This is a genomic window from Solirubrobacter deserti, assembly GCF_027587175.1.
GTDB lineage: Bacteria > Actinomycetota > Thermoleophilia > Solirubrobacterales > Solirubrobacteraceae > Solirubrobacter > Solirubrobacter deserti.
The window spans coordinates 1-52,429 of sequence record NZ_JAPCID010000009.1; the positions used below are offsets into that span (position 1 = coordinate 1).

The 52,429-nt window shown below is 71.1% G+C and carries 67 protein-coding genes and 1 tRNA gene (1 of these 68 cut by a window edge); 45 read left to right on the forward strand and 23 right to left on the reverse strand.

What is annotated here, in order from left to right:
* Positions 1-162 precede the first annotated feature (162 nt).
* The 16 genes from rplP (at position 163) to map (ending at position 8,201) form a co-directional block, all read left to right on the forward strand.
* A complete protein-coding gene (gene rplP / locus OJ962_RS07400) occupies positions 163-579 on the forward strand; it encodes a 50S ribosomal protein L16 (protein ID WP_202955654.1) in 417 nt (138 codons plus the stop codon).
* Positions 579-785, forward strand: a complete 207-nt coding sequence (gene rpmC, locus OJ962_RS07405; protein WP_202955655.1) for a 50S ribosomal protein L29 — start codon at positions 579-581, stop codon at positions 783-785. The genes rplP and rpmC overlap by 1 nt, the downstream gene beginning before the upstream one ends.
* 332 nt (positions 786-1,117) lie before the next feature.
* A complete protein-coding gene (rpsQ, locus tag OJ962_RS07410) occupies positions 1,118-1,351 on the forward strand; it encodes a 30S ribosomal protein S17 (protein ID WP_270006283.1) in 234 nt (77 codons plus the stop codon).
* The gene (gene rplN, locus OJ962_RS07415; protein ID WP_202955657.1) at positions 1,348-1,716 is read left to right on the forward strand and encodes a 50S ribosomal protein L14; all 369 of its coding nucleotides are present in this window, start codon (positions 1,348-1,350) and stop codon (positions 1,714-1,716) included. The genes rpsQ and rplN overlap by 4 nt, the downstream gene beginning before the upstream one ends.
* 2 nt (positions 1,717-1,718) lie before the next feature.
* The gene (gene rplX, locus OJ962_RS07420) at positions 1,719-2,036 is read left to right on the forward strand and encodes a 50S ribosomal protein L24 (protein WP_202955658.1); all 318 of its coding nucleotides are present in this window, start codon (positions 1,719-1,721) and stop codon (positions 2,034-2,036) included.
* Positions 2,036-2,629, forward strand: a complete 594-nt coding sequence (gene rplE, locus OJ962_RS07425) for a 50S ribosomal protein L5 (RefSeq protein WP_202955659.1) — start codon at positions 2,036-2,038, stop codon at positions 2,627-2,629. The genes rplX and rplE overlap by 1 nt, the downstream gene beginning before the upstream one ends.
* 19 nt (positions 2,630-2,648) lie before the next feature.
* Positions 2,649-2,834, forward strand: coding sequence for a type Z 30S ribosomal protein S14 (locus tag OJ962_RS07430; RefSeq protein ID WP_202955660.1), 186 nt, complete (start codon positions 2,649-2,651; stop codon positions 2,832-2,834).
* A 7-nt stretch (positions 2,835-2,841) separates the two neighbouring features.
* The gene (gene rpsH / locus OJ962_RS07435; RefSeq protein WP_202955661.1) at positions 2,842-3,249 is read left to right on the forward strand and encodes a 30S ribosomal protein S8; all 408 of its coding nucleotides are present in this window, start codon (positions 2,842-2,844) and stop codon (positions 3,247-3,249) included.
* A 7-nt stretch (positions 3,250-3,256) separates the two neighbouring features.
* Positions 3,257-3,790, forward strand: coding sequence for a 50S ribosomal protein L6 (gene rplF, locus OJ962_RS07440; RefSeq protein WP_202955662.1), 534 nt, complete (start codon positions 3,257-3,259; stop codon positions 3,788-3,790).
* A complete protein-coding gene (rplR, locus tag OJ962_RS07445) occupies positions 3,787-4,140 on the forward strand; it encodes a 50S ribosomal protein L18 (protein WP_202955663.1) in 354 nt (117 codons plus the stop codon). Before rplF ends, rplR begins: the two co-directional genes overlap by 4 nt.
* A gap of 23 nt (positions 4,141-4,163) precedes the next feature.
* The gene (rpsE, locus tag OJ962_RS07450; protein WP_202955664.1) at positions 4,164-4,775 is read left to right on the forward strand and encodes a 30S ribosomal protein S5; all 612 of its coding nucleotides are present in this window, start codon (positions 4,164-4,166) and stop codon (positions 4,773-4,775) included.
* Positions 4,772-4,954 carry a 50S ribosomal protein L30 gene (gene rpmD, locus OJ962_RS07455; RefSeq protein WP_202955665.1) on the forward strand — a complete coding sequence of 61 codons (183 nt, stop codon included), beginning with the start codon at positions 4,772-4,774 and terminating at the stop codon, positions 4,952-4,954. The genes rpsE and rpmD overlap by 4 nt, the downstream gene beginning before the upstream one ends.
* Positions 4,954-5,472 carry a 50S ribosomal protein L15 gene (gene rplO, locus OJ962_RS07460; protein ID WP_202955666.1) on the forward strand — a complete coding sequence of 173 codons (519 nt, stop codon included), beginning with the start codon at positions 4,954-4,956 and terminating at the stop codon, positions 5,470-5,472. The genes rpmD and rplO overlap by 1 nt, the downstream gene beginning before the upstream one ends.
* A 6-nt stretch (positions 5,473-5,478) precedes the next feature.
* On the forward strand, positions 5,479-6,747 hold the full coding sequence (gene secY / locus OJ962_RS07465; RefSeq protein WP_202955667.1) for a preprotein translocase subunit SecY: 1,269 nt from the start codon (positions 5,479-5,481) through the stop codon (positions 6,745-6,747).
* Between the two features lie 3 nt (positions 6,748-6,750).
* On the forward strand, positions 6,751-7,419 hold the full coding sequence (locus OJ962_RS07470) for an adenylate kinase (protein WP_202955668.1): 669 nt from the start codon (positions 6,751-6,753) through the stop codon (positions 7,417-7,419).
* A complete protein-coding gene (gene map / locus OJ962_RS07475) occupies positions 7,416-8,201 on the forward strand; it encodes a type I methionyl aminopeptidase (RefSeq protein ID WP_202955669.1) in 786 nt (261 codons plus the stop codon). The genes OJ962_RS07470 and map overlap by 4 nt, the downstream gene beginning before the upstream one ends.
* On the opposite strand, the gene OJ962_RS07480 is transcribed toward map, so the two are convergent.
* On the reverse strand, positions 8,149-8,928 hold the full coding sequence (locus OJ962_RS07480) for a Vps62-related protein (RefSeq protein WP_270006271.1): 780 nt from the start codon (positions 8,926-8,928) through the stop codon (positions 8,149-8,151). The two genes, map and OJ962_RS07480, sit on opposite strands and share 53 nt — an antisense overlap.
* Before the next feature lie 500 nt (positions 8,929-9,428).
* On the opposite strand from OJ962_RS07480, the gene rpmJ reads away from it, so the two are divergent.
* From rpmJ to truA, 7 genes are all read left to right on the forward strand, one after another.
* Positions 9,429-9,542, forward strand: coding sequence for a 50S ribosomal protein L36 (gene rpmJ / locus OJ962_RS07485; RefSeq protein ID WP_081685960.1), 114 nt, complete (start codon positions 9,429-9,431; stop codon positions 9,540-9,542).
* A 13-nt stretch (positions 9,543-9,555) separates the two neighbouring features.
* On the forward strand, positions 9,556-9,939 hold the full coding sequence (gene rpsM, locus OJ962_RS07490; protein ID WP_202955671.1) for a 30S ribosomal protein S13: 384 nt from the start codon (positions 9,556-9,558) through the stop codon (positions 9,937-9,939).
* On the forward strand, positions 9,939-10,334 hold the full coding sequence (rpsK, locus tag OJ962_RS07495) for a 30S ribosomal protein S11 (RefSeq protein ID WP_028059524.1): 396 nt from the start codon (positions 9,939-9,941) through the stop codon (positions 10,332-10,334). Before rpsM ends, rpsK begins: the two co-directional genes overlap by 1 nt.
* Positions 10,335-10,408: 74 nt before the next feature.
* Positions 10,409-10,600: a hypothetical protein gene (locus tag OJ962_RS07500; RefSeq protein ID WP_202955672.1), complete on the forward strand. Its 192-nt coding sequence runs from the start codon at positions 10,409-10,411 to the stop codon at positions 10,598-10,600.
* A gap of 82 nt (positions 10,601-10,682) precedes the next feature.
* Positions 10,683-11,669 (forward strand): DNA-directed RNA polymerase subunit alpha, encoded by a 987-nt coding sequence (locus tag OJ962_RS07505; protein WP_202955673.1) that lies wholly within the window; start codon positions 10,683-10,685, stop codon positions 11,667-11,669.
* A gap of 6 nt (positions 11,670-11,675) precedes the next feature.
* Complete coding sequence (gene rplQ, locus OJ962_RS07510) at positions 11,676-12,032, forward strand: 50S ribosomal protein L17 (protein WP_121251798.1); 357 nt, start codon at positions 11,676-11,678, stop codon at positions 12,030-12,032.
* Between the two features lie 20 nt (positions 12,033-12,052).
* Positions 12,053-12,748 carry a tRNA pseudouridine(38-40) synthase TruA gene (truA, locus tag OJ962_RS07515; RefSeq protein ID WP_238931952.1) on the forward strand — a complete coding sequence of 232 codons (696 nt, stop codon included), beginning with the start codon at positions 12,053-12,055 and terminating at the stop codon, positions 12,746-12,748.
* Here truA and OJ962_RS07520 read toward each other — a convergent pair.
* The gene (locus OJ962_RS07520) at positions 12,739-13,731 is read right to left on the reverse strand and encodes a GGDEF domain-containing protein (RefSeq protein WP_202955674.1); all 993 of its coding nucleotides are present in this window, start codon (positions 13,729-13,731) and stop codon (positions 12,739-12,741) included. The genes truA and OJ962_RS07520 overlap by 10 nt on opposite strands.
* A 102-nt stretch (positions 13,732-13,833) precedes the next feature.
* On the opposite strand from OJ962_RS07520, the gene surE reads away from it, so the two are divergent.
* The 4 genes from surE to OJ962_RS07540 are packed head-to-tail and all read left to right on the forward strand — an operon-like array spanning position 13,834 to position 19,273.
* Positions 13,834-14,637, forward strand: coding sequence for a 5'/3'-nucleotidase SurE (surE, locus tag OJ962_RS07525; protein WP_270006272.1), 804 nt, complete (start codon positions 13,834-13,836; stop codon positions 14,635-14,637).
* Entirely contained in the window at positions 14,624-16,615 is a 1,992-nt protein-coding gene (gene ligA, locus OJ962_RS07530; protein ID WP_202955675.1) for an NAD-dependent DNA ligase LigA, read from the forward strand. The genes surE and ligA overlap by 14 nt, the downstream gene beginning before the upstream one ends.
* A gap of 9 nt (positions 16,616-16,624) precedes the next feature.
* Complete coding sequence (locus OJ962_RS07535; RefSeq protein WP_202955676.1) at positions 16,625-18,733, forward strand: bifunctional metallophosphatase/5'-nucleotidase; 2,109 nt, start codon at positions 16,625-16,627, stop codon at positions 18,731-18,733.
* 36 nt (positions 18,734-18,769) lie between these two features.
* Entirely contained in the window at positions 18,770-19,273 is a 504-nt protein-coding gene (locus OJ962_RS07540) for an inorganic diphosphatase (protein ID WP_202955677.1), read from the forward strand.
* Here the strand turns inward: OJ962_RS07540 and OJ962_RS07545 are convergent.
* Together OJ962_RS07545 and dacB are read right to left on the reverse strand one after the other, a co-directional pair.
* Complete coding sequence (locus OJ962_RS07545) at positions 19,257-20,972, reverse strand: CocE/NonD family hydrolase (RefSeq protein WP_202955678.1); 1,716 nt, start codon at positions 20,970-20,972, stop codon at positions 19,257-19,259. The two genes, OJ962_RS07540 and OJ962_RS07545, sit on opposite strands and share 17 nt — an antisense overlap.
* A gap of 43 nt (positions 20,973-21,015) precedes the next feature.
* Positions 21,016-22,218 (reverse strand): D-alanyl-D-alanine carboxypeptidase/D-alanyl-D-alanine endopeptidase, encoded by a 1,203-nt coding sequence (dacB, locus tag OJ962_RS07550; RefSeq protein ID WP_202955679.1) that lies wholly within the window; start codon positions 22,216-22,218, stop codon positions 21,016-21,018.
* A gap of 128 nt (positions 22,219-22,346) precedes the next feature.
* Here dacB and OJ962_RS07555 point away from each other — a divergent pair, with 128 nt between their 5' ends.
* Positions 22,347-23,582, forward strand: a complete 1,236-nt coding sequence (locus OJ962_RS07555) for a patatin-like phospholipase family protein (protein WP_202955680.1) — start codon at positions 22,347-22,349, stop codon at positions 23,580-23,582.
* On the opposite strand, the gene OJ962_RS07560 is transcribed toward OJ962_RS07555, so the two are convergent.
* Complete coding sequence (locus OJ962_RS07560; RefSeq protein ID WP_202955681.1) at positions 23,568-24,866, reverse strand: metallophosphoesterase; 1,299 nt, start codon at positions 24,864-24,866, stop codon at positions 23,568-23,570. The two genes, OJ962_RS07555 and OJ962_RS07560, sit on opposite strands and share 15 nt — an antisense overlap.
* Positions 24,863-25,663 (reverse strand): endonuclease/exonuclease/phosphatase family protein, encoded by an 801-nt coding sequence (locus OJ962_RS07565; protein ID WP_202955682.1) that lies wholly within the window; start codon positions 25,661-25,663, stop codon positions 24,863-24,865. The genes OJ962_RS07560 and OJ962_RS07565 overlap by 4 nt, the downstream gene beginning before the upstream one ends.
* Before the next feature lie 5 nt (positions 25,664-25,668).
* On the opposite strand from OJ962_RS07565, the gene OJ962_RS07570 reads away from it, so the two are divergent.
* Positions 25,669-26,193, forward strand: coding sequence for a MarR family winged helix-turn-helix transcriptional regulator (locus OJ962_RS07570; protein ID WP_202955683.1), 525 nt, complete (start codon positions 25,669-25,671; stop codon positions 26,191-26,193).
* Here the strand turns inward: OJ962_RS07570 and OJ962_RS07575 are convergent.
* The 3 genes from OJ962_RS07575 to OJ962_RS07585 all read right to left on the reverse strand — a co-directional run bounded on the left by OJ962_RS07575 (position 26,181) and on the right by OJ962_RS07585 (position 29,124).
* On the reverse strand, positions 26,181-27,974 hold the full coding sequence (locus OJ962_RS07575; RefSeq protein ID WP_202955684.1) for an AMP-dependent synthetase/ligase: 1,794 nt from the start codon (positions 27,972-27,974) through the stop codon (positions 26,181-26,183). The two genes, OJ962_RS07570 and OJ962_RS07575, sit on opposite strands and share 13 nt — an antisense overlap.
* 64 nt (positions 27,975-28,038) lie before the next feature.
* On the reverse strand, positions 28,039-28,212 hold the full coding sequence (locus OJ962_RS07580; protein ID WP_202955685.1) for a hypothetical protein: 174 nt from the start codon (positions 28,210-28,212) through the stop codon (positions 28,039-28,041).
* 102 nt (positions 28,213-28,314) lie between these two features.
* Positions 28,315-29,124 (reverse strand): Nif3-like dinuclear metal center hexameric protein, encoded by an 810-nt coding sequence (locus tag OJ962_RS07585; RefSeq protein WP_270006273.1) that lies wholly within the window; start codon positions 29,122-29,124, stop codon positions 28,315-28,317.
* Between the two features lie 62 nt (positions 29,125-29,186).
* Between OJ962_RS07585 and OJ962_RS07590 the strand changes: the two genes are divergently transcribed.
* Together OJ962_RS07590 and OJ962_RS07595 are read left to right on the forward strand one after the other, a co-directional pair.
* On the forward strand, positions 29,187-30,992 hold the full coding sequence (locus OJ962_RS07590; protein WP_202955687.1) for a sigma-70 family RNA polymerase sigma factor: 1,806 nt from the start codon (positions 29,187-29,189) through the stop codon (positions 30,990-30,992).
* Between the two features lie 20 nt (positions 30,993-31,012).
* Positions 31,013-31,086: transfer RNA gene (locus OJ962_RS07595), tRNA-Pro, on the forward strand.
* 30 nt (positions 31,087-31,116) lie between these two features.
* On the opposite strand, the gene OJ962_RS07600 is transcribed toward OJ962_RS07595, so the two are convergent.
* Genes OJ962_RS07600 through OJ962_RS07620 form a run of 5 tightly spaced genes read right to left on the reverse strand, consistent with a single transcriptional unit; the run spans position 31,117 to position 33,505 of the window.
* Positions 31,117-31,500 (reverse strand): VanZ family protein, encoded by a 384-nt coding sequence (locus OJ962_RS07600; RefSeq protein ID WP_202955688.1) that lies wholly within the window; start codon positions 31,498-31,500, stop codon positions 31,117-31,119.
* Positions 31,497-31,889 (reverse strand): hypothetical protein, encoded by a 393-nt coding sequence (locus OJ962_RS07605; protein WP_202955689.1) that lies wholly within the window; start codon positions 31,887-31,889, stop codon positions 31,497-31,499. The genes OJ962_RS07600 and OJ962_RS07605 overlap by 4 nt, the downstream gene beginning before the upstream one ends.
* Positions 31,876-32,070, reverse strand: a complete 195-nt coding sequence (locus OJ962_RS07610) for a helix-turn-helix transcriptional regulator (RefSeq protein WP_202955690.1) — start codon at positions 32,068-32,070, stop codon at positions 31,876-31,878. The genes OJ962_RS07605 and OJ962_RS07610 overlap by 14 nt, the downstream gene beginning before the upstream one ends.
* A 1-nt stretch (position 32,071) precedes the next feature.
* Entirely contained in the window at positions 32,072-32,968 is an 897-nt protein-coding gene (locus tag OJ962_RS07615; RefSeq protein WP_202955691.1) for a serine hydrolase domain-containing protein, read from the reverse strand.
* Positions 32,969-33,001: 33 nt separating this feature from the next.
* Positions 33,002-33,505 carry a universal stress protein gene (locus tag OJ962_RS07620; protein ID WP_202955692.1) on the reverse strand — a complete coding sequence of 168 codons (504 nt, stop codon included), beginning with the start codon at positions 33,503-33,505 and terminating at the stop codon, positions 33,002-33,004.
* 62 nt (positions 33,506-33,567) lie between these two features.
* Between OJ962_RS07620 and OJ962_RS07625 the strand changes: the two genes are divergently transcribed.
* A complete protein-coding gene (locus OJ962_RS07625; protein WP_202955693.1) occupies positions 33,568-34,038 on the forward strand; it encodes an Lrp/AsnC family transcriptional regulator in 471 nt (156 codons plus the stop codon).
* Here OJ962_RS07625 and OJ962_RS07630 read toward each other — a convergent pair.
* Positions 34,010-35,107 (reverse strand): sensor histidine kinase, encoded by a 1,098-nt coding sequence (locus tag OJ962_RS07630; protein WP_202955694.1) that lies wholly within the window; start codon positions 35,105-35,107, stop codon positions 34,010-34,012. The genes OJ962_RS07625 and OJ962_RS07630 overlap by 29 nt on opposite strands.
* A gap of 81 nt (positions 35,108-35,188) precedes the next feature.
* Between OJ962_RS07630 and OJ962_RS07635 the strand changes: the two genes are divergently transcribed.
* Genes OJ962_RS07635 through OJ962_RS07645 form a run of 3 tightly spaced genes read left to right on the forward strand, consistent with a single transcriptional unit; the run spans position 35,189 to position 37,066 of the window.
* Entirely contained in the window at positions 35,189-35,698 is a 510-nt protein-coding gene (locus tag OJ962_RS07635; RefSeq protein ID WP_202955695.1) for a DsbA family protein, read from the forward strand.
* Positions 35,679-36,890, forward strand: a complete 1,212-nt coding sequence (locus tag OJ962_RS07640; protein ID WP_202955696.1) for a hypothetical protein — start codon at positions 35,679-35,681, stop codon at positions 36,888-36,890. The genes OJ962_RS07635 and OJ962_RS07640 overlap by 20 nt, the downstream gene beginning before the upstream one ends.
* Positions 36,887-37,066 carry a hypothetical protein gene (locus tag OJ962_RS07645; RefSeq protein WP_202955697.1) on the forward strand — a complete coding sequence of 60 codons (180 nt, stop codon included), beginning with the start codon at positions 36,887-36,889 and terminating at the stop codon, positions 37,064-37,066. Before OJ962_RS07640 ends, OJ962_RS07645 begins: the two co-directional genes overlap by 4 nt.
* Here OJ962_RS07645 and OJ962_RS07650 read toward each other — a convergent pair.
* Complete coding sequence (locus OJ962_RS07650; RefSeq protein WP_202955698.1) at positions 37,031-37,825, reverse strand: hypothetical protein; 795 nt, start codon at positions 37,823-37,825, stop codon at positions 37,031-37,033. The genes OJ962_RS07645 and OJ962_RS07650 overlap by 36 nt on opposite strands.
* Positions 37,826-37,852: 27 nt before the next feature.
* Entirely contained in the window at positions 37,853-39,739 is a 1,887-nt protein-coding gene (locus tag OJ962_RS07655) for an acetoacetate--CoA ligase (protein WP_202955699.1), read from the reverse strand.
* Positions 39,740-39,760: 21 nt separating this feature from the next.
* Here OJ962_RS07655 and OJ962_RS07660 point away from each other — a divergent pair, with 21 nt between their 5' ends.
* The 6 genes from OJ962_RS07660 (at position 39,761) to OJ962_RS07685 (ending at position 44,278) form a co-directional block, all read left to right on the forward strand.
* Entirely contained in the window at positions 39,761-40,465 is a 705-nt protein-coding gene (locus OJ962_RS07660) for a HipA family kinase (RefSeq protein ID WP_270006275.1), read from the forward strand.
* The gene (locus OJ962_RS07665) at positions 40,458-40,844 is read left to right on the forward strand and encodes a DUF3037 domain-containing protein (RefSeq protein WP_202955700.1); all 387 of its coding nucleotides are present in this window, start codon (positions 40,458-40,460) and stop codon (positions 40,842-40,844) included. Before OJ962_RS07660 ends, OJ962_RS07665 begins: the two co-directional genes overlap by 8 nt.
* Positions 40,845-40,939: 95 nt before the next feature.
* A complete protein-coding gene (locus OJ962_RS07670) occupies positions 40,940-41,410 on the forward strand; it encodes a GAF domain-containing protein (protein WP_202955701.1) in 471 nt (156 codons plus the stop codon).
* The gene (locus OJ962_RS07675) at positions 41,407-42,450 is read left to right on the forward strand and encodes a PQQ-dependent sugar dehydrogenase (RefSeq protein ID WP_202955702.1); all 1,044 of its coding nucleotides are present in this window, start codon (positions 41,407-41,409) and stop codon (positions 42,448-42,450) included. Before OJ962_RS07670 ends, OJ962_RS07675 begins: the two co-directional genes overlap by 4 nt.
* Entirely contained in the window at positions 42,447-43,589 is a 1,143-nt protein-coding gene (locus tag OJ962_RS07680) for a PQQ-dependent sugar dehydrogenase (RefSeq protein ID WP_202955703.1), read from the forward strand. Before OJ962_RS07675 ends, OJ962_RS07680 begins: the two co-directional genes overlap by 4 nt.
* Positions 43,586-44,278: an MBL fold metallo-hydrolase gene (locus OJ962_RS07685; protein WP_202955704.1), complete on the forward strand. Its 693-nt coding sequence runs from the start codon at positions 43,586-43,588 to the stop codon at positions 44,276-44,278. The genes OJ962_RS07680 and OJ962_RS07685 overlap by 4 nt, the downstream gene beginning before the upstream one ends.
* A gap of 69 nt (positions 44,279-44,347) precedes the next feature.
* On the opposite strand, the gene OJ962_RS07690 is transcribed toward OJ962_RS07685, so the two are convergent.
* Together OJ962_RS07690 and OJ962_RS07695 are read right to left on the reverse strand one after the other, a co-directional pair.
* Complete coding sequence (locus OJ962_RS07690; protein ID WP_407697502.1) at positions 44,348-45,322, reverse strand: Leu/Phe/Val dehydrogenase; 975 nt, start codon at positions 45,320-45,322, stop codon at positions 44,348-44,350.
* Positions 45,323-45,488: 166 nt separating this feature from the next.
* Positions 45,489-46,928: an RNA polymerase sigma factor gene (locus tag OJ962_RS07695; protein WP_202955706.1), complete on the reverse strand. Its 1,440-nt coding sequence runs from the start codon at positions 46,926-46,928 to the stop codon at positions 45,489-45,491.
* A gap of 87 nt (positions 46,929-47,015) precedes the next feature.
* Between OJ962_RS07695 and arfB the strand changes: the two genes are divergently transcribed.
* A complete protein-coding gene (arfB, locus tag OJ962_RS07700) occupies positions 47,016-47,426 on the forward strand; it encodes an alternative ribosome rescue aminoacyl-tRNA hydrolase ArfB (RefSeq protein WP_270006277.1) in 411 nt (136 codons plus the stop codon).
* Here arfB and OJ962_RS07705 read toward each other — a convergent pair.
* Positions 47,423-48,865, reverse strand: coding sequence for a gamma-aminobutyraldehyde dehydrogenase (locus tag OJ962_RS07705; protein ID WP_202955708.1), 1,443 nt, complete (start codon positions 48,863-48,865; stop codon positions 47,423-47,425). The two genes, arfB and OJ962_RS07705, sit on opposite strands and share 4 nt — an antisense overlap.
* Positions 48,866-48,930: 65 nt before the next feature.
* Between OJ962_RS07705 and OJ962_RS07710 the strand changes: the two genes are divergently transcribed.
* Positions 48,931-49,896: a TIGR03557 family F420-dependent LLM class oxidoreductase gene (locus OJ962_RS07710; protein WP_202955709.1), complete on the forward strand. Its 966-nt coding sequence runs from the start codon at positions 48,931-48,933 to the stop codon at positions 49,894-49,896.
* Here OJ962_RS07710 and OJ962_RS07715 read toward each other — a convergent pair.
* Both OJ962_RS07715 and OJ962_RS07720 read right to left on the reverse strand, forming a co-directional pair.
* Positions 49,893-50,210, reverse strand: coding sequence for a cupin domain-containing protein (locus OJ962_RS07715; RefSeq protein WP_202955710.1), 318 nt, complete (start codon positions 50,208-50,210; stop codon positions 49,893-49,895). The genes OJ962_RS07710 and OJ962_RS07715 overlap by 4 nt on opposite strands.
* An 8-nt stretch (positions 50,211-50,218) precedes the next feature.
* The gene (locus tag OJ962_RS07720) at positions 50,219-50,722 is read right to left on the reverse strand and encodes a GNAT family N-acetyltransferase (protein WP_202955711.1); all 504 of its coding nucleotides are present in this window, start codon (positions 50,720-50,722) and stop codon (positions 50,219-50,221) included.
* A gap of 40 nt (positions 50,723-50,762) precedes the next feature.
* Between OJ962_RS07720 and OJ962_RS07725 the strand changes: the two genes are divergently transcribed.
* Positions 50,763-51,938 carry an MFS transporter gene (locus tag OJ962_RS07725; RefSeq protein ID WP_270006278.1) on the forward strand — a complete coding sequence of 392 codons (1,176 nt, stop codon included), beginning with the start codon at positions 50,763-50,765 and terminating at the stop codon, positions 51,936-51,938.
* A 10-nt stretch (positions 51,939-51,948) separates the two neighbouring features.
* On the opposite strand, the gene OJ962_RS07730 is transcribed toward OJ962_RS07725, so the two are convergent.
* A complete protein-coding gene (locus tag OJ962_RS07730; protein WP_202955713.1) occupies positions 51,949-52,296 on the reverse strand; it encodes a cupin domain-containing protein in 348 nt (115 codons plus the stop codon).
* A 37-nt stretch (positions 52,297-52,333) separates the two neighbouring features.
* Here OJ962_RS07730 and OJ962_RS07735 point away from each other — a divergent pair, with 37 nt between their 5' ends.
* Positions 52,334-52,429: the beginning of a MarR family winged helix-turn-helix transcriptional regulator gene (locus OJ962_RS07735; RefSeq protein ID WP_202955714.1), read on the forward strand. The gene runs 342 nt beyond the window's last position; only the first 96 of its 438 coding nucleotides appear in the window; its start codon is at positions 52,334-52,336; its stop codon lies off the right edge, out of view.

Here is a 52,429-nt window from a genome sequence, read left to right on the forward strand (position 1 = left end):
CGCCCCGACCGTGAACTTACCGCCCTCAGGCCCCGTCGGGGTCCAGCGGGTGGTCGCGAGGTTCAGCGAGACCGGCGGGACGGTGGCCGTGGCGGCGGCGGCTTCGGCGGCGGCGGCGGTGGCCGTGGCGGCTCGGGTCCGGACCGGAGCGGAGGCCGATAGATGCTCTCTCCCAAGCGCGTCAAGTTCCGCAAGGTCCATCGTGGGCGCCGGGCCGGCCTCTCGCGCGGTCAGCAGACGGTCAACTTCGGTGAGTACGGCCTCAAGGCCGTCGAAGCGGGCTGGCTGACGAACCGTCAGATCGAGGCCGCTCGTATCGCGATGACCCGCAAGATCAAGCGTGGCGGCAAGGTGTGGATCAATGTCTTCCCGGACAAGGCCTACACCAAGAAGCCGGCCGAGACCCGCATGGGTTCCGGCAAGGGCAACCCGGAGGGCTGGGTCGCCGTCGTCAAGCCGGGTCGCGTGATGTTCGAGCTCTCCGGCGTGCCGGAGCCCCTCGCTCGCGAGGCCATGCGGCTGGCCGGCCACAAGCTGCCGGTCAAGACGAAGTTCGTGCTGCGTGAGGACGGTCAGTGATGAAGGCGTCCGAACTGCGCGATCTTGACGACAAGGGCCTGCGCGAGCACCTCGCAACGGCCCGGCGCGAGCTGTTCGGCCTGCGCCTGCAGCACGCCACGGGCGAGCTCGAGAACACGGCGGGGCTGCGCTCCGCCAAGCGCGACGTCGCTCGCGCCCTCACCGTCGTGCGCCAGCGCGGCATCGATCCGAACCAGAAGAGCTGATGGCTGAATCCGAAGAGACAACTGAGAACGTGGAGGAGGTGACCTCCACGGAGGCGACCGCTGAAGCGCCCGCCTCCGAGGAGAAGCCCGCCGAGCCCGCCGCGACGCGCCGTGAGCGCAACGCGGCCAAGCGCGCCGCCAAGGCCAAGACGGCCGGCGGCCCGGTCACGCTCGAGGAGCGTCTGGCCGAGCGTCAGGCCCACAAGGAGCGCAACGCCGCCCAGCGGCGTCGCTACCGCGCCAAGCAGAAGGTCAAGCGCGCCGAGGCGCGCGCGGCCGCCCCTGCCGTCGAGGAGCAGCACGCGCCCGAGCACGGGCCCGGCCGCCCCAAGGTGCGCCAGGGCATCGTCGTGTCCGACAAGCCGGACAAGACCGTGGTCGTGCGCGTGGACATCGCGCGCCGCCACAAGCGCTACCACAAGATCCTCCGCAGCTCGATCACCCTGCACGTCCACGACGAGAGCAATGACGCCCACGCGGGCGACACGGTTCGCGTCCAGGAGTGCCGGCCGATGTCGCGCACCAAGCGCTGGCGGCTGCTCGAGGTCCTGGAGCGTGCGAAGTGATCCAGAACGAGACCCGGCTGCGCGTCGCCGACAACACGGGCGCGCGCGAGATCCTCACGATTCGCGTCATGGGCGGCTCGCGCCGTCGCTACGCGGGCGTGGGGGACATCATCGTGGCCACGGTCAAGCAGGCCAACCCGAACGGGACGGTCAAGAAGGGCGACGTCGTGAAGGCGGTCGTCGTCCGCACCCGCAAGGAGTTCGGGCGCGAGGACGGCACCTACATCGCGTTCGACGAGAACGCGGCCGTGATCATCGACGCCCAGAACAACCCGCGCGGCACGCGCATCTTCGGCCCGGTGGCGCGCGAGCTGCGCGACGGCGGGTTCATGAAGATCGTCTCGCTCGCCCCGGAGGTGCTCTAGCCATGGCGAAGATCCGCACCGACGACAACGTGGTCGTCATCTCCGGCAAGGACAAGGGCAAGACCGGCAAGGTCCTGCGCGTCGAGCCGGCGAAGAACCGCGTCTACGTCGAGGGCCTGAACATCATCAAGCGCCACCAGCGCCCGGTGCCGGGCCGGCCCAACCTCGAGGTCGGCGTCATCGAGCGCGAGGCGCCGATCCACATCTCCAACGTGGCGTTGGTGGATCCGAAGGACCACAAGCCCACGCGCGTGGGCATCACCCGCGAGGGCGGCGTGCGCAAGCGCGTCACGCGCCGCTCTGGCACGGAGCTGGACTGATGTCACGACTCAAGGACCGTTACAACGACGAGATCCGCGACCAGCTCGTGGAGAAGTTCGGCTACTCGACGCCCATGCAGGCGCCGAAGCTGGTCAAGGTGACGCTCAACATGGGCGTCGGCGAGGCCAAGCAGGACTCCAAGATGCTCGAGGCGGCCAAGGCGCAGCTCGCCGACATCGCGGGCCAGCAGCCGAACATCCGCCGCGCGCGCAAGTCCGTCGCCGCCTTCAAGCTCCGCGAGGGCATGCCCGTCGGCCTGACCGTCACGCTGCGTGACCAGAAGGCCTACGAGTTCCTCGACCGCCTGATCTCCGTGGCCATCCCCCGCCTGCGTGACTTCCGGGGCCTGAACCCGAAGTCCTTCGACGGCCGGGGCAACTACAACACTGGCATCAAGGAGCACGTGATCTTCCCGGAGATCGACTACGACACCGTTGATCAGGTCCGGGGCCTGGACATCGCGATCACGACGACCGCCAAGACGGACGCTGAAGCCTTCACGCTTCTCGACGCGCTCGGCCTGCCCTTCGCACGCGACGGGCGCCCGAAGCAGTACGAGAGCCTCCGGGGCAGCGAAGCCGTCGCCGCATAGACAAGAGAGAACTTCTCGAATGGCTAAGACCTCAAAGATCGTCGCCTCGCAGCGCACGCCCAAGTACAAGACGCGTCAGCAGTCCCGCTGCCGTCGGTGCGGGCGTCCGCGCGCGGTGTACCGCAAGTTCGGCATCTGCCGTCTGTGCCTGCGTCAGCTGGCCCACAACGGCTACATCCCCGGCATGACGAAGTCGAGCTGGTAGGCGCATCATGTCGATGACCGACCCCATCGCCGACTTCCTGACCCGGATCCGCAACGGCATCATGGCCGCGCACGAGACGGTGGAGATCCCCTCCAGCCGGCTCAAGCGCGAGATGGCGCGGATCCTGACCGAGCAGGGCTACATCGAGGGCTTCGACGAGGCCCCCGGCGTGCCCGGCAGCGCGGCCGACAAGCTGCTCGTCCGCCTCAAGTACACTGAGAACCGGACGTCCGTGATCTCCGGCCTGCGCCGGGTGTCCCGTCCCGGCCAGCGTCGCTACGTGGATTCGAAGTCGATTCCCAAGGTGCTCGGCGGCATGGGCACCACGATCCTGTCCACCTCGCACGGCGTCATGACCGGCCACGAGGCTCGCGCTGCGGGCGTCGGTGGCGAGGTCGTCGCCGAGGTCTGGTAACCCGCAAATGTCCCGCATCGGTAGAAAGCCCATCCCCGTGCCCTCGACCGTGACCGTCACGGTCGAGCCCGAGGTTGTGCGCGTCTCCGGCCCCCGCGGCAATCTCGAGGAGCGCAAGAACCGCGCCATCGAGGTCACCCAGGAGGACGGCCAGCTGATCGTGACCCGTCCGACCGATCGCGCCGAGCACCGGGCCCTGCACGGGCTCACCCGCTCGCTGGTCGCGAACATGGTCGAGGGCGTGACCGTCGGGTTCACCAAGACGCTCGAGATTCAGGGCGTCGGCTACCGCGCGCAGCTCAAGGGTCGCGACCTGGAGCTGGCGCTGGGTTACTCGCATCCCGTGCCGATCAAGGCGCCGGAGGGCATCGAGTTCGAGGTGCCCCAGCCGACGCGCGTGATCATCAAGGGGAACAACAAGCAGGTCGTCGGCGAGATCGCGGCGATCATCCGCAAGCAGCGCCCGCCGGAGCCCTACAAGGGCAAGGGCATCCGCTATCAGGGCGAGTACGTGGCCCGGAAGGTCGGTAAGCGCGCATGACGGTTCTGTCTCCCCCCAAGAAGCGCCTCAAGCGCCGTCGTCGCGTCCGTGCCAAGGTGCACGGCTCGGCCGTGCGCCCGCGCATCTCGGTGTTCCGCTCCAACCGCGGCATCTTTGCCCAGCTCATCGACGACGACGCCGGCGTCACGCTCGCCTCGGTCCAGTGGACCGAGGAGGCGCTGCGCTCGCTCAAGCCGATGGAGCAGGCCACGGAGGCGGGCAAGCTGCTCGCGTCCCGGGCCAAGGACGCCGGGATCGACACCGCCGTGTTCGATCGCGGTGGCTACCAGTATCACGGCCGTGTGAAGGCCCTGGCCGAGGGCGCCCGCGAGGGCGGCCTGAGCTTCTAAGACCGCTACCCTCGAAGGACTCCATGGCAGCCCCCGATCGATCCACCTCAGCCTCCGGCTTCGACCTGGAAGAACGCGTCGTCGAGATCAACCGCGTCGCCAAGGTCGTCAAGGGCGGCCGGCGCTTCTCGTTCACCGCGCTGGTCGTTGTCGGCGACGGGAACGGCGTCGTCGGTGTCGGCTACGGCAAGGCGAACGAAGTTCCGCTGGCGATCCAGAAGGGCGTCGAGCGCGCGAAGAAGAACCTGTTCAAGGTTCCGCGTCACGGCTCGACGATCACCCATCAGACGACCGGCGTCTTCGGCTCCGGCCGCGTCTTCCTCAAGCCCGCCTCGCCCGGTACCGGCGTCATCGCCGGCGGCGGCGTGCGCGCGGTGCTCGAGCTGGCCGGCATCCACGACATCCTCTCCAAGTCGCTCGGTTCCCAGAACCCGATCAACCTGGTCAAGGCGACCATCGCCGGTCTGCAGGACCTGCGCAAGCCGGAAGAGATCGCCGCGCTACGCGGCCTGTCGGTGGACAAGGTCCTCGGCCTGAGCTCCAAGCCCGTGGCCTCGACCAATGGCGAGTCCGTCGCGGCGCCGGCCGACGACACTTCGGCGGAGGCTCCCGCCGAGGAGGTCACGTCCGCATGAGCACGCTCGTCATCACCCAGGTGAAGTCCGCCAACGGCACGAACGGGCGCCAGCGCGACACGCTGCGCTCGATCGGCCTGCGCGGCATTGGCAAGTCCGTTGAGAAGCCGGATTCCGAGGCGCTGCGCGGCATGGTTCACGCCGTGCGCCACCTCGTGACCGTCGAGGAGAAGTCGTAATGAGTGAGCAGGACGCCGTCAACGAGGAGCTCGCGGCGGAGGCCGTCGGGCTCCATTCGCTGAAGCCCGCGCCCGGCTCCAAGAAGGACCGCAAGCGCGTCGGGCGCGGCCATGGCTCCGGCCACGGCAAGACGTCCGGCCGCGGGCACAAGGGCTACAACTCGCGCGCCGGCGCGAAGGACCGCGCTCGCTTCGAGGGCGGCCAGAATCCGCTGCACATGCGGATGCGCAAGCTGCGCGGCCCGAACAAGAAGATGTCGATGCCGTTCGAGATGTTCCGGACGCACACGCAGCACGTCAATCTCGACGATCTCGAGAAGCGTTTCGACGACGGCGCGACGATCGGGCTCGAGGAGCTCAAGGCCGCGGGCCTCGCCAAGCAGCGGGGTGTGCCGGTCAAGATCCTCGGCCGTGGCGAGCTCACCAAGAAGTTCACGGTGACCGTCCACAAGGTCTCGGCTTCCGCGCGCTCGGGCATCGAGGGCGCCGGCGGCACCGTTCAGCTCATCGAGGACTAAAGCACCGTGATCTCCACGATCATGCAGTCGTTCCGCGTCGCGGAGATCCGGAAGAAGCTGCTCTTCACGGCGGCGATCCTGGCGCTCTACCGGCTCGGGTCGTTCATCCCTGTGCCGAGCGTCAATGTCGACGCCGTCGAGCAGATCCAGAACAACTACTCCACGGGTGTCCTGAACCTCCTGGACACCTTCACGGGTGGTGGCCTGTCGCGCATCTCGTTGTTCGCGCTCGGGATCATGCCGTACATCACGGCGTCGATCATCCTGCAGCTGCTGGTCGTGGTCTCGCCGTCCCTGGAGAAGCTCCAGAAGGAAGGCGAGGTCGGGCAGGCGCGGATCACTCAGTACACGCGCTACCTGACCGTGGGCCTCGCGGCTGCGCAGGCGGTCGGCTACACGTTCCTGTTTCGCTCGCAGGGCTCCGCCGGCGGCACGCCGGTGTTCGAGTCCTTCAACGCGGGCACGGTCGTGCTGGTCGTGCTGTGCCTCACGGCGGGCTCGATCCTCGTCATGTGGATGGGTGAGCTGATCACCCAGCGCGGTATCGGCAACGGCATCTCGCTGATGATCTTCGCGTCGATCGTCGCGGGCCTGCCGGGTGGCGTGACCACCTGGTGGACGAACCCGGACCCGGTCTTCAAGATCATCCTGCCGTTCCTGGCGCTGGGCGTCGTCGCGGCGGTCGTGTTCATCCAGGAGGGCCAGCGCCGGATCCCGATCCAGTACGCCAAGCGCGTGATCGGCCGGCGCATGAGCTCGGGCGGACAGACCTACCTGCCGCTGCGCGTGAACATGGCCGGCGTCATCCCGGTCATCTTCGCCGCGTCGATCATGGCCTTCCCGCCCACGATCGGCCAGCTCGTGCCGGGCTGGGAGGGGCTCGCGACCTTCTTCAACCCCGGTGGTTGGGCCTACGTGGCCGGCGAGACGGTGATGATCATCCTCTTCACCTACTTCTACACGGCGGTCACGTTCAACCCGGTCGACCAGGCCGACAACCTGCGCAAGTACGGCGGCTTCATCCCGGGCGTGCGTCCGGGCCGCCCGACGGCCGAGTTCCTGGATCGCATCCTCGCGCGGCTGACGTTCCCGGGCGCGCTGTATCTGGCCGCGGTCGCCGCGCTGCCGACCATCATCATCGCCACGACCAACGCGCCGTCCTCGTTCTACTTCGGCGGAACGTCGCTTCTGATCGTCGTGGGCGTGGCCCTCGACACCATGAAGCAGCTCGAAGCGCAGCTGATGATGCGCAATTACGAAGGCTTCCTCAAGTAACCGATGTCGGAGCTCAACCTCATCCTCCTGGGGCCCCCGGGGGCCGGTAAGGGCACGCAGGCCGCGCGGCTGCGCGAGGACTTCGGGCTGCCCTACATCGGCACGGGCGACCTGCTGCGCGAGCACAAGGAGAACAAGACCGAGCTCGGTCTGCGCGCGCAGGAGTTCATGGACAACGGCGACCTCGTCCCCGACGAGCTCGTGATCTCGATGATCATCGAGAAGATCGAGGAAGAGGGCGAGGACGGGTTTCTGCTCGACGGCTTCCCGCGCACGGTCGGCCAGGCCGACGCGCTGAGCGAGGAACTCGAGAAGCTGGGCCGCCGGCTGACGGCCGCGCTGCTGGTCGACGCGCCGGACGAGGTCGTGATGTCGCGGCTGAGCGGGCGGCGTCAGTGCTCGAACGGGCACCTCTACCACGTGGAGTTCGACCCGCCCAAGCATCCGGACGTGTGCGACCAGGACGGCAAGCCGCTGTTCCGGCGTAAGGACGACGAGCCCGAGACGATCGCGAAGCGGCTCGCCACCTACCACAAGCAGACCGAACCACTCCGGGACTACTACGAAGAGCGCGGATATCTGCGACGCTTCGACGGCACGCGCGACAAGACCGAGGTCCACGACCACATTCGCGCGACCTTGGCGACCCTTCGCCTCGAGGAACGGCTGTGATCATCAAGAAATCCCCCGCCGAGATCGACCAGATGGCCGCGGCGGGGGAGATCCTGGTTCGAACGATGGACCTGCTGGCGGGCAAGATCCGCCCGGGCGTGACCACGGCGGAGCTGGACGCGGCGGCCGAGAAGTACATCCGGTCGCAGGGCGCGACGCCGGCGTTCAAGGGCTATCGCGGCTTCCCGGGCTCCACCTGCCTGTCCCCGAACGACATGGTCGTGCACGGCATCCCGGGCAAGTTCAAGCTCTCGCGCGGGGATATCCTGAGCGTGGACATCGGCGTCATCAAGGACGGCTGGGTCGCGGACGCGGCTCGCACCTTCCCGGTCGGCGAGGTCTCCGCGGTCGCGGCGAAGCTGCTGGACGTGACCGAGGGCTCGTTGTTCGCCGCGGTCGAGCAGTGCCGCCCCGGCAATCGCCTCGGCGACGTCTCGCACGCCGTCCAGGAGTTCGTCGAGGCCCAGGGCCTGTCGATCGTTCGCTCGCTGGTCGGCCACGGCATCGGCCGCGACATGCACGAGGAGCCGCAGATCCCGAACTACGGCCCCGCCGGCAAGGGCCCCGTGCTCGAGGAGGGCATGGTGCTCGCCGTCGAGCCGATGGTCAACGCCGGTCGCCACATGGTCCGTATGGGCGACGACGGCTGGTCGATCTTCTCCCAAGACGGCTCGCTGGCCGCCCACTTCGAGTTCACGATCGCCGTGACCGCCGACGGGCCGCGCATCCTCACGCCGTGGCACCACCCGGAGGCCGCCGCCTCCGCGCCCGCCGCAGCGTAAGCAGCACCAGCGCCGCCAAGGCGAACAGTCCGCCGGCGGTCATCGCCTTCTCGGGCGCGTCGCAGCGCCCGACCGCGTTGCAGTCGACCTGGCACTCACGGGCACCGGCGGCGAACGCGTTCGCGTCCCAGCGAGTGGGCTGGAACGCCGGTCCCAGCGGGGAGTCCTGCTCCGGCGGAACGAGCTTTGAGGCGCGCGAGCTGCCCCACGGGTGCGGGTCCCGCATCCACGGCGGGCTTGTACGCGTGATCTCGACCACGTCAGGCATCGCGATGTCGCCGAGGCCGTCGGCCTCATCGTTCGGGTCCGGCCACAGCCGGTCGCGCGTCCCGGGCTCGAAGTACGAAGCATGCGATCCGTGCGCGGCGTACACGATCGGGCGGCCGCCACCCCAGAAGCGCATGCCGCCTGTGTGGCAACGCTCGGCGCCGGAGTGCTGGCCGTAAACCGCCTCGACGAGCCGGTCGTTCTCGTCGACGCGGTACTGCGCGAGCTCCCAGTCGCCTTCGTGCCGGCCGGTCCGAACGATGCCCCGATCCTGGTCCTGGTAGTCGTAGTAGAGCCAGTACTGGAACCAGGTGCCGCCGTCGTCGGCCGGGCTCGCGCGGGCGTAGAGGACGGGTCGGCTGCCGTGGACGCCGGTGAGCGGGTGACGTTCCTGCGCGTCGTGGACGACGACGGGAGCGAACGCGGTCAGCGTGGCGGCGGTGGCTGTGGAGATCAGCACCTGCGGCACGGTACCCGCGAGCGGGTCGGGGGCGAGCACACTGTGCGTCGCGTCAAGAAGCTCGCCGGGGCGCCGCTCGGGCTCGAGACCGCGTGCTCAGCGAGTTTCTTGACCCGCCACGGCCAACTCGCTTGGGCTCATGCGCGCGGGGTGTGCGACGTTTGTTTCGGTATCCGAAACTTTCGTCGCCCACCTCGGCTTTGCCGGGGGTGCCGCGAACAGCACTGGAGCCACGGTCCTCGCGGCCCGAACCGGCGTGGCGGGTGCGCTAACGTGACATACGCGCGCGCGAGACGGAGTGCGCGTCCCCGACGGAACGGCGAAAATACGCCGTTTGCAGGGCCTTAGCAAGTGCGTCGGACGTCTCGGATGCTTTGCTATCCTGCTCTGTCGCGCTCGGAGCCGGGAGGCTTCTGCGTGTGACCGCTCCGGGGGCATGGTAGCGGTGGCCAGCCCGGCCACCAGAGCCACCCCGTCTGGATCATCAGCCGAAAGGGATCATGAAGGTACGACCGTCGGTCAAGCCGATGTGTGAAAAGTGCAAGATCATCCGCCGCCACGGTCGGGTGCTCGTGATCTGCCAGAACCCCCGGCACAAGCAGCGTCAGGGGTAAAGGGCTCAGAGACATGGCACGCATCGCAGGAATCAACATCCCGCTCAACAAGCGCGTGGAAATCGGACTGACCTACATCTACGGGATCGGTCGTCCGACCTCCAACGTCATCCTGGCCCAGCTGGGCATCGAGCCGGACCGCAAGGTCCGCGACCTCACGGACGACGAGGTTTCGAAGCTGCGCGACATCATCGACCGCGACTTCGTGGTCGAGGGCGACCTTCGCCGTGAGCGCAGCCAGAACATCAAGCGCTTGATGGAGATCGGCTGCTATCGCGGTCTGCGCCATCGCCGCGGGCTGCCGGTGCGCGGCCAGAACACCAAGACCAACGCTCGCACGCGCAAGGGCCCGAAGCGCATGCAGGTGGCCGGCAAGAAGAAGGCAGGTAAGAAGTAATGCCCGCTCCCCGCCGCCCCCAGCGTGGTCGCCGCAAGGTCAAGAAGAACGTCCCGATCGGCCAGGCGCACATCAAGACGTCGTTCAACAACACGATCGTCGCGCTGACCGACCGCGAAGGCAACGTGATCGCGTGGGAGTCTGCCGGCGGTGCCGGCTTCAAGGGCTCGCGCAAGTCGACCCCCTTCGCCGCGCAGGTGACGGCTGACGCCGCCGCGCGCAAGGGCATCGAGCAGGGCATGCAGAAGGTCGAGGTCTTCGTGAAGGGCCCGGGCTCGGGCCGCGAGACCGCGATCCGCTCGCTCCAGGCGGCCGGCCTCGAGGTCACCGGCGTCAAGGACGTCACCCCGCAGGCTCACAACGGCTGCCGGCCCCGGAAGCGGCGCCGCGTCTAACCCCGAGTTCCAATGGCACGCCATACCTCCCTCCAGTGCGAGCAGGCCCGCCGCGAGCGGCAGAAGAGAACGACGTGATCACGTTCAAGGCGCAGTCCGACGCCGAGAACACCATCCGCGACGCGACCGAGCTCGTGGCGCAGGTGCCCGCCTGGTTGCAGGCCGACCACGATCAGCTCACCGCGAAGGTGCTGCGCCATCCCGAGCGCGCGGAGATCGCCGCGCCGGTCCAGGAGCAGCTCATCGTGGAGCTCTACTCGAAGTAGTCCAAGACTCTCCACACCCCGAGGCGCGCAGACGGCGCTGCCTGGGCATGCTCCCCACACGAGAACGAAGTTAGGAACCTTGATGCTCGACTTCCAGATCCCCCGGATCACGTCCGAATCGGTTGAGGAGAACCGCGGACAGTTCGTGGTTGAGCCGCTTGATCGCGGCTTCGGCTACACGTTCGGGAACTCCCTGCGTCGCGTGCTGCTGGCCAGCCTGGCCGGTGCTGCCGTGACGTCGGTCCGGATCGAGGGGGTGGCGCACGAGTTCTCGACCATCAAGGGCGTGACCGAGGACGTGACGGACATCGTCCTCAACCTCAAGGGCATCGTGTGCCGCATGCACTCGGACGCGACCGAAGTCGAGGCGCCGCTCGTCGTGACCGGTCCGGGCGAGATCACCGCGCGTGACATCGACCTGCCCTCCGGCGTCGAGATCCTCAACCCGGACGCGCACATCGCGACGCTCGACAAGAAGACCAAGCTCGAGCTCTACCTCACGATCGGGCGTGGCCGCGGCTACCGTCCGGCCGAGGAGAACAAGTCGCCCGATCAGCCGATCGGCGTGATCCCGATCGACTCGATCTTCTCGCCGGTCCGCCGCGTCGCCTACTCCGTCGAGCAGGCCCGCGTCGGCCAGCGCACGGACTTCGACAAGCTCACGCTGGACATCGAGACCGACGGCTCGATCGACCCGCAGGCCGCCCTGCGCGAGGCGGCCGAGATCCTGATCTCGAGCCTGTCGATCTTCACCGACGAGGACCGCATCGAGGACCTGCGTCAGGGCCACGCGAACCTGCCGCTCGAGAACGGCGGCGGCCCCGGCGGCAACGCGCTCGCCCCGGGCGGCCAGCGCGGCGGCGGCCCGATGGACGACATCCTCATCGAGGAGCTCGAGCTCGGCGTCCGCTCCTACAACTGCCTCAAGCGCGCCGGCATCCAGACCGTCGGCGACCTGGTTTCGAAGTCGGAGGGCGAGCTCGCCGCCATCCCGAACTTCGGCAAGAAGTCGATCGACGAGGTCATCGAGACCCTGTCGCAGCGCGGCCTGACCCTCCGGACGGACTAAAGACTCATGCGCCATCAGAAGACCCGCCACAAGCTCTCGCGTGACAGCGCGCACCGCAAGGCGCTGCTGGCCAACCTCTGCATCGAGGTCATCGACCACGAGCGGATCAAGACCACCGAGGCCAAGGCCAAGGCGGTCAAGCCCGAGATCGAGAAGCTGATCACCCTTGCGCGCAAGGGCGACATCCACGCTCGCCGTCAGGCGACGTCGATCCTGCAGCACCCCGACAAGGGCGTCATCTACAAGCTCTTCGAGGAGATCGCTCCGCGTTACACGGAGCGTCCCGGCGGCTACACGCGCATCCTCAAGCTCGGCCCGCGTTCCAGCGACGCGACCGAGATGGTGTACCTCGAGCTCGTCTAGAGCTGACCACCAAGCTCACTCTGAGTTACGACGGCGGCCCGTTCGCCGGTTGGGCACTGCAGCCCGGCCAGCGGACCGTGGCCGCCGAAGTCGTTAAGGCGCTCGAGACGGTCCTCAGGCAGCCGGTCACCCTCACGGTCGCCGGCCGGACGGACGCGGGCGTGCACGCGCTGGGCCAGGTCGTCTCCTACGACGGCCCGCTCCCGCGCCTGCGCGGCGTCAACGCGCTGCTCCCGGACGAGATCTCCGTCCACGCGGCCGAGGAGATGCCCGACGGCTTCTCCGCCCGCCACGACGCCAAGGCGCGCGCCTACATCTACCGCATCCACACGCGCTCGCAGCCCGACCCGTTCGAGCGCGGTCGCGCGCTGTGGTGGCCGTACCCGCTCGACGAGCGGGCGCTGCACGAGTGCGCGGCCGCCCTCGTCGGCACGCACGACTTCACGGCCTTCACCCCCACCGAGACCTACCACCAGCGCTTCACCCGCGAGGTCTTCGCCGCGCACTGGGAGCGCGACGGCGACATCCTGCGCTTCCACATCGAGGCCGACGCGTTCATGCGCAGCATGAACCGCATCCTCGTGGGCACGATGCTGGAGATCGCGCAGGGCCGCCGCGACCACTTCGCCGCCCTGCTCGAGGGCGCGCCGCGCACCGCCGCGGGCCAGACCGCCCCGCCGCACGGGCTCTACCTGGAGCGCGTCCGCTACGAGTAGGCGAGTGCGCGGTTCTTGCCCTCGCGCTTGGCCGCCCGCAGCGCCTCGTCGGCCTCGAGCAGCAGCTGGTCCGGGTTCGCCGGCCCGATCACCCAGCCGGCGCTGATGCGCACGAGCTCGCCGAAGCGGATCTCCCGCATGAGCCGCTCTGCGAGCGCGGCCATGCCCGCCGCGTCGATGCCCGGTGCCAGCAGCGCGAACTCGTCGCCGCCCAGCCGCGCCGGCACGTCCACCGCACGTGAGGAGGCGCGCAGCGCCTCGGCCACGAACACGAGGGCCCGGTCGCCGCCGGGATGCCCGTAGAGCGTGTTGATGCGCTTGAAGTCATCGACGTCGAGCACGAGCAGCCCGACGTCCCCGTGCTGGCTCTGGATGGCCTCGACCAGCGCACGCCGGTTCGCGATCCCGGTCAGCGGATCCTGGCGTGCCTGCGCGTCGGCCTGCGCCCGCAGCTCGATCATCCCGCGCTTGCCGCTGATCAGCAGGAACGTCAGCAGCCAGTAGCAGGGCACGAGGATCAGCAGCTCGCCCAGCAGCGAGTTGGCGAGCGCGTCCGGGTCATAGGCAAACGGCAACGCGTGGATGATCAGCGTCAGCGGGAAGTACGGCCACGCCTCGCGCGCCGGGAAGAAGTAGGCGCTGTAGACGATCGCCAGCAGCAGCAGGAAGCGGGCGGGCGAGCTCACGCCGCCCGTGTCGTGCACGGCCGCGGCGATGCACAGCACGCCGGCGATGGTCGCGGCGTGGAAGACCCAGCCGGACGTCGCGCGCCAGTCCTTGCGCAGCGCCGCGTGCAGGCCCCAGATCAGCCCGATGATCACGAGCGGGAACGTGGGCGTCAGGACCTCGCCCTCCGCGCCGGGCAGCAACGGAAGCAGCGTGGACAGCACCGCGCCGGCCGCGAACATCCAGCCGACGAGCCTCCCGGCGAGCGGGCGTTCATCGGCAACGGCTGCGCCGGTGAGCCGGCGGATGGCCTCCATATCCCGGGTAATCGCCCGCGACCCTGCAATGTTTACCGAGTGGCCCCGGCGCGGTCGCTCAATGGCCTGGACGCAGGCCGAGTCGTCGTATCCTCCCGGCTCGTGCTTCGCGTGCTGTTGACCAACGACGACGGGATCGACGCCGAAGGGCTGCAGACGCTGCGGCGCGCGCTCGTCGCGCTCGACGAAATCGAGCTCGCGGTCGTCGCGCCCGACGAGAACCAGTCGGCGACGGGACGGTCGATCTCGATCCGGCGGCCGCTGTGGGTGCAGGAGGTGCCGTTCGACGACGGCACGGTCGGCTTCGCGTGCGACGGGACGCCGGTCGACTCGGTGCGGCTTGCAGCGCTCGGGCTGATCGAGGGCTTCGAGCCCGACCTGATCGTCTCCGGCATAAACCACGGCGCGAACCTCGGCGACGACATCACCTACTCGGGCACGGTCGCCGCCGCGCTCGAGGGCATCGTGCTCGGCATCCCGGGGATCGCGGTCTCGCAGCTCTCCCAGGCCGGCGACGTCGACCATCGCGCCGGGCGGCGGTTCGAGTTCGAGCTGGCGGCCGCGTTCGTCGCGCGGATCGTCGACCGGCTCGACGACGTCCCCCTTCCCACCGGCACGCTGCTCAACGTCAACGTTCCGCCGGTGGTCGAGGGCGTCGAGGTCACGCGCCTGGGCAAGCGCGTCTACCAGGACCGCCTGGACCTGATCGACGAGGACACGGGCCGCAAGCTGTACCGCGTCTACGGGGACGTCCCGCTGCATGACGACGAGCCGGGCACGGACCTCGCCGCGGTGACCGCGAACCGCATCGCGGTCACGCCGCTGCACTTCGACCTCACGGCCGAGCATGGACTCGAGGGCCTGCGCGAGTTCGACCTGGCCCAGCTGCTCGATGAAGCCGGCTGAGCGCGCCGCCGAGCTGCGCGAGCAACTCGCCTATCACGGGCACCGCTACTACGTCCTCGACGACCCGGAGATCGGGGACGATCAGTACGACGCGCTGCTGGACGAGCTGCGCGCGCTCGAACGCGAGCACCCGGACCTGGTCACCCCCGACTCGCCGACGCAGCGGGTGGGCGGCGAGCCGGTCTCCAAGCTCACCAAGGTCACGCACCTGCAGCCGATGCTCTCGCTCGCCAACGCGCGCAGCGAGGCGGAGCTGCGGGCCTGGGTGGAGCGCATGCGCAACCACCTCGCGCGCGAGGGGATCGAGGCGCCCGCGTTCGAGTTCGTCGCCGAGCCGAAGATCGACGGGCTCGCGATCTCGCTCCTGTACGAGGGCGGCGCGCTCGTGCGCGGCGCCACCCGCGGCAACGGCGAGGTGGGCGAGGACGTCACGCACAACCTGCGCACGATCGGCTCGATCCCGCTTACCATCCCGTACCAGGGGCGCGTGGAGGTGCGCGGCGAGGTCTACATGTCGCTGCCGGACTTCACGGCCCTGAACGAACGGCGGGCGAGCGTGGGCCTCTCCACGTTCATGAACCCGCGCAACAGCGCGGCCGGCACGATCCGCCAGCTGGACCCGAACCTCGCCGCCGAGCGCCCGCTCTCGATGTGGTGCTACGCGATCGGCGTGTCCGACCTGGAGCTCACGTCGCACTGGCAGGCGCTCGAGTGGCTGCGCGAGCACGGCTTCCGCGTCAACGGCGACGTCAAGAAGCTCGCCACCGAGGACGAGGTCGTCCAGCAGTGCCTGCGCTGGCAGGAGCGCCGCGGCGCGCTCGACTTCGAGATCGACGGCGTCGTGGTGAAGGTCGACGACTTCGAGCTGCAGCGGCGGCTCGGCGTGGTGGGCCGCGACCCGCGCTGGGCGATCGCGTGGAAGTTCCCGCCCACCACGGCGGTCACGCGCCTGCTCGACATCAAGTGGAACGTGGGCAAGTTCGGGGATCTGCACCCGTTCGCGGCGCTCGAGCCGGTGCACGTGGGCGGCGTCACGGTCAAGGCCGCGACGATGCACAACGAGGAGGACCTCGCGCGCAAGGACATCCGGGTCGGCGACGACGTCATCGTCCTGCGCGCCGGCGACGTGATCCCGCAGGTCATCTCGCCCGCGCCGCACGCCGTCGAGCGGCCCGGCCGCGCGGACCCGCCGCTGCCGCCCGCGCGCTGCCCGTTCTGCGACACGCCGACGGTCAAGCGCGGTGTCTTCACCCGCTGCCCGAACCGCGAGTGTCCGGAGCGCCGCTGGCAGCTGCTGACCACTTTCGCGCACGTGATGGACATCGACGGGCTGGGCGAGAAGCAGGTCGCCCTGTTCCAGCGGCTCGGCCTGGTCAAGAGCGTCGCCGACTTCTACCGCCTCGACCGCGACGCGCTGCTCGCGCTCGAGGGCTTCGGCGAGGTGAGCGTCAACCGTCTGCTGGCGTCGGTGGAGGCGTCGCGGGCACGGCCGTTGAGCACGGTGCTGTTCGCGGTCGGCATCGAGGGCGTCGGCTACGTGACGGGCCGCGGCCTCGCGCAGCAGTTCCGCTCGGCGGACGCGCTGCTGGCCGCGACGCCGGAGCAGATCGCCGAGACGCCCGGGATCGGGCCCGTCGTCGCCGAGCTCATCCACTCGCAGCTGGAGGAGCTGAGGCCGTTGTTCGAGGACCTGCGCGGCGTCCTCCAGCTCGAGGAGGAAGGCCCGCCGCCCGGTGAGGGGCCGCTGGCGGGGCAGACGTTCGTGCTCACGGGCACGCTCCCGGACCTCACGCGCGAGGAGGCGACGCAACACATCCTGCGCGCCGGCGGCAAGGTCACCGGCAGCGTCTCCAAGAAGACGAGCTACGTGGTGGCCGGCGCCTCACCGGGGGGCTCCAAGCTCGAGAAGGCCGAGCGGCTCGGCGTCACCGTGGTGGACGAAACCGAATTGTTACGGCTACTGAATTCCAGCGGATAGGCTGCGCGGATGCCTCACCTGTTCCGCGTCACGACGCTCGGCGTTGTCGCACTAGCCCTCGTCGTGCCCGGCACGGCCACCGCTCAGGCCAAGAAGAAACCGAAGCACACGGTCACCGTCAACACCGTCGACGCGTTGCCCAAGGCGCTGAAGAAGATCAGCCGCAAGTGCGGCGCCAGCAAGTCGGCGACGAAGATTCGCAAGCGCGTCTCGACCCGCTCGAGCAGCCGCGTGCGCGTCGTCACGACGTACTGCTCCGGCGGCACGCGCACGGTCTTCTACATCAAGACGGTCACCAAGACCGTGACGGTGCCCGCCCCGGCGCCGACGCCCGCGCCGACGGCCGTCCCGCAGCCCGCCGCCCCGACCCCGGCGCCCGCGCCGCGCTCGTTCCGGCTCACGCTGCTGCACAACAACGACGGCGAGTCCAAGTACAACGTCGGCGACTCGGTCGCCAACTACGGCGGCGTCACCCGCTTCAAGACCGTGCTCGACCGGCTGCGCGGCGAGGCCGACGCCTACCGCACCGCGGAGAACGAGGACAAGGGCACCGTCGTCGTCTCCTCGGGCGACAACATCCTTGCCGGCCTGAACCTGCGCGCGTCCTTCGAGCGCAAGGACGCCGGCCAGGGGTCCTTCTACGACGCGATCGCGCTCGGCCGCATCGGCTACGACGCCATCACGATCGGCAACCACGAGTACGACTTCGGCCCGACGCGCCTGGCGCAGCTGATCGACTCGCCGGAGCTGACCGGCGTGCCGTTCCTGACGGCCAACACGGACTTCGCCGCGGCGCCGGACCTCCAGCGCCTGCGCACCGCCGGCCGCATCGCCGACTCGACCGTCGTCACCAAGGGCGGGCAGAAGATCGGCATCATCGGCGTGACCACGCCGGACACGCCCGTCGTTTCCTCGCCCGGCCCGACGGTCAAGTTCCTCACCGACGTCGCGGGCATCGTCAACGCAGAGGCCGCGCGCCTGACCAACGCGGGCGTGAACAAGATCATCCTGTCCTCGCACCTGCAGAACCTCAACTACGAGAAGACGCTGATCGCGTCGCTGCGCAACGTGGACATCGTCATCTCCGGCGGCGGCGACGAGCTGCTGGCGAACCCGTCCGACGTGCTGATCCCGGGCACGAACGGCGTGCGTCCGACGCCCGCCGACGTGTACCCGGCCACGGCCAAGGACGCCGACGGCGCCGCGGTCCCGGTCGTGACGACGCAGGGCGAGTACAAGTACGTCGGCCGCCTCACCGTCGACTTCGACGCGGCGGGCAAGATCAAGAGCACGGACACGACCCGCTCGGGCCCGATCCGTGTCTCCGCGCTCGCGAGCGATCCGGATTACGTGTCGCCGGAGGACGCGTTCCTGAAGACCGACGTCACCGACAAGCTGACGGCCTACAAGGCGGTGCTCAAGGCCAACGTGATCGGCACCACCGAGGTCGAGCTCCAGGGTGCGGCCCCGGATCCGATCCGCATCCGGGAGACCAACCTCGGCAACCTCGTCGCCGACGGCTTTCTGTTCGCCGCGAACCGCACGGCGGTCGCGGACGGTCGCAAGCTCGCCCAGGTCGCCTTCTCCAACGGCGGCGGGATCCGCGCGACGATCGCCGGCCCGGGCAAGCTCAACGAGCTCAACACGTACGAGGTGCTGCCGTTCGACAACGTGATCGCGACCGTGCCGGACGTGCCCCGCGCGACGTTCAAGGCGCTGATGGAGCACGGCGTCTCGCGCCTGCCCACCGCCGACGGCCGCTTCCCGCAGATCTCCGGCTTCCGGATGACGGTCAGCACCGGCCAGGCCGCCGGTTCGCGCGTCCGGACGCTCACGCTCGACGACGGCACCGAGATCGTCAAGGACGGCGTGGTCGTTGACGGGCCGCCCGTGAGCATCGCCACGACGAACTTCACCGCCGCCGGCGGTGACGGTTACCCGTGGGGCGGCCTGAAGTTCGACTTCGCCGGCAACCCGGGCGCGGCGGGCTTCTACCCGTACCAGAAGTCGCTGCTGGACTTCATCACGACCCCGGTCGCCCAGGGCGGCCTGGGCGGGCTGGTCGACGACGCCGACTACCCGGTCGCCGGCGAAGGCCGCATCGTCATCGGGGCCTGACGCTCGGAGCGGGCACCGCGCGCTAGATTGCGCGCGGTGCCCGACTCACCGCTCGTCGCCGTCGTCGAGATCCCCAAGGGGTCGTCCAACAAGTACGAATGGGACGAGGAGCTGGGGGCGATCAAGCTCGACCGGCTCCTGTTCTCGTCGCTCGGCTATCCGACCGACTACGGCTTCTTCCGCGAGACGCTCGCGGGCGACGGCGACCCGCTGGACGCGATGATCGTCGTCTCGGAGCCGACGTTCCCGGGCTGCCTGATCGAGGTCAAGCCCGTGGCGCTGTTCCGCATGCGCGACGAGAACGCGGAGGACAACAAGATCCTCTGCGTCCCGCTGACGGACCCGAACTGGTCGCACATCGACCGGCTGGACGACCTGCCGATGACGCTGCGCGACGAGATCTCGCACTTCTTCTCGATCTACAAGACGCCCGAGTGGAAGGTCGTCCGCGTGGACGGCTGGTACCCGCGCGAGGAGGCGCTCGAGTCGATCGAGCGCGCTCGCAAGCGGTACGCCGAGCGTTCTAGCGCTTCGTCTTAGGCGCGCAAGTCTTGTAGGTCCGCGTCTCGCGCACGGTCTTGCCCTTGCGCTTGACGGTGACCTTGACCTTCACCGTGCCGCGTGGCTTGCCGCGCAGGTCGATGGTGGCGCGGCCCTTGCGGACCTTCACGCGCTTGCCGTCCACGGTCACCCTGGGGTTCGCGCCGCGCACGCGCAGGCTGAACTTGCGCTTGGACAGGCAGGTGCGCGTGGGGGCAAGGACGTTCGCGCCGCCCGAGATCGCGGCCGCGCCGACGGTCGGCAGGCTCAGGTCGATCCGCGAGAAGGTGATGTTCGCCGCGCCCCGGACCGGGCCGTAGAGCTGCGTGCCGCCGATCAGCTGCAGTGTGTACTTCGCGCCGGCGGGCGCCGAGGCGGCGATCGCCTCGAGCGGGCGGCTGATCGTGTGCGGCTGCCCGTCGAGCGTGACGGGAATCGGGGTGGCCTGATTTCCGACGACGACCTGGCGCTTCTCGTCGACCAGCTGGGCGAAGACGTGCGTGCCGATGCCCGTGCCGGAGTAGGTGAGGGTGAGGGTCGGCTCGCCGACGATCTGCGCGGCCCTCTCGGCCGTGACCGGCACGTTGACGGCGTTGACCGCGCGGCCCGCGCTGGCGATCGTGCCGGAGACGGCGTCGAGCGGGTTGAGGACGAGCGTGCCCTTGCCGGAGGCGGTGACGGGCGCGCCGGGCGGGACGGGATAGTCCGGGGTGGAGCGCCACTGCGCGTCGTCGGCCAGCCACTCGAAGCCCGGACCCGTGTCCACGGAGGTGTCGCCCGCGACGTAGCGCTTGAGCCACGCCACCACCGCGGCCTCGACGTGGCCCTTCGGCCCCGAGCCCGTCAGGCAGACGCCGTGGCCGCCGCAGAACCACATCATCTTCGCGGGCACGCCGCTGATCCGGGCGATCTCGAAGTTGGTGATCGCCTCCTTGAGCGTGAACAGCGTGTCCGCGGTGCCCTGAACGACGAACGTCGGGACCTTGATCTGCCAGACGAGGTCGCCCGGGCCGCGGGAGGCGAACCACGCGCGGTCCTCCTCCGAGAGCTTGCCGGTGGCCGCGCCGGACGTGAACGCGGACAGGATGTGCGGGTCCAGCCGGCCCTTGGAGCCGGGGATGCCGACCGTGGTCAGGCCGGTCGCCCAGCCGCCCTTGACCGTCTCCTCCTTGTAGAGCGAGCTCGTCAGGCTGTGCCAGGCGATGATCGGCGCGATCGCGTCGATGCGCTTGTCCAGCGCGGCGGTCGTGAGCTCGATGCCGCCCGCGTACGACACGCCCGTCATCCCCACCCGCGGGTCGCCCGCCTTGTCGAGCTGCGCCTCGGGCTGCTGGGCGAGCCAGTCGATCAGCGCCATCACGTCCCGCGCCTCCTTGTCGGGCGCGTCGACCGTGACCGTGCCGCCGGAGCTGCCGAACCCGCGGCTGTCCCACGTGAGCACGTTGAACCCCGCCTTGCGCAGCGCGCCGACACCCACGTTGCCGAGCGCCTCGTCGCTGGCCGCTTCCGGGTTCGTCTCCCGCGAGCCGGCCCAGCCGTGACCCTCGAGGATCGTCGGCGCCTTGCCGCCGCCCGGGGACGGGTGGAAGGACAGGACGATCTGGGTGCCGTCGAAGGACGTGATCGTTGCGTCGCGGGCGTGGGCCGCGGCCGGGAGGGCGAACAGCAGCGCGAGGGCGAGGGCGAAGGAGCGGCGCATGGCTCCGCCCTATTACCCCGAAACCAGGTCGGACGATCGAGGCTCAGCCGTCGTAGCGAGCCAGGGCCGTGGTCATGCGGTCCTGCAGCGTGCGGGCGCCGGGCGGGTACACGCCGTTCATCAGGAACGCGAACGCGACGCGGCTGCCGCCCGTCGTGGTGCAGTAGCCCGCGAGCGCCGACACGTCGCGCAGCGTGCCGGTCTTGGCGTGACAGTTGTCCTGGGCGGCCGTGCCGCGCAGGCGGCTCGAGACGGTGCCGTTGCGGCCGATGACCGCCAGCGACGCGTCGAACTCCTCCGCGTGCTCGGTCTCGGCGATGCCCGTGAGCAGGCGGACGACCTCGCGCGGCGTGGTGCGGTTCGCGCGCGAGAGCCCGGAGCCGTCGGCGATCGTCGGCGCGATCTCGAACTGGCGCAGCGTGTCCCGCATGACGGCGGCGCCGCCGGTGGTCGAGCCCTCGCCGCCGAACTGGGCGCCGAGGCTCTTGATCAGCATCTCGGCGATGTAGTTGTCCGACGGGACGTTCATCTGACGCGCGATCGTCGCAACGGGCGGCGACGTCCACTCGCTGAAGGGCGTCATGCCGGTCGGCGCGAGGCCGGATCGCGCGGCGCCGGCGATCTTCACGCCGCGGCGCTCGAGCGCCTTCTCGAACGCGCTCGCGGCAAACTTGGCCGGGCTGGACTGCCAGTACGGTCGGGCCTGACCGGTGCGGCCGTGGTTGTAGGACAGCGCGCTGAGCGGACCGACGTAGCTCGTGAGCTGGAAGTTCGACGACGGCGGGCCGCGGAACGCGTCGAACACCGACTCGTCGCCGATCACGCGGCCCGTGACGCGCTTGAGCCCGCCGTCCGCGAGCCGCTTGGCCAGCGCCGCCGTGGCGGTGGCGTTGAACGTCGGGTCGCCGCCGCCGCGCAGGACGACGTCGCCGGTGACCGTTCCCGTCTCGTCCGGCAGCGCCGACGCCAGCACCGAGGTCGTCAGCGTGCCCTCGGGCCCGTAGAGCAGCATGGCCGTCGCCGCCGTGTAGAGCTTCTCCACGGACGCGGGCATGCGCGCGGTGTCGGCCTTGTGGGCGTAGATCTCCTGCCCTGTGCTCATGTCGACGACGTAGGCCCCGCTGGACCCGCCGGCCCGGGCCATCTCGCGCGCGAGCGCGGTCTTGGTGGCGGGGAGGCCCGCCGCGTGGGCGGAGGAGGCGAGCAGCGCCGCGAGCGCGACGGTGAGAACAATCAGGCGTGCCATGCGCATGTCGAGCCTACGAAACCCGCGGGAAGGACGAAAGTTTTCCTGGTGACCGGGAGTCCGAGCCGCACGGCGAGGACTTCCAGCGACGCGAGCCGCCAGGCGAGCCTCGCCGTAGACTGCACGTGGTGGGCAAAGTCGTCGAGATGAACGCTCCCGCCCGGCGCAAGCGCCGCTCCTCGCGGACCGCGCTGGTCCTCGGCGGCGGCGGCTTCACCGGCGGCGTCTACCAGATCGGCGCGTTGCGGGCGCTGGACCTGCTCTCCTCGAACCGCTCGGTCAACCAGTTCGACATCTACGTCGGCACCAGCGCGGGCGCGCTGATCGCGTCCCTGGTGGCCAACGGCGTCACGCCCGAGCAGATGATGCGCACGGTCAACGACCAGGTGCCGTACTCGCTTCCGCCGCTGGACCGCGAGATGTTCCTGCGCCTGAACAAGGCCGAGTTCGCGCGCACGGCGCTCAAGTTCCCGCTGCACGCGATCAGCGTCGCCCGCAGCGTCGCGTCCTCGATCACGTCGCTGAGCGCGGTCGATCTCATCCTGGCACTGGGCGATGCCCTGCCGTCGGGCATCTACACGGGCGAGGGCGTGGAGGAGTACCTGCGCGAGACGCTCAACGTCGAGGGCCGCACGGACGACTTCCGCCTGCTCGAGCGCGAGCTCTACCTCGCCGCGACGGACCTGGACACGTGCGAGCGGATCGTGCTCGGGGCCGAGGGCTGGGACGACATCCCGATCTCCGCCGCCGTGCGCGCGAGCACCGCCCTGCCGATGGTCTACGCGCCCTACCGCGTGCGCGACCGCGAGCTCGTCGACGGCGGCATCGTCTCCACCACGAACCTCGACATCGCGGTCGAGGCCGGCGCGAAGTTCATCGTCGTCGTCAACCCGCTCGTCCCGTTCATCAACGACTTCTCGAAGTCGATCCCGACCCTGTTCGGCACCCGCGTGCGCCGGGTCAGCGACATGGGCTTCCCGAAGATCGGCTACCAGACGTTCAAGCTGCTCGCTTACCAGCGCCTGCACGAGATGGCCTCGCACTGGAAGGCTCGCTATCCGGGCGTCGACATCGTCCTGATCGAGCCCGACCCCGACGATGAGCTGATGTTCCAGACGAACATCCTCAACTTCGCCTCGCGCGTGGACGTCGCCCGCCACGGCTTCGAGTCGGTCACGCTCAAGCTGGCCAAGGACTACGAGGACATCCGCGAGGTCTGCCGTCGGCACGGCATCGACATCTCGGCCACGCGCGTGCGCAAGGTGGTCCGCCACTTCTCCGCCGAGCGCGAGAAGACCCGCGCCTGGCGGAGAATCCTGGAGCAGACGACCGGCGCCCTGTTGCGCCAGTCAGCCAACGACTAAGGCGTCGCGGGCGGAGACGGGCGAGGGCTCGGAGGTCAGCTCGCGGTCCAGCCAGTCGCTGACCAGCGTGACGTTGCCCGCGACCATCGCGACCGAGGCGGGGCGCGGCGAGGTGGTGCTCGTGCCCGCCGGCATCCGGCACCAGTTCCACCACTCGCCGTCGGTGGCGGTGTTCGCGGGGTCGGCCGCGGCCGCGTGGTGGGCCAGGATGCGTTCCCACTCGCCCGCCTGGAGCTCGACGACCAGCGGACCGTAGTCGTCCGCCGGAAACAGGCGGACGCGGTCGAGCTCGGTGACCGGGCCGGCGGGAAGCTCGGCGATCACGCCGTCGAGCGGCACCTGGGCGCCGTGGTGCGCCAGCGGGACGAATGCGGCATCCGCGCCGCTGGTCACGCGGAACGCATGCGCGATCCGGTCGGGCAGGTAGCGCTCCGCGCCCGTCCGCGAGATCCACCGCTCGGCGGATTCGCCGACGACGTTCGCGGCGGCGGCGTCGAAGGCCGCAACGGCCGGTGTGACCCGCGCGGGCCGGACGGCCGGAGTCGGCACGACGCCGCGGACGACGACCTCCGGACCGAGGTCGGCCACGAGCACGGAGGCGGCGTAGACGTGGGCCTCGCCGGCGGGCGTGCCCGCGAGGGTTCCGGTCCAGGCGCCGAAGTTGTGGCCGCCGATGATCAGGTCCACGGCGGCGGCCCAGGGACGGACAAGTGCTTCCAGCCGGTCGGCGCGGGTGGCGATCGAGTCGGCGCTCGGCCACCACGTGACGCCGTCGTGGAGCAGCGCCACGACCCAGCGCGCGCCGTAGGCCCGCAGCGCGCGGGCGAGCTCGTCGACGCGCCAGTCCGCGCGCGCGGGCGGCGCGTGCGTGAACGCGTCGCCCGACGGGTGCGCGAGCCCGATCACGCCGACGCCGCCCGCGGGCGTGTCGATCAGGGCCGTGGCCGGCAGGCCGACGTCCACGTTCGCGCACAGCATCGGGTAGCGCAGTCGGGCGGCGCCCGCGCGCAGCGCGTCGAGCCCGTCGTCGAAGTCGTGGTTGCCGACTGCGCAGCACGCGATCGGCAGGCCGGCCAGCTCGTCCCAGGGCCGCTCGTCGAGCAGCACCATCGCCGGGCCGACCGTCAGGTCGCCCACGTCGAGCCACAGCGCCGGCCCGCGCTCGAGCTCGCGTTCGAGCAGCCGGGCGACGCCGCTCACGGTTCCCGTCTGTCCGTAGGTCGCGCGCATCGGCACGACGGCGGTGCCGAGGTCGGTCGTGGCGAGGATGCGCAGTGTGGTCATCGCGTCACCAGGTCGGCCATGACGCCGTAGTGGTCACTTGCCCACACGCCGTCGCGCGGCGCATCGAACAGGCGCTGCGCGGCGGCGACGTCGAGCGTCGGACCGCGGTTGTCGCAGCGGACGAAGACGTAGTCGATCCGGCGCGGGATGTCCCACGCCGTCTCGCCCGAGCGGACGAGCGGGTTCTCGGGCGTGAACGTGTGCCCAGGCTCGCCGGGATGCGCGCTCGCCCAGGCGTCGCGGTAGCAGACGCTCTCGCCCTCCAGCGACTGGCGGCCCGTGAGGAAGCGGATGCTGGCCGCGTCCGGCGTGGCGTCGAAGTCACCGGCGATGATCACGTGAGCACCCTCCTCGTGCGCGTGGCGCTCGGCGAAGCGGGCCGCCGCGAGGGCCTGCAGCTCGCGCTCGCGCTCGTATCCCATCTCCCACTTGGGGTTCGCGGCCACAAGCAGCAAGGGCCCGAACGGGGCGCGGATCTCGGCGGCGAGCGTGGCGTCGTCCAGGTGCGCCGTCCGCTCGGTCACGCGCAGGTCGATCTCGGTCACGCGCTGGATCGGCCACCGGCTGGCGAGCGCGATCCCGACCCCCTCGCGGTCGCGCCTGGACTCGTAGACGATCTCGTAGCCGGCGCCGAGCAGATCCTCGGCCAGGTCGTAGTCGTCGGTCTTGGCGGCTTCGACGAAGACCACGAGGTCGGGGTCGGCCGCGCGCAGGCCGTCGCGGAGCGCGGTCCGGCGCGCCTCCCAGTCGCCGTGGCGGGCCCAGACGTTCTGGGCGATCACACGGATAGTATGCATGAGTAATGCATGCTCAGGAGGACCGGACGGCAAACCTGCTCGGAGCGCTCGCGCTCGAGGTCGCCCATGCGCAGCAGGAGGCGGTGAACGCCGTCGTCGGCCAGTCGGGCGCGGCCGCCGCGGCGATCGTGGTGATCGCCGCCCGGCCCGGGTTGACGTTGGAGTACCTGCGCGGGCCGCTCGGCCTCAGCCAGCCCGGAGCGACCCGGCTCGTTGAGCGCCTCGTGGCGGCCGGCTGGGTCGAGCGCTCCGGCCCGGGCGGTCGGCGTGGGCTCGAGCTGCGCCTCGCACCCGCGGGCGAGGCGATCTTCGACGAGCTCCTGCTTGCGCGCCGCGCCGCGGTCAACTCGGTGCTCGCACCGCTCGACGCCGAGCAGCAGGACCAGCTCAGCGCGCTGCTGGAGACGCTGCTCGCCGCTCGGGTCGGCGGCCGTGCCGACCTCGAGCGGGTGTGCCGGCTGTGCGAGCGCCGGGTCTGCGGCCGCTGCCCGGTGGGGGGCGCGATGGACCGCCTGCTTCAGTCCGAGTAGAGCGCGTCGAACTCGCTCGCGTACTTGTCGTTGATGACGTTGCGCTTGACCTTCAGGGTCGGCGTCAGCTCGCCGGTCTCCTGGGACAGGTCGTGGTCGAGCAGGAAGAAGCGCTTGATCTGCTCGACCTGGGCGTACTTCGCGTTCACGCGGTCCACCTCGCCCTGGATGAGCTCGAACACCTTGGGTTCGCGCGAGAGCGCCGCGAGGTCCTCGGGCAGCTCGTGCTCGCGGGCGAAGTGCACGATCTCCTCGGGGTCGAGCGTGATCAGCGCGACCGGGTACGGACGGCGGTCGGCGTGCATGACCGCCTGCGAGATCCAGCGCGAGCGCTTGAGGTCGTTCTCGAGGTTCGCGGGCGTGAGGTTCTTGCCGCCCGCGGTGATCATGATGTCCTTCTTGCGGCCGGTGATCGTGAGGTAGCCCTCGTCGTCGAGCGCGCCGAGGTCGCCGGTGTGCAGCCAGCCTTCGGCGTCGACCTCGCCGAACGCGGTCGTGTCGCCCTCGCCGTAGTAGCCGCGGAAGATGTGCGGGCCGCGGACCAGCACCTCGCCGTCCTCGGCGATCTTGAGCTCGGAGCCCGGGATCGCGCGGCCGACGGTGCCGAGCTTGAAGTCCGCGACCGTGGACGTGGTCGTGACCGTGGAGGTCTCGGTCATGCCGTAGCCCTCCAGCACGGGCGCGCCGCAGGCGTAGAAGAACTCGAGGATCTCCTTGCCGATCGGGGCGGCGCCGGACGTGGCCTGCTTGAGGCGCCCGCCGAAGATGTTGCGGACGTTGGCGTAGAGCTCGGCGTCGGCCTGGTCGAACGCGGCCTGCAGCTGCTCGGGCACCGGCTGCCCGGCGGCCATCATCGCGCGCACCTGCAAGCCGAGTTGCGTCGCGGCCGCGATCTTGGCCGGGTCGTTGTTGCTCGTGACGAGCGTGTAGATCTTCTCGAAGATGCGCGGGACGCTGGGCAGGTAGACGGGCTTGGTCGCCATCAGGTCCGGCACGATCTGCTCACGGCTGCCGCTCCAAAAGATGATCGGCGCGCCGAGGTCGACGCCCAGCAGCTGGATCAGCAGCGCGTAGGAGTGCGCGAGCGGCAGGTACAGGTAGACGGGCTCGCCCGGCTCGATGACGTCGATCTCCTCGCACATGCGGGTGACCGAGCGATAGTTGCCGTGGGTGAGCACGCAACCCTTCGGCGGTCCGGTGGTGCCCGACGTGTACATGATCGTGTACGGGTCCTCGGGCTTGACGGCGGCGATGCGCTCGGCCACCTCGGCGGCGTCGCGCGCGCGGCCGCGCTCGCGGACCTCGTCAAGGGAGATCGCGCCCTCGGCCGGCTCGATCGAGACGATCGCCTCCAGGCCGGGCAGCTGGTCGCGCACGGCGATGAGCTTGGCGACCTGCGACGCGTCCTCAGCGATCGCGAAGCGCGACTCCGAGTTGCCCGCCACCCACGCGCACTCCTCGGGCGAGTTGGTCGGATAGATCGGGACGACGACGCCGCCGGCGGACGTGATGCCGAAGTCGGCGAACGTCCACTCGATACGGGTGGTGCACAGCAGCGCGACGCGCTCCCCGGGATGCAGGCCGAGGTCGATGAGCCCACGGGCGATCTCCGAGACGATCTCGGACAGCTCCGTGTAGCTGAGGTCGGTCCACTCGCCGTCGCGCTTGAAGCGGGCCGCCGGCTGCTCTTGGTAGCGCTCGGCGGCCAGGCTCACGATGTCGGCGATCGTCCGCGAGCCGGTGCCAGACTCGGCTCGCGGGGACGGCGTGGTGTGCTGCATCTCGCTCCTCCTCGACGACGCGGAGGGAGCGATCCTACGCTGCGGGCGCGCTAGGCGCCGCAGCTCACGCTGTCGCTACCTGCCTGGATCCCGATTCTTCCAACGTGGCCATGAACAAGGTCTTGTCGATCCTTCCCTGGAAGATCGGCACGCCCAGTTCCATGCACTTCTCGATCACGTCGCGCCGTTCCATTCCGGCTTCGCGAGCGAGCTCCGTGGGCGTGAGATGGATTGCCATCAGTACGAGTCCTCCTGGTGAGGTTTGCCACGTGGAAGGGACGGTAGCGCCTTCACCGGATGTCCACAACCTGCACCTGCTCAACGTCAGCTAAACCTGCGGTCAGACCGGATTGGAAAGCTCCACGAACACGTGATCGACGCCAAACCGGTCCGCCAGCAGCTCCCCGAGGGCGCGCACGCCGAACGTCTCGGTGGCGTAGTGACCCGCCGCTACGAACGTCATTGCGAGCTCTTCGGCGTCGGCGGTGATGTGCTCGCGCGGCTCCCCGGTGAGGAACGCGTCGAGGCCGAGCGCGGCCGCTTCGTGCAGGGTGTCAGCGGCCGAACCGGACACGATCCCAATACTCCGGATCCCTGTAGCGCTTTTTCCGAGAAGCAGCGGCTCGCGTCCGGTGGCGGCGTGCACACGCGCGCCCAGCTCGTCCCGGGTGAGCGGCTCAGGGAACCGTCCACGGCACCCGATCGCCCGTCCCTTGTAGTCGCCGAACGGCGCCCGCTCCACGCACCCGAGCGCCCGCGCGAGCAACGCGTTGTTGCCCACCTCGGGGTGGGCGTCGAGCGGCAGGTGGTAGGCGACGAGGTTGATGTCGTGCACCAGCAGCGGACGCAGGCGCTCGGCGACCAGCGGCGTCAGGCCGGTGGGGTGGAACTTCCAGAACAGGCCGTGGTGGACGAGCACCAGCTGGGCTCCGAGCTCGACCGCGCGCTCGTGCAGCTCGCGCCGCGCGCTCACGCCGGTCACCACGCGCGTGACCTCTTCTGCGCCCGGCACCTGCAGCCCGTTCGGCCCGAGGTCGTCGAACTCGGAAGGCTTGAGCAACTCGTCGAGAGTCGAAAGGATGTCCGTAATCTGCGCCATTTGGTTTGCGGGTCTGGACTTCGGGCGATCTGCATTCGTGTCGTCCGGCACCCCGGTGACAGGGGCCAGGGTGCGTCTTTTGAGTAGATCAGAGTCCGCGCAGGAGGACCTCGGTGGGTAGGGGAACGAGCGGCGCCGGTGTGGCGTCGCAGATCGACGGTGCACGAAGCCCGGATGACGGCGACGCCAAGCTCGTCGCGCGCGTGCGGCGAGGGGACGACCGGGCGTTCGAGGTCCTCTACGAGCGCTACCACCGCCGGATCCACGCGTACGTGCTCGGGATGGTCAAGGACCACGGGCGCGCCGAGGACGTCACCCAGGAGGTGTTCCTCTCCGCGCTGCGCCGGATGCGGGAGACCGAGCAGCCGCTCGCGTTCAAGCCCTGGCTCTACCAGATCGCCAAGAACGGCTGCATCGACGCCTTCCGCCGCTCCAAGCGCGCCGAGGAGGTCTCCTACGACGCCGACGACGGCCTCGCCCCGGCCGACCACTCCAAGCTCGTCGCGTCCGGCGCCTCGCCCGACGCCGCGGTCGCGGCCAAGCAGGACCTCGACAGCCTCTGCGGCGCGTTCGGCGGCCTGAGCGAGACCCACCACGAGATCCTCGTCCTGCGTGAGCTGGAAGGGCTCAGCTACGCCGAGATCGGCCGCCGCATGGGCATGAGCCGGCCCGCGGTGGAGTCCACCCTGTTCCGCGCGCGTCGCCGGCTGACCGAGGAGTACGACGACATCGTCTCCGGCGCCCGCTGCCAGCGCATCCAGGGCATCATCGTCTCCGCCGCGCAGTCGCGGTTGGGCACGCGTGACACGCGCCGGCTCGCCCGCCATCTCTCGCACTGCCAGCCGTGCCGGCGCGAGGCGCTGGCCGCCGGCGTGGACCGCGAGCTGTTCGCGCGCCCGTCCGTGCGCGAGCGCGTAGCGAACAGGGTCGCGGGCCTGCTGCCGTTCCCGATCTTCGCGAAGTTCCGCAAGGGCGCCGAGGCCGCCGCTCCGCCACCGAGCGGGCGCACGGCCTCGCTGATGCAGCACATGCCGATGCTCTCCGACCACCTGCACAGCGGCTGGGGGAAGGCCGCCGCGGGCGCCGCGGTGATCGTCGCGGGCGTCGGTGCCGGTGTCGGCGTCAAGGAGGCGACCACGAGCGCGCCCCCACCGGCGGTCGCCGAGTCCTCGACGCAGCGCGCCGGAGGCTCTTCGAGCAAGAGCTCGAGCCCGTCACCGACCCCGGCGGGCCGGGACGAGCGGGCGGCGCGGTCGGCCGCGAGGAGCTCCAGCGGCGGCGCCGCCACGGGCAAGAGCGGCAAGTCCGGCAGCGGCGTCGAGAAAGCCGCCGCGCGCGGCGCCGGTGCCACGGGCGCGGCGCCCAAGACGAACGGCGCGGGTCCGACCGGCACCCCCGGCGGCGGCGAGCAGCCTCCCGCCACCGGCGCTCCGGTCACGCCGGTCGCGGCCGCCGAGGAGCGGCGCGAGGAGAAGCCGAGCAAGCCGAAGCCGACGCCGACCTCGACGGCCACCCCGAGCAAGCCGGTGACGTCCCCGGTGACGGAGGAGACCAAGAAGGCGGCCGCGCCCGTCAAGGACGCGGTCAAGCAGACCACGGACGCGGTCAACGAGACGGTCGACCAGACGACCGACGCGGTCGAGCAGACCACCTCCCAGGTCACCGAAGGGCTCAACCAGACCACCCAGCAGACGACCGAGACCGTCGACAAGGTCGTCGAGGGCGTCACGGGCGGCGGTCCGGTGTCCGAGACGGTGGACAAGACCACGGACGCCGTGGACGGCCTCGTCGACGGCACGGGCAAGGTCGTGCAGAAGGTCGTGGGCGGCGTTCTCTACAAGATCGACGCGCTGACCGGCCAGGTCATCGCCACCGTCCAGCTTGTCACGGGGAACAAGAATCCATCCGGCGGCGGTTGACGGCTAGACTGCTTCCCGTTCGGGGCGTGGCGCAGCCTGGTAGCGCGCACCGTTCGGGTCGGTGAGGTCCCCGGTTCAAATCCGGGCGCCCCGATACAAGACGGTCCTTTGACCCGAGAAGGACTCACACGAAGGCCCCGCCCCGGCGGGGCCTTCGTCGTTGGTGGACGAGGATGAGGGCGGCGGCGATGCCGACGCCGGCAGCGTCGATCAGCCAGTCCACCGGTGTGCCGCTGCGGCCTTCGATGAACGTCTGGTGGTACTCGTCGGTCGCCGCGTAGGCGAGCGTGACGAGCACGGCCGCGACGAGCCGCCGGGGCTCGAGCGCCCGGTACCAGAGCAGGCACAGAAGCGCGTACGCCGTGACGTGCGCGCCCTTGCGCAGAACCAGGTCCCAGACACCCAGCCCGGTGCCCAGGCTGGGTTGGTGCGAGAGCGCGAACAGCAGCGCCATCAGCGCCAGCGGCGGCAACAGCCGCGGCCACCGGCGCCGGCTCGGCCGCTTCATCCGCGGGCACGCAGCCACGCGACGGCCGCCACGTACGTGACGCCGCCGATCGCGCCGAGCAGCGCGTACGGGCTGCCGTCCTCGCCGCGCGCGACCTCGACGATGAAGCCGGCGATCACGGCGATCATCACCGTCGTGCCGGCAACGGCGGTCGCGCGCAGGTCGATCATCGCCCAGCGCTCGTCGCGGCCCGGGCCGCCGAGGCCACGCAGCGTCTCGCTGCGGCGCCCGAGCAGGAAGACGGCACCGAGCGCGGCCATGATGGCGAGGGAGATCGCGCCCTGGCCGACGTTGTCGCCGATGGCGAAGGCCGCGAACATCAGGGCACCCAGGAACAGGCAGAACAACGGCATGAACCAACGGCTGCGGACGAACTCATTCGTCGACATGGAACACCTCTTCCACGGTGGTGTCGAAGTAGCGGGCGAGCGCGATCGCCAGCGGCAACGACGGCGTGTAGCGCTCCTTCTCGATCGAGTTGATGGTCTGGCGCGACACGTCCATGGCCTCGGCGAGCTGCTGCTGGGAGAGCCCGCGCGCGGTCCGCAGCGTTCGCACCTCGTTCCTCATCTCAGGCGCACAGCGCCCGGGTGAGTCTGCGCACGGCGGGTCGCTCGTCGGTGGGCTGCTCGTCGACCAGCACCACGACCGTGCGGTCGCCGCGGGTGAAGGCGTGGGTGAGATAGCCGGGAACGGCGCCATTGTGCCCCCAGGCGCGGCCGCACGGCGTCTGGACGCTGAACAGCCCGAGGCCGTACTCGCCGGTGCCGCGCATGGCCTTGAGCTGCTTGCGGGTGAGCAGCCGGTCGAGCGAGCCGTAGAAGCGCGCGAGGTCGCGGCCGGTCGACACGAGCGAGCCGGCGGCGCCGGCCCAGCTGGTGTCCTGCACGGTCACGTCCTCGCCGGCGGCGGTCCCGCGCACGACGCCGCGCACGCGCGGGCCCTCGTCGTAGCTCGTGTATCGCAGCTTCAGCGGCTTGATGATGCGGCGCTCGAGCTCGCGCTCCAGCGGGCGCCGCGTCACCGCCTCGACCACCAGGCCGAGGATCACGTAGTTGGTGTTCGAGTAGGCGAAGCCGGCCTTGCGCGGCATCGCGAGTCCGATGTCCACGAGCTGGCGCGGCTCCCACCGCCGCAGCGGCCACCCCTCGAACACCTGGGGGTCCTCCGAGTGGTTGTTGAGCCCGCTGGTGTGGTTGAGCAGCGCGCGCAGCGGGATCGCGCCGACGCCGGGCACGTAGCGCTCGGCCGGGTCGTCGAGCGAGAGCCGGCCTTCGGCTTCGAGCTGCAGGATGGTGGTCGAGACGAACGTCTTGGTGACGCTGCCCACGCGGAAGCGATCGTCCGGGCGGATCTCGCCACGGGCGGTGATACGGCCGTCGTCGGAGACGACGACGCCGGTCTGCGACGCCTGCGCGGGGGCGGCGAGAAGGGCCAGCACGAGAGCGCTGAGCACGAGGAGCTTCATCGCGGAGCCTCCGGTATGTCGGGTGATGTAAAGCTAGCTTGTCATCGGCGAGATGTCAAGCGAGCTTTCCATCGTGGGCGCCGGCGCGGTCGCCGGCTCCTCGACGGGGGCGCGCGTGAGCAGCACCGGGATCGGGCTCGCGTGCAGGACCTTTTGCGACACGCAGCCGAGCAGGGACTGGTGCAGCCGCCCGTGCCCGTGCGAGCCCATCACGATCAGGTCGAACGCGCCGGACTTCGCGCGCTCGATCAGCGCCTTGGCCGCGGGGCCGTCGACGAGCAGCGTCGTGACGCTGATGTCGCCGGGCAGCGAGTCGGTCGCGTGGCGCAGCAGCTCGGAGTAGTGCTTGACCACCTCGGCGCGCGGCGGCGCGGCGCCCGTGGCCAGCAGGGCGGTCGCCGGGATCGGCGGGATCGCCGTCAGCAGCGTCAGCCGGGCGTGTTGATCGCGCGCCAGCGCCGCCGCGTGCGCAAGGGCCGCGTCCGCGTCCGGCGAGCCATCGACCGCCACCAGGATGTTGCGGTAGACACTGCTCATCTCGCTCTCCTGTTGCGGACTATAGGAGCAAACCCGACGGATCGCGCCTACTCTCAAGTCAAGTGATCGACGGGCTCGACTCTCGACTGCTGCTGACGCTGCGCGCGCACCCGCGGATCGGGCTGGTGGAGGTGGCGCGGCGGCTGGGCGTCGCGCGCGGCACCGTGCAGGCGCGGCTGGAGAAGCTCAGCGCGCGCGGCGTGATCACGGGCTTCGGTCCGGACGTCGAGCCGGCCGAGATGGGCTACCCGGTGCTCGCCTTCGTCGCCCTGGAGATCGTCCAGGGCCGGCTCGACGAGGCGATCGAGGGCCTGCGCGCGGTCCCCGAGGTGCTCGAGGCGCACGGCGTGACGGGCAACAGCGACATCCTGTGCCGCGTCGTGGCGCGCGACAACACGCACCTGCAGGAGGTCATCAACGCGATGCTGCACACGGGCGCGATCCAGCGCTCGACGAGCTCGATCTCGATGACGCGGCAGATCCCCTACCGGATCGACCCGCTGATCAGGGCCGCAGGCGCAGACGGGCCGTGAGCGTCGTGCCCGCGCCTCGCGGGCTGTCGACGCGCAACGTCCCGCCCAGCGACTCCACGCGGGCTCGCAGGCCCTGCAGCCCGGTGCCGGCCGAGGGACACGCGCCGCCGCGGCCGTCGTCGGCGATGCGCACCTCCCACGCGTCGCGTTCGCCGCGCACGGTCACGCGCAGCGAAGTCGCCGCCGCGTGCTTGATCGCGTTCGTGAGCGCCTCGGACACGAGAAACCAGACGGTGGCTTCGACCACCGCTCCCGGCCGCTCCTCGGGCAGCGCCTCGATCACGAGCGGGAGCGGCGACTGGACGGCCAGCGCCGTCAGCGCGGGACGCAGGCCGCGCTCGAGCCCGACCGGGTGCAGGCCCTTGACGAGCTCGCGCAGCTCGCGTCCGGCGATCGACGCCTGCTCGCGCGCCGTCGCCAGGCGCTCGACGGCCTTCGCGGGATCCGCCTCCAGCTCGCGCAGCGCGAGGTCCAGCGCCTGCCCGAGCACCACCAGCCGCTGCTGGGCGCCGTCGTGCAGATCGCGCCCGATCCGCCGGCGCTCCTCGTCCGCGGCGCGCAGCAGCGCCGCCTCCTGGCGGCGGCGCTCGAGCTCGGCGGCCGCGCGGGCGGCGAAGATCCGCAGCGCCTGCAGCTCGCTCGGTGCCGGCTGGAACGGCGTCGCGCGCACCACCACGCCGATGTGGCCGATCGGCCAGCCGCGCGCGTCGCGCAACGCGATCGCCAGGTACCCGTCCAGCTGATAGGTGCGCAGGAAGCGGTCCTCCGGGTAGCGCAGCCGGGCGCCGCGGGGCACGAGGAAAATGTCGTGCCGGTAGGCGTGCTCGCACGGCGTGCCCGCGAGCTTGAACACGCACCCCTCGCGCAGCTCGATCCCGGGCTTGCCGGCGCTCGCGAGCGTGCACGCGTCACCGTCGCCGCACAGCTCGGCGACGAACGCCAGCTCGGCGTCCAGCGCGCCCGCGAGCTCGGTCACCAGCCGGCGCAGGAACGCCTTGCCGACGACGCCGGCGGTCCCGGCGGCCAGGCGCGTGAGCAGCGAGCTCTCTTCGAGGTTGGGGGCGGCCATACGGGGCGACTCGCGATCCTACGGCCGCTGCTGACCCCGGTCAGTGGGGCTGCCACTCCGGCGGGTACGGTTACCCCCCGCATGCTGAAGCCCCCGTTCGTCCGCAGCTACGACCACCACGTCGGCGAGGCGGGCCCCGTGCTCGTCCTGTTCGGCGACTACGAGGATCCCGAGACCGCCGCCGCCCACCGGGCGGTCACGGCGCTGCGCGAGCGCTGGGACGGCTTCACCTACGCCTGGCGTCACCTGCCGATGGCCGAGGATCACCCGAACGCCAACGGCGCCGCGCTGGCCGCCGAGTGCGCCGGCGCCCAGGACGCGTTCTGGGCGTTCCATCACGTCCTGCTCGCGCGTCAGGATGCCCTGTCCGTGCCTGACCTCATCAACTACGCCGGCCACATCGGGCTGGACGTCACGACCCTGATGCAGGACATGATGGACGAGCGCCACGCCGACCGGATCGTGGACAACATCCGCAGCGCGGTGGACTCGGGCGCGCGGCGGGCGCCCGCGATCTTCATCGCGGGCGATCGCTACGAGGGCGAGCTGGACGCGCTGGAGGACGCGCTGCGTGCAGCCCTGGCCGGGTGAGGTCCTCGAGGAACGCGCGGGGGAGATCGCGGTCGCCTTCGCGGCGCTGCTGACGCGGCAGGCGGGCTGGCGGCACCGCCGCGTGGAGACCATCGCCGTGCTCTCGCACGAGGAGGTCCGGCGCTCGGTGTCGGTGGACTTCACCGTGCCGTTCGAGCACCGCGACGAGCTGCGGCTCTCCGACGGCGAGTGGGTCGTGCCGCTCGCGGTGCTCGACAAGCGCAAGCTCGTCCACTTCGACCTGTTCGGCGAGGACGGCTACGCGCTGCCGCTCGTGCGCTCGGACGAGGTGCGCCTGATCGCGCGCGAGCTGCTGTACCTGATGCTGGACATCGAGCTCGAGGACGCCGAGCCGGGCTTCGACGCGAGCGACCTGATCGAGCGCGTGCTCGCGGCCGGCCCGGAAGACGTCGAGGCCGTGACCGCGCGCGTGGACGCGGTGGCCGGGCAGGCGCCGGAGTTCGCCGCGCTGGCCCGGGTGCTCACGAGCAAGTTCCTGCTGTGCGCGGTGCTGGACACCGTCGCCAAGCGGCGCATCGTCAAGTTCGCCTACGACGAGCCGCTCGGGCGGCCGGACCGCCGCTCGCACTTCTACGGCACGCAGGGCTGCACCGAGGCGGCGAGCTACCACGTGGAGCTGAGCGTGCCGGAGGGGATGCGCGCGCGCAGCGCGGACATCGTCGACAACCGCACGGGCGAGCTGCTGCTGGAAGGGCCGCGGGACTCCGACCGGCCGGGGCTGCACTACATGGCGAGCACCGGGGCCGAGATCGAGCCCGGGCTGCGCGTCAAGTACGCCCCCGAGCGCAGCGGGTTCCTCGTGCCGGCGATGCTCGTGGCGTGGGTGCTCACGCTGGAGCTCGGCTTGGCGTGGGCGTTCGCCGACCTGCACGGGATCGCGCGCTCCGGCGGTCCGGCGGTGGCGGTGCTGCTGTCGGTCTCGGCGGTGTTCTCGAGCCTCGTGCTCCGCGCGGGCGAGCATCCGCTGGTGCAGCTCGTGCTGGCGCGCTACCGCATGCTGCTGGGCACGGCGACGCTCGCCGCGGTGGCCGCGGGCGGCACGCTCGCGTTCCGTGGCTCGGAGACCCTGCTCAGCTGGACGTGGGGCGTCGGCGCGCTGGTGGCGCTTGCCACGGCCGGTATCCTGTCCATTGAGGTCGTCCGTGCACCGGCGACCGCCAAACGCCCATGAGCCTGGCCGATTTCTTCCGCCGCGAACCCAAGTCCCTGAAAGGGATCAAGGACCGTTCGGGTGGTACTCCGGGCGCGGAGGGCGCGCTGCCCCCGCTCAAGCCGATCACCGGCGAGCAGGCGCGGGCGGCGCTGAAGCGCTCACGCGCGCGCCGGGAAGCCAACGGCACCGCGTAAGACGCCGTAGATCCCCAGCGCGAGCAGCGCGATCATGCCCGCGTACCAGCCGGCGCCGCCGCTCACGTCATCCGGGTGCAGCACCGGCAGCAGGAGCAGCAGCACGCACCAGCACGTCATCGTCGCGTAGCCGATGAACGCCTCGTGCGGCCGCCGCAGGCCGACCGCGCTGCTCACCAGCAGCGTGCCGAAGAGCGCGTACCAGGCGGCGACGGCGCGGGCGAGCAGCGGCGTGAGCGTCCACGGCCAGTGCTCGAGCAGGTCCTCGGGGAACAGGTACAGCGCGGCCGCGCCGATCAGCATCACCGTCCCGACCACGGCCGAGATCGCGCGCAGCCGCTTCAGCCGCGGGTCGGCCGGCGGCGCGGGCTCGGCGGCGCGGCGCTGGCGCCAGACCAGGAACGGCACCGCGAACGGCACGCCCACGTACACGCCCGTCCACACCCACGTCAGCGGGTAGTCCCAGAAGAAGCGGTCCTCGTGGATGAACGTCGCCAGCGCGAGCGACGTCGCCAGCACCCACAGCGCGACCGGCAGCGTGGAGAACGTGCGCCACTCCCGCGCGCGCCAGAGCACGAGCCCGGTCGCGAGCGTGCCGGCGAGAAAGCCCGCGCCGATGAAGGCGGCGTTCACGGGCGGCTTGATCGACCACGCGTAGTCCGTGTCCGCCAGGCCGGGGAGGAAGTAGAGCCAGACGCCGTTCGCGGCGGCGAGCACGAACAGGATCCAGATGCCGGATCTCGTGAGCGGTTGCACCATCGCGGCGGACCGTCCCACACGCGGGCGTCACTGGGAAGTACGGCTAGCCGCCAGCTCCACGAAGGGATCGAGCGCCGCCGGGTTCGCGAGCGAGTCGCGGGAGGCGGCCTGGTCGGGCGGCGTGCCCATGAGGATGCGCTTGACGGGCAGCTCGAGCACCTTGCCCGAGAGCGTGCGCGGGACTTCAGAGACCTCGATCACGTCGCTCGGCACGTGGCGCGGCGAGCAGTCCTCGCGCACGCGCTTGCGGATCTCCGCGACGATCTCGTCCGTCAGCGGCTCACGCAGCACCACGAACAGCGGCATCCAGGCGTCCTCGCCCTCCACCGGCACGTCGACCACGAGCGCATCGGTCACCGCGTCCACGGCGAGCACGGCGCGGTAGATCTCGGCCGTGCCCATGCGGATGCCGCCGCGGTTTATGGTCGCGTCGGAGCGGCCGGAGATGATCGCGGTGCCGCGCTCGGTGATCTCGATCCAATCCCCGTGGCGCCAGACGCCGGGATAGGTGTCGAAGTACGCGTCGCGGTACTTGGAGCCGTCCTCGTCGCCCCAGAAGTAGATCGGCATCGAGGGCATCGGCTTGGTCAGCACGAGCTCGCCCACCTGCCCGATGTGCGGCTTGCCCTCGGGGTCCCAGGACTCCACGGCGGCGCCGAGCGAACGCGCCTGCAGCTCGCCCTCGTACACGGGCAGCTCGGGCACGCCGCCGACGAACGCCGTGCACAGGTCGGTGCCGCCGCTCGTGCTGAACAGCCAGGTGTCGGAGCCGACGTGCTCGTAGACCCAGCGGAAGCCGTCGGGGGACAGCGGGGAGCCGGTGGAGCCGACCGCGCGCAGGTCGGACAGGTCGCGGCCTTGAGCGGGCTCGACGCCGCCCTTCATGCACGCGCCGATGTAGCTCGCGCTCGTCCCGAACGTCGTCATCCGCGTGCGGGCGGCGAAGTCCCACAGCGCGTCCAGCGACGGGTAGCCGGGCGAGCCGTCGTAGAGCAGGATCGTGGCCTCCGTGAGCAGCCCGCTCACGATGAAGTTCCACATCATCCAGCCGGTGGTGGTGAACCAGAAGAGCCGGTCGCCGGGCTGTGCGTCCACGTGCAGGTGCAGGACCTTCAGGTGCTCGAGCAGGATGCCGCCCTGGGACTGCACGATCGCCTTCGGCAGGCCGGTGGTGCCGGACGAGTACAGCACCCACAGCGGGTGGTCGAACGCGACGCGGTCGAACGTGAGCGGCTCTTCGGTGGCTGGGAAGTCGTCCTCGTCGAGGATCACCGTGCGCGCGCCCGGCATCGCGGCCGTGATCTGCTCGAGCGCCTCCGTGCGGTCGAACTCGCGGCCGTTGTAGCGGTAGCGGCGCACGGCGAGCAGGACCGTGGGCTCGATCTGCGCGAAGCGGTCGATGACGCTGCGCGGTCCGAAGTCCGGGGAGCAGCTCGACCACACCGCGCCGAGCGAAGCGGCGGCCAGGAACGCGGCGACGGTCTCCGGGATGTTCGGCAGGTAGGCCGCGACGCGATCGCCGCGCCCGACGCCGAGCGCCTTCAGCCCGGCCGCGAAGCGCGCCGTCTGCGCTCGCAGCTCGCCCCACGTGATGTGCGCGTCCTCGCGGTCCTCGCCGCCGGCGATGATCGCGAGCTGGTCGGGCTCACGGTCCGCGAACGCCTGCTCGGCGTAGTTGACGAGCGTGCCCGGGAACCACTGCGCGCCCGGCATGTCCGCCGACGCCAGCACCGTGTCGCCGCGCTGGAAGCGGCTGTAGCGATCCCAGATCGAGGCCCAGAACGCCTCGGTCTCGGTGACCGACCAGCGCCACAGCGCGTCATAGGACTCGAACCCGCGTTCGCGGCGGTAGGCGCCGAGCGCGCAGCGCTGCAGGAGAGCGTCAGGCGGGGTCCACAGCACCGGGGGCGTCATGAGTTCGCCATCATCTCACGCGTGCTGCGTACGGTGACCGCCACGCGCTACGTCACCCCGCTGCGCGAGGGAGGGTCGCTGCCGGGCCTGGTCGAGGCCGACGACGACGGCCTCTACGTGCTCAAGTTCCGCGGCGCGGGGCAGGGGCCGAAGGCGCTGGCGGCCGAGATCGTGGCCGGCGAGCTCGCGCGCGATCTGGGGCTGCCGGTGCCCGAGCTCGTGCTGCTCGAGCTCGATCCCGCGCTCGGGGCCGCGGAGCCGGACCCGGAGATCCAGGAGCTCATCCAGGCCTCAGCCGGCATCAACCTCGGCGTCGACTTCCTGCCCGGCTCGCTGCCGTATGACCCGACCGACCCACCGGACGCCGACCTCGCCGCCGATGTCGTCTGGCTGGACGCGCTGATCACCAACGTGGACCGCACGCCGCGCAACCCGAACCTGCTGCGCTGGCACGGGAACCTGTGGCTGATCGACCACGGCGCCTCGCTGTACGCGTTCCACGGGCCCGATCCACTGAGCCGCGCGCGCGGCGCGTTCCCGCCGATCCGCGACCACGTGCTGCTGCCGGCGGCGTCGAGCGTCGCGGCCGCGGACGAGCGGCTCGCGGGCAGGGCCGACCCGGCGCGGGCGGCCTCGCTCGTCCCCGAGGAGTGGGCTGACGGCAGCGCCTACGGCGAGTTCCTGACCCAGCGCCTGGATGCGCCGCGGGTGTGGGCCGATGTCTGAGCGCAAGCCGTTCCAGTACGCGGCGTTGCGGATCGTCCCGCGTGTGGAGCGCGGCGAGGCGGTCAACGCCGGCGTGGTGCTGTTCTGCCGCCCGCTGCGGTTCCTGGGTGCCAAGACGCAGCTCGACGAGGCGCTGCTGCGGGCGCTGGCCCCCGACTGCGAGCCGGTGGCCGTGGCCAAGACGCTGACGATGATGGAGCGGATCGCCGCGGGGGACCCGGACGGCGGGCCGATCGCGCAGCTGCCGCCCTCCGAGCGCTTCCACTGGCTCGTCGCGCCCGCGAGCACGATCGTCCAGCCCGGGCCGGTGCACACGGGCCTCACGAGCGATCCGGTCGCAGAGCTCGACCGGCTGTTCGTGCGGCTTGTGGAACGGTAAGGGGTTCACGTCCGTATAGCGGGTGTGACGCGTAGACTCGTGGAAGCCGGATGCCCTACCTGACGTGTTCCAGCTGTGGCTCGCGGACGTATGTCGTGAGCGAAGGGTCGTGCCCCTCGTGTGGGACCGCGCTCCGGCGGTCCTCGCCCGCGGGCCCGCGCAGCGCGGCCGACGACCAGATCCGGGCGAAGCTCGCGATGGCGATGCGCGAGCTGCGCGCCGACACCGCGCTGTTGACCGAGGTCCGCGACGGGCACGAGCACATCCGCTGGCAGGCGGGCTCGGGGCCGTATGTCGGCCGCTCGGTCCCGCTTCAGGACACGGTGTGCGAGCGCCTGCTGAGCGGGCAGATCGACCATGTGGTGGCCGACACCGCGGACGAGCCGGCGCTCGCGGGCGTGCAGGTGGGCGAGATCCGTGCCTATATCGGCGTGCCGTTCACCACCGCCGACGCGCGCGCCTACGTGCTGTGCTGTCTCGCGCACGAGGTCCGGCCGGACCTCGGCGAGGCGGACGTGCGCTTCCTGCAGGGGATCGTCGAGAGCGTGCGGCAGGCGCTCGCGTGAGGCGCGCGCTGCTGACGGTCCTGGCGTTCGGCGCCGTGGCCGCCCCTGCGCAGGGCGCGGTGCGGCTGGAGAAGGTCGGCGACTTCGAGGCGCCCGTGTACGTCACGGCCCCGCCGGGGGACACGGCGCGGGTGTTCGTGGTCGAGCAGGGCGGGACCATCCGCATCGTCGGCCGTCAAGCGCCGTTCCTGGACATCTCGAGCCAGGTGACCTCCGGCGGCGAGCAAGGGCTGCTGTCGATGGCGTTCGCGCCCGACTACGCGACGTCCGGCCTGTTCTACGTCTACTTCACCGACGCCGACGGCGATCAGCAGGTGGTCGAGTTCCGCGGGTCCGGCGACGCCGCCGATCCGCGGACCGCGCGCCAGGTGCTCCTGATGCGCGACAGCGAGAGCAACCACAACGGCGGCCAGCTGCAGTTCGGGCCGGACGGGCGGCTGTACATCGGCACCGGCGACGGCGGCGGCGCGGGCGACGCGCGCAACCGCGCCCAGAACCGGCGCTCGCTGCTCGGCAAGCTGCTGCGGATGGACCCGACGCGCGGTGGGCGGCCGGAGATCTACGCGTACGGCCTGCGCAATCCCTGGCGGTTCTCCTTCGACCGGCAGACCGGCGACCTGACGATCGGCGACGTCGGCCAGGGCGAGTGGGAGGAGATCAACTTCGTCCGCCGCGGCCGCGGGAAGGGCGCGAACTTCGGCTGGCGCCCGTTCGAGGGCAACGCGCGCTTCGCGCCCGGCGAGTCGGCCAAGGGGCACGTGCGGCCGGTCATCACGCAGTCCCACGAAGCCGGCAACTGCTCGATCACGGGCGGCTACGTGATCCGCGATCCCGCGCTGTCGTGGCGCGGGCGCTACGTGTTCGGCGACTACTGCCGCGGCGTGATCCAGACGGCGCGGCTCGGCGGCGTGAAGAAGGTCCGCGTGACCCACCATCGCGCGCTGCGGGTCGAGTCGCTGTCGTCGTTCGGCGAGGATGCGTCCGGGCGCGTGTACGCGGCGTCGTTGAACGGGCCGGTCTACCGGTTCGTCGACCGATGAAGCGGTTCGTCCTGCTCGCGCTGCTCGTCTTCGCCGCGTGCGGCGAGGCGGAAGTCGACCGCCGGCGGCCTCCGGAGCCGGCGCCGTCCGGCATCCAGCTGCAGGAGGTCGCCGCGTTCGACTCGCCCGTGTATGTGACCGCGCCGCCTGGCGATGACCGGCTGTTCGTGGTCGAGCAGGGCGGCGCGATCCGCATCCACGACGGCGAGCGGACGCTCGAATCGCCGTTCCTGGACATCTCCGACCGGATCGAGGCGGGCGGCGAGCAGGGCTTGCTCGGGCTCGCGTTCCCGCCCGACTACGACCGGACGGGCCTGTTCTACGTCTATTACACGGCGCAGGACGGGGCGAACACGCTCGCCGAGTTCCGGCGCGAGGACGGCGACAGCGCCGATCCGCGCTCCGGGCGCGTCCTGTTCGCCGTCGAGGACGACGAGGTCAACCACAACGGCGGGATGATCACGTTCGGGCCCGACGACCGGCTCTACGTCGGCATGGGCGACGGCGGCGGCAGCGGCGACCAGCACGGCGAGATCGGCAACGGGCAGGCGCTGGACACGCTGCTGGGCAAGATCCTGCGCATCGACCCGCGGCCCCACGGCGAACGGCCGTACACGATCCCCGAAGACAATCCGTTCGTGGATCGCGAGGGCGCGCGCGGGGAGATCTTCGCGTACGGCCTGCGCAACCCGTGGCGCTTCTCGTTCGACCGCGCGACGGGCGACCTGACGATCGGGGACGTGGGGCAGAACGCGGTCGAGGAGATCTCGTACGTGCCGTTCGAAGAGGCGTCCGGCGCGAACTTCGGTTGGCGCGTCTTCGAGGGCTCCGCCCGGTTCACCGACGGCGAGCAGGCCGAGGGCGCGATCCCGCCCGCGGTCGACGAGGGCCACGACATCGGCAACTGCTCGATCACCGGCGGCTACGTCGTCCGCGACACGGGCCTGCCGCGCTGGGTGGGGCGCTACGTCTACGGCGACTTCTGTCGCGGCGTGCTCCGGACGGTCCAGCTTCCCGACGGCGAGCCGCAGGACACCGGGCTCGAGGTCGAGCAGCTGTCGTCGTTCGGCGAGGACGCGGGCGGACGCCTCTACGCGGTGTCGCTGAACGGGCCGGTCTACCGGATCCTCCTGGGATGATCACGCGCGTTCGCGCCGACAACCCGTCGCCGCTCACGCTCTCGGGCACGAACACCTACGTGGTCGAAGAGGCATGGGTCATCGACCCCGGGCCGCTCTTCGAACCGCATCTGGACGCGGTGGTGGCGGCCGTGGCGGCCCCGGCGGGCGTGCTCGTCACCCATTCGCACGCAGACCACTCCGAGGCCGCGGGCGAGCTGGCGGACCGGCTCGGCGTGCCGGTGGTCGACGGGCTGGCGGACGGGGACCGGATCGGGCCGTTCGACGTGCTGCACATCCCGGGCCATGCCGACGACCACCTCGTCTTCGTCGCGGGCCGGCACGCGTTCACGGGCGACGTCGTGCTCGGCGAGGGCAGCGTGTTCGTCAGCGGGCGCCTGCGCGAGTACCTGGACGGGTTGCGGCGGCTGCGGGCGCTCGGGCTGGAGCGCATCCATCCGGGGCACGGGGACGAGATCGACGACCCGCAAGCCAAGCTGGACGAGTACCTCGCGCACCGGGCCGAGCGAGAGCGCAAGCTGGTGGCGGCGCTGGAGGCCGGTGTGGCGCCGGACGACGCGGAAGCGCTGCTCGACGCCGCGTGGCCCGACGCGCCCGTGGAGGTGCGCCCGTTCGCCGCGATCACGCTGCGGGCGCATCTGGGCAAGCTGCGAGAAGAAGGGCGTCTCGGGGTACCCCCGAGCGCATGAAGAACCGAGACTACGCCCTGGTCGGTGGCGTGTTCGCCGTCGCGATCCTGATGACGATCGTCGTGTCGGTCATGCTCCTGCTGCTGTGAGCCGCTCGCGGCCCAGCTGCAGCGCGGCCTGCAGTGGCGTCGTGTTGCTCGCGGTCGCGGAGTCGAAGATCTGGCGCAGGGTGTCGCCGACGGCGCGGACGTTGGTGTCCGCCGAGGCGGTGTCGTAGCCGCCCGGCTCGAGCTCGACCGCGATGTTGATCAGGCCGCCCGCGTTGCAGACGAAGTCGGGCGCCCACAGGATGCCGCGCTCGGCGAGCGCCTGATCGAGCTCGTCGGAAGCGAGCTGGTTGTTGGCCGCGCCGGCGATCGCCTTGCACCGCAGGGCGGGGACCGTGTCGTCGTTGAGCACGCCGCCGAGCGCGCACGGGGCGACCACGTCGACCTCGGCGGTCAAGGCGCTGTGCGGATCGGTCCAGGTCGCGCCCAGGCGCTCGGCGAGCTCGCGCTTGCCCTGGTCGACGTCCGCGACGATCAGCTGCGCGCCGCCCTCGTGCAGGAGCTCGGCCAGACGCCCGCCGACGCTGCCGAGCCCGATCACGGCGACGGTGCGGCCGCTCAGGTCGCTGGTGCCGAACGCGTACTCGCACGTCGTGCGCAGGGAGACCTCGCAGCCGAGCGCCGTCCACGGGCTCGGGTCGCCCGAGCCGGACGCGAGCCCGGTGACGTGCTGGGTCCGCGTGGCGATGACGTCCATCGCCTCCTCGGACGTCCCCACGTCCTCGGCGGTCAGGTAGTCACCGCCGAGCGCCTCGACCGTGTCGCCGAAGTCCAGCAGCGCCGCCTCGTGCCGCTCAGGCGAGAGCACGGGTTCGTCCGGCCGCAGCATGATCACGCCCTTGCCGCCCCCGAGCGGGAGTCCCGCCACGGCGGCCTTGAACGTCATCGCGCGGCTGAGCCGCAGCACGTCCCGCATCGCGGCGCGGGAGTCGTCGTAGGTCCACATCCGGCACCCGCCGAGCGCGGGCCCGCGCGCCGTGCTGTGCACGGCGACCATCGTGAACAGCCCGGACCGCCGTCCGCGCCGGACCAGCAACGTCTCGTGTGCGAGGGGCTCCGGATAGTCGATGGCGCGGACCCTAGCGAGCCGCGCCCCGCGGAGCCGACGGCGGCGTGGCTGAGTCGGACGAATGGGGGGGTGCGCGTGGGGCCGCGCGACGAGCTCAGCCGGCCGGCGGCGGGGCGGGGGCGCCGCCCGTGCCGGGCGGGGCGGGCGGTGCCGACTCGACCGCGGGGGTCTCCGCGGCCGGGGTCGCCGGCGCGGTCGTCGGCGCGGGGGTGACGGTCTCGCTGACCGGCGCGGGCGTCTCGACCGGCGGGGCGGGCGTCGCCACCGGCGGCGCGTCCGGAGCGCGGGTGCCGCCCGCCTCGGCCTGCGGGTCGACGGCGATGGCGGGCGTGATGTCGTCCTCGACCGCGGGGGCCTTGGTCTCTGCCGGCGGCGCGGGGACGCCCTTCTCGGACGCCTTGAGCTCGGCGACGTGCTCCTGCTTGCGGTTGCGCTGGCCCTCTGCGGCCGCGGCGGCGGCAACGGGGGCGGCGGCGGACGTGATCGGCTGCGGGCGACCGCGCGGCTCGGCCACGACGGGCGCGACGACCTCCGGCTTGGCGGCGGCCTTCGCCTTCACGGGCTCTTGCTCGGTTTGCGCGGCGGGCGGCGCCGACTTCTCCACGATCTTGTGCTGGACCTCGACCGCGCCGCCCGTGGCGATCGCGGCGGTGCACACGACCGCGGCGACCTTGCACGCGGCGGCCCCGCCACCGGCGGCGCCGGCTGCGGCGCCACCGGCACCGCCGCCGACCCCGATCAGCTTGGCGGCCAGCGCGAACGGCGCGAAGCCGACCGGCGTCAGCGCCGCGAAGGAACGCTTCATGCCGCGCAGCGCGCCGCGGTACTCGCTGCACGCTTCGCAGGTCTTCATGTGCTTGCGGGCACGGCCGGACGCCTTCACGCCGCGGTCGTAGGAGCGCATCAGGTCCGCGCGGATCTCGGTGCAGTCGGCGTCGCGTGCCTCCTGCGCCTCCACCAGCCCGACGCGGGCGCGGACGAGCAGGGACTTGACGGCGGGGACGGTGACGTCCAGTGCGACCGCCAGGTCGGCGTAGGTCATGCCGTCTATCTCGCGCATGAGCAGGGCGGAGCGCTGCTGCTCGGGCAGGGCGGCGACGTCCAGCACGAGCTGGCGGAGGTCGTCGCGGCGCTGGGCCTCCTCGACCGGATCGTGCAGCGGCTTGCGCGAGACCTCGAAGAGCTCGGCGGCGGGCGGGATCGGACGGCGGAGATGGTCGATGCAGCGGTTGTGGGCGACGCGGTACAGCCACGCGCGCACGTTCATCTCGCGGTTGTCGTTGCGCAGCGCGCCGTACGCGCGCACGAACACGTCCTGCAACACGTCCTCGGCGTCCTGGCGCGAACCGGCCGAGAGCATCTGGCGTACGTAGGCGAACAGCCGCTGGCGGTAGCGATCATGCAGCACGCGGAACGCTTCGTCGTTGCCGCCACGGAACGCCGCGAGCAGCTGCTCGTCCGAGCGCAACCGCAGCAGCGACCCGCCGAGGGCGCGGCGGGGTAAGGCTGGGGCGTGGACTGCTGAGGCTTCCATTAGGGCTCCTGACGCTGCCGTCCCGGCGACTGTAACTCTTGGGAAAAAAAAAAGTTCCACCCTATAGGTGCACTTTCCCCTCCCCCTGTGACCGATTTCCTACGCATTCGTGACGGACTTTCCTTGCCGATGTCCGAAATCGAGGTACGAGCGTCGCGCTCTTCCGGTCCCGGAGGTCAGCACGCGAACGTCACCGAGTCCAAGATCGAAGCGATCTTCGACGTTCACGCGTCGGGCAGTCTCGACCCTGTTCTCAAAGCGCGGATAAGTGCCAAGCTCGGCCCGCGCGTGACGGCGGTCGCCCAGGACGCGCGCTCGCAGGCCCGCAACCGCGAGCTGGCGCTCGAGCGGCTGGCGCGGAGAATCGAGCAGGCGCTGCACGTGCAGCGCCCGCGGACCAAGACCAAGCCGAGCGCGGGCGCCAAGCGTCGCCGGCTGGAGGACAAGCGCCGCCGCTCCGACATCAAGAAGTCGCGGCGGCGCAAGGATTTCGACTAGCGGGTGATGTTCGCCATCACGTGCTTGACGACCGTGTAGTCCTCGAGCGAGTACGCGGACAGGTCCTTGCCGTAGCCGGACTGCTTGAAGCCGCCGTGCGGCATCTCGCTCGCCAGCGGGATGTGGTCGTTGATCCAGACGCAGCCGAAGCGCAGCGCCTTCGACACACGCAGCGCGCGGCCGATGTCCCGCGTCCACACCGAGGAGGCGAGGCCGTACGGCGTGCCGTTGGCCCACGCGAGCGCCTCCTCCTCGTTCGTGAACGGCTGCACCGTGATGACCGGGCCGAAGATCTCCTTCTGGATCATCTCGTCGTCCTGGCGCAGGCCGCCGACCACGGTCGGCTCCAGGAAGAAGCCCGGCAGGTCGGGTTCCTTGCCGCCGGTCACGATCTCGGCGTGATCGGGCTTGCGCTGCAAGAACCCTTCCACGCGCTCGCGCTGGCGGGCCGAGTTGAGCGGGCCGAGCGTCGTGTCGGGGCTCAGCGTATCCCCGGTGACGTACTCGCCCGCCTGGCCGGCGAGCCCGGACAGCACGTCGTCGTAGACCTTCGAAGACGCGAGCACGCGCGTGGCGGCGGTGCAGTCCTGGCCGGCGTTGTACCAGCCGGTGCCGGCGATCGTCTCGGCCACGGCCTCCATGTCGGCGTCGTCGAAGACCACGACCGGTGCCTTGCCGCCGAGCTCCAGATGCACCCGCTTGAGCGAGTCCGCCGCGGCGCGCGCGATCCACTTGCCCGTCTCCACGCTGCCCGTCAGGGACACCATGTCGACCTCGTCGTGCGTGACGAGCGCCTGGCCGGTCTCATTGCCGCCCGCCACGATGTTGAGCACGCCCTTGGGCAGGAACTCGGCTGCGATCTCGCCCAGCAGGAGCGTCGTGAGCGGCGTGGTCGGCGCCGGCTTGAGCACGATCGTGTTGCCGGTCGCGAGCGCCGGGCCGATCTTCCAGCCGGCCATCATCAGCGGGTAGTTCCAGGGCGCGATCTGCCCGACGACGCCGACCGCCTCGCGCCGCACCCAGGACGTGTAGCCCTCCAGGTACTCGCCCGCCGCCTTGCCCTCCAGGTTGCGCGCGGCGCCCGCGAAGAAGCGCAGGTTGTCGGCGATCACGGGGATCTCGTCGTCCTTGACCGCCTGCAGCGGCTTGCCCGCGTTGCGGGCCTCCAGCTCGGCGATCTCGTCCCCGCGCGCCTCGATCGCGTCCGCGATCTTCAGCAACGCGGTCGCCCGGTCGGCGGGCGTGGCGTTCGCCCACTCGTCGAACGCGGCGCGCGCGGCCGTCACCGCGCGCTGAATGTCCTCGGCGCCCGAGTCGGGCGCCTGCGCCATCACCTCACCCGTGGCGGGGTTGATGACGTCACTCGTTCCTCCACTCGCGGCGGCGACCGACTCGCCGTCGATGAAGTTGTTGAAGGTCCGGGTATCCGTCGCGGCCACTGAAGTCCTCCTCGAAGGGTCGGCGGCGGACGCTACCACCGGCGTGAATGGGTAGTGCCGAGGGCATGGCTCGCTATTTCCTCGGGGTCTCTCAAGAGGAGTTCCCGCCTGAAGCGCTGATCGAGCAGGCCGTCGCCGCCGAGAAGGCCGGGTTCGACGGCATCTCCTCCTCCGACCATCTGCAGCCCTGGTGGGAGCCCGGCCAGTCCGGGCACGCGTGGCCGTGGCTGGGCGCCGCGGGCGCTTCGACGTCGAAGCTGCCGCTCGGCACGGGCGTGACCCCGACGGGCGTGCGCTATCACCCGGCGCTGATCGCCCAGGCGTGGGCGACGCTGGAGCGGCTGTTTCCCGGCCGGATGTTCCTCGGGATCGGCTCGGGTGAGGCCTTGAACGAGGTCCCGGTGGGTGACGACTGGCCGTCCCCGGGCGAGCAGGTCGCACGCATGGACGAGGCGCTCTCGATCATCGACCGCCTCTGGAAGGGCGAGACGATCACCGAGGACGGGCAGTTCTACCGCTGCCAGGACCTCAAGCTCCACACCCTCAGCGAGCGGCGGGTGCCGATCTGGATCAGCGCGTTCGGGCCCAAGGCCGCTGAGGTGGCGGCGAAGTGGGGTGACGGCATCTGGACGCTGCCGGACCCGGAGACGACGCCGGACCTGCTCGACGGCTGGCGCGAGGCCGGTGGATCGGGCGAGATCGTCTTCCAGGCGCTGTTCTCCTGGGCGCCCGATGACGACACCGCGCTCGAGACCGTGCGCAAGTGGAAGGGCGCCCAGCCGCAGGAGCACTTCAAGGAGGACTGGCACAAGCCGCGCGAGATGTACGAGCACGGCGAGGAGCAGATGTCCGACGAGGAGTTCAAGCGCAGCGCGATCATCGCGTCGGACCCGAAGGAGCACGTGGAGCGCATCAAGGAGCTCGAGGAGCTCGGCGCGACCGTGATCGTGCTGCAGAACAACTCGGGCGCGAACGCGCTGGAGGCGATCGAGCTCTACGGGCGCGAGGTCCTGCCCGCGCTGCGGGGTTAGCGCGGCCAGTCGTCCCGGGGCGGCGCGAAGACCTCGACGACGGTTGCGCCGTCCGGGCCGCTGCGACCGCCGTGCTCCTCGTGGGCGGGGATCACCCACAGCCCGCCGACGCCGACCTCGGTGCCGTTGAGCGTGAGCGAGCCGCGAATCACCGTGCCGACCTGCTCGTTGTGGTGGCTGTGGCGCGGCAGCTCGGTGTCCGGGTCGAGCTCGAAGACCGCGAACGTGACCTGGTCGCTGTGCACGGCGCGGTGGCGGATGCCGCGGAACGCCTCGGTGACCGGGAGGTCGTCGAGCTGATGGAAGTCGGTCATGCCCGGGATTAGAACATCGGCCCGAGCAGCGTGACGGGGCCGGGCGGCCACTGCGCGCCCGGCCTGAGCGCGAGCCACATCGTGTCCAGCGGGATCACGATCCCGGTCGACGTGACCGGGTGGGGCAGCGTCGCGAACCCGAGCTTCTCGTACAGGAACGCGTTCTTGCGCAGGCAGAACAGCAGCGCGAAGTCCGGGCCTTCCCGGCGCGCCGCCGCCAGCGCGGGCTCCATCACCCGCCGGAACAGGCCCTGCCCGCGGCGTGAGCGGGTGACGATCACGCCGCCGATCCCGACCACCGGAAACGCGCGTTGTTCCACGGCGACGCGTGCGGTGAGGATGCCGGCCGAGGCGACGAGCCGGCCGTCGTCGTCGCGCAGCGCGAACCGCCGGTCCTTCGAGCGGCCGGGCGGCAGCACGAGGTCCGCGAGCTCGTAGACGTCCTCCTCGCCGTCGGCGAGCTGCGCGCGCTCGGCCTCGGAGTGGTCGCCCGGGAGCTCGACGAGCTGCATGAAAGGAATATGCCGCGTGGCGCGCGCGTCTGGCCTGGGGATGACCCGAGACCTCCGCCTGTTGAGCGCCGCGATCGCCGTGTCGGCGGCCGGCGACATGCTCCTGATGGTCGTGCTCGCCCTGCGCGTGCACGAGCTCACGGGCAGCGGCTTCGCGGTCGCGGGGCTGTTCGCGGCGCTGATGGTGCCGGTCGTCGTGCTCGCGGGCTGGGCCGGGCGGCTGGTGGACCGCGTCGAGACCCGCCGCGTGCTGCTGCTCGTCTCGTCGGCGCAGGTGGCGGTCGCGGGTGGGCTCGTGTTCGCGGACGGCGTCGCGTCCATTCTCGTGCTCACCGCCCTGCTCGGCGCGACCGCCGCGGTGGCGGGGCCCGCCGAGGCCGCGCTGGTGCCGGCCGTCGCGGCGGGTGGCGACCTCACCCGCGCGAACGGGTGGGTCGAGACGGCGCGCTACGTCGGCTTCACCGCGGGCCCGCTGCTGGCGAGCGTGTTGATCGCGGCCGGCGGGACAGGGCTCGGGCTGATCGTGAACGCGGCGAGCTTCGGCGTCGTCGCGGCAGCGGCCGCGCTGCTGCGGGCGCGGCGGGTGCCGAGCGCGGCGGCGCGGCGCGACGCCGGCGGCGGGCTCCCGCTGCTGCTCGGCGACGCCGTGCTGCGCGCCCCGCTCGTGCCCGCGGGCGCGGCGCTGCTGTTCATCGCCGCTTCGCTGGCCGTCGAGGGGGTCTACGTGCGCGACGTCGTCGGTGCCGGCCCCGCCGGCTACTCGCTCGTGATCGCGGGCTGGACGGCCGGGATGGTGCTCGGCGCGGTCGCGTTCGCGCCGCGCGTGACGGCCCCGCTGGCCGTCGCGGCGCTGGCGGCGCTCGCGCTGCAGGGCGGCGGCATGGCGGCCTCGGCGCTGTGGGCCATCCTGCCCTGGGCGTTCGCGGGCTACTTCGTGGGCGGCGTCGGGCACGGCATCAAGAACGTGCTGCTGCGCACCCTCATCCAGCGCCGCGTGCCCGCCGACGCCCACGGCCGCGCGTTCGCGGCCTACAACGCCGCGCGCAACACCGCCGAGCTCGGCGCGCTGGGCGCGGGCGGCGTGCTCGTCGGCGTGCTCGGCGCGCAGCCCGCGCTCATCCTGGCCGGGCTCGGCCCGGTGATCGCGGCCGCGATCGGTCTCGCGCTCCTGCGTCCGCGCCGCCGCGCGCTCGAGCCGGCCTTCGCCGCGCGCTGAAACGACAGGGTCACGCGGCCCAGGGCAGCGGGCGCGTCCCGTCGGAGGTTGTGACGGTGCCCCCGCCGCGGCTCGCGACGAGCGCGCGGAGCGGCTCCGGCGCGGTGATGCGGCGCTCCTCATCCGCGGCGATGACGACGGTCTCGCCCGCGACGTGGTCAGTGTCGTTGACGGTGAGGCGGCCCTCGAGGACGACCCAGACCTGGTCGTGCTCGGCGCGATGGAGCGGGCCGGCCTGGCCCGCGCGCATCTCGACGGTCCAGACGGCGAGGTCGGTCGTCCCGAGCGACGGCGCGGCGAGCGTGCGCATGACCGCGTTGGGCGTCTCGAAAGTATGGTCAAGTGACTTGTCGATCATAGGCAAAAGGTAAAGCGGCTTGTCTAATTCGTCAAGCGTGCCGGGGTGGGTGGCGATCGAGGCGATCCTGCGGGCCGGAAGCGCGGCGATCGACGAGCTGCACCGCCGGCTCGCCGAGCGCGGGCACCCGGAC

What these genes read in the sequence shown, in the direction of transcription:
- OJ962_RS07565 (WP_202955682.1), bottom strand. Translation starts at nt 25,663, where the DNA reads ATGCATACTATCCGTGTGATCGCCCAGAACGTCTGGGCCCGCCACGGC.
- rpsE (WP_202955664.1), top strand. Translation starts at nt 4,164, where the DNA reads ATGGCAGCCCCCGATCGATCCACCTCAGCCTCCGGCTTCGACCTGGAA.
- dacB (WP_202955679.1), bottom strand. Translation starts at nt 22,218, where the DNA reads ATGGCACGCCTGATTGTTCTCACCGTCGCGCTCGCGGCGCTGCTCGCC.
- rpsH (WP_202955661.1), top strand. Translation starts at nt 2,842, where the DNA reads ATGTCGATGACCGACCCCATCGCCGACTTCCTGACCCGGATCCGCAAC.
- rplF (WP_202955662.1), top strand. Translation starts at nt 3,257, where the DNA reads ATGTCCCGCATCGGTAGAAAGCCCATCCCCGTGCCCTCGACCGTGACC.
- OJ962_RS07575 (WP_202955684.1), bottom strand. Translation starts at nt 27,974, where the DNA reads ATGCAGCACACCACGCCGTCCCCGCGAGCCGAGTCTGGCACCGGCTCG.
- OJ962_RS07570 (WP_202955683.1), top strand. Translation starts at nt 25,669, where the DNA reads ATGCATGCTCAGGAGGACCGGACGGCAAACCTGCTCGGAGCGCTCGCG.
- OJ962_RS07545 (WP_202955678.1), bottom strand. Translation starts at nt 20,972, where the DNA reads ATGCGCCGCTCCTTCGCCCTCGCCCTCGCGCTGCTGTTCGCCCTCCCG.
- OJ962_RS07470 (WP_202955668.1), top strand. Translation starts at nt 6,751, where the DNA reads ATGTCGGAGCTCAACCTCATCCTCCTGGGGCCCCCGGGGGCCGGTAAG.
- rplQ (WP_121251798.1), top strand. Translation starts at nt 11,676, where the DNA reads ATGCGCCATCAGAAGACCCGCCACAAGCTCTCGCGTGACAGCGCGCAC.
- OJ962_RS07605 (WP_202955689.1), bottom strand. Translation starts at nt 31,889, where the DNA reads ATGTCGACGAATGAGTTCGTCCGCAGCCGTTGGTTCATGCCGTTGTTC.
- OJ962_RS07600 (WP_202955688.1), bottom strand. Translation starts at nt 31,500, where the DNA reads ATGAAGCGGCCGAGCCGGCGCCGGTGGCCGCGGCTGTTGCCGCCGCTG.
- OJ962_RS07730 (WP_202955713.1), bottom strand. Translation starts at nt 52,296, where the DNA reads ATGATCGACAAGTCACTTGACCATACTTTCGAGACGCCCAACGCGGTC.
- rplR (WP_202955663.1), top strand. Translation starts at nt 3,787, where the DNA reads ATGACGGTTCTGTCTCCCCCCAAGAAGCGCCTCAAGCGCCGTCGTCGC.
- OJ962_RS07710 (WP_202955709.1), top strand. Translation starts at nt 48,931, where the DNA reads ATGGCTCGCTATTTCCTCGGGGTCTCTCAAGAGGAGTTCCCGCCTGAA.
- OJ962_RS07535 (WP_202955676.1), top strand. Translation starts at nt 16,625, where the DNA reads ATGCCTCACCTGTTCCGCGTCACGACGCTCGGCGTTGTCGCACTAGCC.
- rpmC (WP_202955655.1), top strand. Translation starts at nt 579, where the DNA reads ATGAAGGCGTCCGAACTGCGCGATCTTGACGACAAGGGCCTGCGCGAG.
- rplP (WP_202955654.1), top strand. Translation starts at nt 163, where the DNA reads ATGCTCTCTCCCAAGCGCGTCAAGTTCCGCAAGGTCCATCGTGGGCGC.
- rplX (WP_202955658.1), top strand. Translation starts at nt 1,719, where the DNA reads ATGGCGAAGATCCGCACCGACGACAACGTGGTCGTCATCTCCGGCAAG.
- OJ962_RS07560 (WP_202955681.1), bottom strand. Translation starts at nt 24,866, where the DNA reads ATGACCACACTGCGCATCCTCGCCACGACCGACCTCGGCACCGCCGTC.
- OJ962_RS07695 (WP_202955706.1), bottom strand. Translation starts at nt 46,928, where the DNA reads ATGGAAGCCTCAGCAGTCCACGCCCCAGCCTTACCCCGCCGCGCCCTC.
- OJ962_RS07645 (WP_202955697.1), top strand. Translation starts at nt 36,887, where the DNA reads ATGAGCCTGGCCGATTTCTTCCGCCGCGAACCCAAGTCCCTGAAAGGG.
- OJ962_RS07650 (WP_202955698.1), bottom strand. Translation starts at nt 37,825, where the DNA reads ATGGTGCAACCGCTCACGAGATCCGGCATCTGGATCCTGTTCGTGCTC.
- OJ962_RS07725 (WP_270006278.1), top strand. Translation starts at nt 50,763, where the DNA reads ATGACCCGAGACCTCCGCCTGTTGAGCGCCGCGATCGCCGTGTCGGCG.
- rpsK (WP_028059524.1), top strand. Translation starts at nt 9,939, where the DNA reads ATGCCCGCTCCCCGCCGCCCCCAGCGTGGTCGCCGCAAGGTCAAGAAG.
- OJ962_RS07505 (WP_202955673.1), top strand. Translation starts at nt 10,683, where the DNA reads ATGCTCGACTTCCAGATCCCCCGGATCACGTCCGAATCGGTTGAGGAG.
- ligA (WP_202955675.1), top strand. Translation starts at nt 14,624, where the DNA reads ATGAAGCCGGCTGAGCGCGCCGCCGAGCTGCGCGAGCAACTCGCCTAT.
- rpmD (WP_202955665.1), top strand. Translation starts at nt 4,772, where the DNA reads ATGAGCACGCTCGTCATCACCCAGGTGAAGTCCGCCAACGGCACGAAC.
- OJ962_RS07720 (WP_202955711.1), bottom strand. Translation starts at nt 50,722, where the DNA reads ATGCAGCTCGTCGAGCTCCCGGGCGACCACTCCGAGGCCGAGCGCGCG.
- OJ962_RS07430 (WP_202955660.1), top strand. Translation starts at nt 2,649, where the DNA reads ATGGCTAAGACCTCAAAGATCGTCGCCTCGCAGCGCACGCCCAAGTAC.
- OJ962_RS07580 (WP_202955685.1), bottom strand. Translation starts at nt 28,212, where the DNA reads ATGGCAATCCATCTCACGCCCACGGAGCTCGCTCGCGAAGCCGGAATG.
- OJ962_RS07635 (WP_202955695.1), top strand. Translation starts at nt 35,189, where the DNA reads ATGCTGAAGCCCCCGTTCGTCCGCAGCTACGACCACCACGTCGGCGAG.
- OJ962_RS07685 (WP_202955704.1), top strand. Translation starts at nt 43,586, where the DNA reads ATGATCACGCGCGTTCGCGCCGACAACCCGTCGCCGCTCACGCTCTCG.
- OJ962_RS07615 (WP_202955691.1), bottom strand. Translation starts at nt 32,968, where the DNA reads ATGAAGCTCCTCGTGCTCAGCGCTCTCGTGCTGGCCCTTCTCGCCGCC.
- rpsM (WP_202955671.1), top strand. Translation starts at nt 9,556, where the DNA reads ATGGCACGCATCGCAGGAATCAACATCCCGCTCAACAAGCGCGTGGAA.
- OJ962_RS07680 (WP_202955703.1), top strand. Translation starts at nt 42,447, where the DNA reads ATGAAGCGGTTCGTCCTGCTCGCGCTGCTCGTCTTCGCCGCGTGCGGC.
- OJ962_RS07665 (WP_202955700.1), top strand. Translation starts at nt 40,458, where the DNA reads ATGTCTGAGCGCAAGCCGTTCCAGTACGCGGCGTTGCGGATCGTCCCG.
- OJ962_RS07610 (WP_202955690.1), bottom strand. Translation starts at nt 32,070, where the DNA reads ATGAGGAACGAGGTGCGAACGCTGCGGACCGCGCGCGGGCTCTCCCAG.
- OJ962_RS07715 (WP_202955710.1), bottom strand. Translation starts at nt 50,210, where the DNA reads ATGACCGACTTCCATCAGCTCGACGACCTCCCGGTCACCGAGGCGTTC.
- OJ962_RS07655 (WP_202955699.1), bottom strand. Translation starts at nt 39,739, where the DNA reads ATGACGCCCCCGGTGCTGTGGACCCCGCCTGACGCTCTCCTGCAGCGC.
- OJ962_RS07690 (WP_407697502.1), bottom strand. Translation starts at nt 45,322, where the DNA reads ATGGTCGCCGTGCACAGCACGGCGCGCGGGCCCGCGCTCGGCGGGTGC.
- rplO (WP_202955666.1), top strand. Translation starts at nt 4,954, where the DNA reads ATGAGTGAGCAGGACGCCGTCAACGAGGAGCTCGCGGCGGAGGCCGTC.
- OJ962_RS07630 (WP_202955694.1), bottom strand. Translation starts at nt 35,107, where the DNA reads ATGGCCGCCCCCAACCTCGAAGAGAGCTCGCTGCTCACGCGCCTGGCC.
- OJ962_RS07520 (WP_202955674.1), bottom strand. Translation starts at nt 13,731, where the DNA reads ATGGAGGCCATCCGCCGGCTCACCGGCGCAGCCGTTGCCGATGAACGC.
- rpmJ (WP_081685960.1), top strand. Translation starts at nt 9,429, where the DNA reads ATGAAGGTACGACCGTCGGTCAAGCCGATGTGTGAAAAGTGCAAGATC.
- rplE (WP_202955659.1), top strand. Translation starts at nt 2,036, where the DNA reads ATGTCACGACTCAAGGACCGTTACAACGACGAGATCCGCGACCAGCTC.
- OJ962_RS07620 (WP_202955692.1), bottom strand. Translation starts at nt 33,505, where the DNA reads ATGAGCAGTGTCTACCGCAACATCCTGGTGGCGGTCGATGGCTCGCCG.